The organism is Komagataeibacter oboediens, from assembly GCF_003207815.1.
GTDB lineage: Bacteria > Pseudomonadota > Alphaproteobacteria > Acetobacterales > Acetobacteraceae > Komagataeibacter > Komagataeibacter oboediens.
The window spans coordinates 1-49,385 of the sequence record NZ_NKTX01000020.1 but is presented as its reverse complement, the minus strand read 5'-3'; the positions used below and the strand labels follow the sequence as shown (position 1 = coordinate 49,385).

At 61.2% G+C, this 49,385-nt stretch carries 57 protein-coding genes, 1 tRNA gene and 1 riboswitch; of the genes, 28 read left to right on the top strand and 30 right to left on the bottom strand.

The genetic code is table 11. The annotated features are described in order from the left end of the window. Together tnpC and CFR80_RS09940 are read left to right on the top strand one after the other, a co-directional pair. A partial coding sequence (gene tnpC / locus CFR80_RS09945) for an IS66 family transposase (protein ID WP_110507294.1) occupies positions 1 to 664 on the top strand: 664 nt, incomplete at its 5' end. Positions 665 to 919: 255 nt separating this feature from the next. After that, positions 920 to 1,417, top strand: a complete 498-nt coding sequence (locus CFR80_RS09940; protein WP_232275794.1) for a hypothetical protein — start codon at positions 920 to 922, stop codon at positions 1,415 to 1,417. 123 nt (positions 1,418 to 1,540) lie between these two features. On the opposite strand, the gene CFR80_RS09935 is transcribed toward CFR80_RS09940, so the two are convergent. Both CFR80_RS09935 and CFR80_RS09930 read right to left on the bottom strand, forming a co-directional pair. Then, positions 1,541 to 2,059 (bottom strand): nucleoside deaminase, encoded by a 519-nt coding sequence (locus CFR80_RS09935; RefSeq protein WP_010515284.1) that lies wholly within the window; start codon positions 2,057 to 2,059, stop codon positions 1,541 to 1,543. Positions 2,060 to 2,155: 96 nt separating this feature from the next. Then, on the bottom strand, positions 2,156 to 2,416 hold the full coding sequence (locus CFR80_RS09930) for a hypothetical protein (RefSeq protein WP_010515283.1): 261 nt from the start codon (positions 2,414 to 2,416) through the stop codon (positions 2,156 to 2,158). 116 nt (positions 2,417 to 2,532) lie between these two features. On the opposite strand from CFR80_RS09930, the gene CFR80_RS09925 reads away from it, so the two are divergent. Continuing rightward, positions 2,533 to 2,850, top strand: a complete 318-nt coding sequence (locus tag CFR80_RS09925; protein WP_010515282.1) for a helix-turn-helix domain-containing protein — start codon at positions 2,533 to 2,535, stop codon at positions 2,848 to 2,850. 82 nt (positions 2,851 to 2,932) lie between these two features. Further along, entirely contained in the window at positions 2,933 to 3,244 is a 312-nt protein-coding gene (locus CFR80_RS09920) for a hypothetical protein (RefSeq protein ID WP_010515281.1), read from the top strand. 12 nt (positions 3,245 to 3,256) lie between these two features. Here the strand turns inward: CFR80_RS09920 and CFR80_RS09915 are convergent, their stop codons facing one another. The 3 genes from CFR80_RS09915 to CFR80_RS09905 form a co-directional block, all read right to left on the bottom strand. Then, positions 3,257 to 3,979 carry a M15 family metallopeptidase gene (locus CFR80_RS09915; RefSeq protein ID WP_010515280.1) on the bottom strand — a complete coding sequence of 241 codons (723 nt, stop codon included), beginning with the start codon at positions 3,977 to 3,979 and terminating at the stop codon, positions 3,257 to 3,259. A gap of 43 nt (positions 3,980 to 4,022) precedes the next feature. Next, the gene (locus CFR80_RS09910) at positions 4,023 to 4,253 is read right to left on the bottom strand and encodes a DUF2171 domain-containing protein (protein ID WP_010508653.1); all 231 of its coding nucleotides are present in this window, start codon (positions 4,251 to 4,253) and stop codon (positions 4,023 to 4,025) included. A gap of 199 nt (positions 4,254 to 4,452) precedes the next feature. Beyond that, a complete protein-coding gene (locus CFR80_RS09905) occupies positions 4,453 to 4,917 on the bottom strand; it encodes a hypothetical protein (protein ID WP_232275791.1) in 465 nt (154 codons plus the stop codon). 212 nt (positions 4,918 to 5,129) lie between these two features. Here CFR80_RS09905 and CFR80_RS09900 point away from each other — a divergent pair, with 212 nt between their 5' ends. Beyond that, on the top strand, positions 5,130 to 7,670 hold the full coding sequence (locus CFR80_RS09900) for an excinuclease ABC subunit UvrA (RefSeq protein ID WP_010515278.1): 2,541 nt from the start codon (positions 5,130 to 5,132) through the stop codon (positions 7,668 to 7,670). 99 nt (positions 7,671 to 7,769) lie between these two features. Here CFR80_RS09900 and CFR80_RS09895 read toward each other — a convergent pair whose 3' ends face one another. Beyond that, positions 7,770 to 9,170 carry a GntP family permease gene (locus tag CFR80_RS09895; RefSeq protein ID WP_010515277.1) on the bottom strand — a complete coding sequence of 467 codons (1,401 nt, stop codon included), beginning with the start codon at positions 9,168 to 9,170 and terminating at the stop codon, positions 7,770 to 7,772. Between the two features lie 271 nt (positions 9,171 to 9,441). Between CFR80_RS09895 and CFR80_RS09890 the strand changes: the two genes are divergently transcribed. Next, a complete protein-coding gene (locus CFR80_RS09890) occupies positions 9,442 to 9,621 on the top strand; it encodes a hypothetical protein (RefSeq protein WP_010515276.1) in 180 nt (59 codons plus the stop codon). Between the two features lie 228 nt (positions 9,622 to 9,849). Here the strand turns inward: CFR80_RS09890 and CFR80_RS09885 are convergent, their stop codons facing one another. After that, the gene (locus CFR80_RS09885; RefSeq protein WP_146221629.1) at positions 9,850 to 10,113 is read right to left on the bottom strand and encodes a hypothetical protein; all 264 of its coding nucleotides are present in this window, start codon (positions 10,111 to 10,113) and stop codon (positions 9,850 to 9,852) included. A gap of 113 nt (positions 10,114 to 10,226) precedes the next feature. Between CFR80_RS09885 and rfbB the strand changes: the two genes are divergently transcribed. Next, on the top strand, positions 10,227 to 11,291 hold the full coding sequence (gene rfbB / locus CFR80_RS09880) for a dTDP-glucose 4,6-dehydratase (protein ID WP_042658920.1): 1,065 nt from the start codon (positions 10,227 to 10,229) through the stop codon (positions 11,289 to 11,291). Between the two features lie 29 nt (positions 11,292 to 11,320). After that, complete coding sequence (gene rfbA, locus CFR80_RS09875; protein ID WP_010515273.1) at positions 11,321 to 12,202, top strand: glucose-1-phosphate thymidylyltransferase RfbA; 882 nt, start codon at positions 11,321 to 11,323, stop codon at positions 12,200 to 12,202. Between the two features lie 185 nt (positions 12,203 to 12,387). On the opposite strand, the gene CFR80_RS09870 is transcribed toward rfbA, so the two are convergent. After that, complete coding sequence (locus tag CFR80_RS09870; protein WP_029329593.1) at positions 12,388 to 12,927, bottom strand: hypothetical protein; 540 nt, start codon at positions 12,925 to 12,927, stop codon at positions 12,388 to 12,390. A 350-nt stretch (positions 12,928 to 13,277) separates the two neighbouring features. Between CFR80_RS09870 and CFR80_RS09865 the strand changes: the two genes are divergently transcribed. Next, positions 13,278 to 14,129 carry a glycosyltransferase family 25 protein gene (locus CFR80_RS09865; protein WP_010515271.1) on the top strand — a complete coding sequence of 284 codons (852 nt, stop codon included), beginning with the start codon at positions 13,278 to 13,280 and terminating at the stop codon, positions 14,127 to 14,129. A gap of 94 nt (positions 14,130 to 14,223) precedes the next feature. Here CFR80_RS09865 and CFR80_RS09860 read toward each other — a convergent pair whose 3' ends face one another. Then, positions 14,224 to 14,835, bottom strand: a complete 612-nt coding sequence (locus CFR80_RS09860) for a hypothetical protein (protein ID WP_232275789.1) — start codon at positions 14,833 to 14,835, stop codon at positions 14,224 to 14,226. Positions 14,836 to 15,203: 368 nt separating this feature from the next. On the opposite strand from CFR80_RS09860, the gene CFR80_RS09855 reads away from it, so the two are divergent. After that, entirely contained in the window at positions 15,204 to 16,127 is a 924-nt protein-coding gene (locus CFR80_RS09855; protein ID WP_010515269.1) for a hypothetical protein, read from the top strand. Between the two features lie 153 nt (positions 16,128 to 16,280). On the opposite strand, the gene CFR80_RS09850 is transcribed toward CFR80_RS09855, so the two are convergent. Both CFR80_RS09850 and CFR80_RS09845 read right to left on the bottom strand, forming a co-directional pair. Then, positions 16,281 to 16,661 (bottom strand): hypothetical protein, encoded by a 381-nt coding sequence (locus tag CFR80_RS09850; protein WP_010515268.1) that lies wholly within the window; start codon positions 16,659 to 16,661, stop codon positions 16,281 to 16,283. A 92-nt stretch (positions 16,662 to 16,753) separates the two neighbouring features. Further along, positions 16,754 to 17,227 (bottom strand): surface-adhesin E family protein, encoded by a 474-nt coding sequence (locus tag CFR80_RS09845; protein ID WP_232275787.1) that lies wholly within the window; start codon positions 17,225 to 17,227, stop codon positions 16,754 to 16,756. A gap of 144 nt (positions 17,228 to 17,371) precedes the next feature. On the opposite strand from CFR80_RS09845, the gene CFR80_RS09840 reads away from it, so the two are divergent. Continuing rightward, entirely contained in the window at positions 17,372 to 18,571 is a 1,200-nt protein-coding gene (locus CFR80_RS09840) for an aldose epimerase family protein (RefSeq protein ID WP_010515266.1), read from the top strand. Between the two features lie 83 nt (positions 18,572 to 18,654). Then, a complete protein-coding gene (locus tag CFR80_RS19295; RefSeq protein ID WP_010515265.1) occupies positions 18,655 to 18,828 on the top strand; it encodes a hypothetical protein in 174 nt (57 codons plus the stop codon). Positions 18,829 to 18,855: 27 nt separating this feature from the next. Here the strand turns inward: CFR80_RS19295 and CFR80_RS09835 are convergent, their stop codons facing one another. Further along, complete coding sequence (locus tag CFR80_RS09835) at positions 18,856 to 19,011, bottom strand: hypothetical protein (protein ID WP_232275784.1); 156 nt, start codon at positions 19,009 to 19,011, stop codon at positions 18,856 to 18,858. A 419-nt stretch (positions 19,012 to 19,430) separates the two neighbouring features. Beyond that, the gene (locus CFR80_RS19290) at positions 19,431 to 19,607 is read right to left on the bottom strand and encodes a hypothetical protein (protein ID WP_010515262.1); all 177 of its coding nucleotides are present in this window, start codon (positions 19,605 to 19,607) and stop codon (positions 19,431 to 19,433) included. 210 nt (positions 19,608 to 19,817) lie between these two features. On the opposite strand from CFR80_RS19290, the gene CFR80_RS19285 reads away from it, so the two are divergent. The 3 genes from CFR80_RS19285 to CFR80_RS09825 all read left to right on the top strand — a co-directional run bounded on the left by CFR80_RS19285 (position 19,818) and on the right by CFR80_RS09825 (position 20,868). Further along, complete coding sequence (locus CFR80_RS19285) at positions 19,818 to 19,979, top strand: hypothetical protein (protein WP_167335751.1); 162 nt, start codon at positions 19,818 to 19,820, stop codon at positions 19,977 to 19,979. Between the two features lie 163 nt (positions 19,980 to 20,142). Beyond that, positions 20,143 to 20,319, top strand: coding sequence for a hypothetical protein (locus tag CFR80_RS19280; RefSeq protein WP_010515260.1), 177 nt, complete (start codon positions 20,143 to 20,145; stop codon positions 20,317 to 20,319). 162 nt (positions 20,320 to 20,481) lie between these two features. Further along, the gene (locus CFR80_RS09825) at positions 20,482 to 20,868 is read left to right on the top strand and encodes a hypothetical protein (RefSeq protein ID WP_010515259.1); all 387 of its coding nucleotides are present in this window, start codon (positions 20,482 to 20,484) and stop codon (positions 20,866 to 20,868) included. 36 nt (positions 20,869 to 20,904) lie between these two features. Here CFR80_RS09825 and CFR80_RS09820 read toward each other — a convergent pair whose 3' ends face one another. The 3 genes from CFR80_RS09820 to CFR80_RS09810 form a co-directional block, all read right to left on the bottom strand. Continuing rightward, the gene (locus CFR80_RS09820) at positions 20,905 to 21,237 is read right to left on the bottom strand and encodes a DMT family transporter (protein ID WP_010515258.1); all 333 of its coding nucleotides are present in this window, start codon (positions 21,235 to 21,237) and stop codon (positions 20,905 to 20,907) included. A gap of 3 nt (positions 21,238 to 21,240) precedes the next feature. Then, positions 21,241 to 21,447: a hypothetical protein gene (locus CFR80_RS09815; RefSeq protein WP_232275782.1), complete on the bottom strand. Its 207-nt coding sequence runs from the start codon at positions 21,445 to 21,447 to the stop codon at positions 21,241 to 21,243. A 320-nt stretch (positions 21,448 to 21,767) separates the two neighbouring features. After that, positions 21,768 to 22,844 carry a restriction endonuclease gene (locus CFR80_RS09810; protein ID WP_110507293.1) on the bottom strand — a complete coding sequence of 359 codons (1,077 nt, stop codon included), beginning with the start codon at positions 22,842 to 22,844 and terminating at the stop codon, positions 21,768 to 21,770. A gap of 129 nt (positions 22,845 to 22,973) precedes the next feature. Here CFR80_RS09810 and CFR80_RS09805 point away from each other — a divergent pair, with 129 nt between their 5' ends. Both CFR80_RS09805 and CFR80_RS09800 read left to right on the top strand, forming a co-directional pair. Then, positions 22,974 to 23,573, top strand: a complete 600-nt coding sequence (locus tag CFR80_RS09805) for a GDSL-type esterase/lipase family protein (protein ID WP_029329591.1) — start codon at positions 22,974 to 22,976, stop codon at positions 23,571 to 23,573. Between the two features lie 101 nt (positions 23,574 to 23,674). Next, positions 23,675 to 24,070, top strand: a complete 396-nt coding sequence (locus CFR80_RS09800; protein ID WP_010515254.1) for a hypothetical protein — start codon at positions 23,675 to 23,677, stop codon at positions 24,068 to 24,070. A 123-nt stretch (positions 24,071 to 24,193) separates the two neighbouring features. On the opposite strand, the gene CFR80_RS09795 is transcribed toward CFR80_RS09800, so the two are convergent. Further along, on the bottom strand, positions 24,194 to 25,843 hold the full coding sequence (locus tag CFR80_RS09795) for a phosphoethanolamine transferase (protein WP_110507292.1): 1,650 nt from the start codon (positions 25,841 to 25,843) through the stop codon (positions 24,194 to 24,196). A gap of 230 nt (positions 25,844 to 26,073) precedes the next feature. On the opposite strand from CFR80_RS09795, the gene CFR80_RS09790 reads away from it, so the two are divergent. Further along, entirely contained in the window at positions 26,074 to 27,294 is a 1,221-nt protein-coding gene (locus CFR80_RS09790; RefSeq protein WP_010515252.1) for an NADP-dependent isocitrate dehydrogenase, read from the top strand. 140 nt (positions 27,295 to 27,434) lie between these two features. Here the strand turns inward: CFR80_RS09790 and CFR80_RS09785 are convergent, their stop codons facing one another. Next, complete coding sequence (locus CFR80_RS09785) at positions 27,435 to 28,703, bottom strand: dicarboxylate/amino acid:cation symporter (protein ID WP_181418192.1); 1,269 nt, start codon at positions 28,701 to 28,703, stop codon at positions 27,435 to 27,437. Positions 28,704 to 28,971: 268 nt separating this feature from the next. On the opposite strand from CFR80_RS09785, the gene CFR80_RS09780 reads away from it, so the two are divergent. Further along, positions 28,972 to 29,559: a TIGR00645 family protein gene (locus tag CFR80_RS09780; protein WP_029329588.1), complete on the top strand. Its 588-nt coding sequence runs from the start codon at positions 28,972 to 28,974 to the stop codon at positions 29,557 to 29,559. Between the two features lie 287 nt (positions 29,560 to 29,846). Further along, on the top strand, positions 29,847 to 30,347 hold the full coding sequence (locus CFR80_RS09775) for an RrF2 family transcriptional regulator (RefSeq protein ID WP_048855872.1): 501 nt from the start codon (positions 29,847 to 29,849) through the stop codon (positions 30,345 to 30,347). 33 nt (positions 30,348 to 30,380) lie between these two features. On the opposite strand, the gene CFR80_RS09770 is transcribed toward CFR80_RS09775, so the two are convergent. Continuing rightward, positions 30,381 to 30,971 carry a DedA family protein gene (locus tag CFR80_RS09770; RefSeq protein WP_232275796.1) on the bottom strand — a complete coding sequence of 197 codons (591 nt, stop codon included), beginning with the start codon at positions 30,969 to 30,971 and terminating at the stop codon, positions 30,381 to 30,383. A gap of 339 nt (positions 30,972 to 31,310) precedes the next feature. Here CFR80_RS09770 and CFR80_RS09760 point away from each other — a divergent pair, with 339 nt between their 5' ends. Together CFR80_RS09760 and CFR80_RS09755 are read left to right on the top strand one after the other, a co-directional pair. After that, positions 31,311 to 32,240, top strand: coding sequence for an IS1595 family transposase (locus CFR80_RS09760; RefSeq protein WP_042658919.1), 930 nt, complete (start codon positions 31,311 to 31,313; stop codon positions 32,238 to 32,240). Next, positions 32,233 to 33,249, top strand: a complete 1,017-nt coding sequence (locus tag CFR80_RS09755) for a P63C domain-containing protein (protein ID WP_010515245.1) — start codon at positions 32,233 to 32,235, stop codon at positions 33,247 to 33,249. The genes CFR80_RS09760 and CFR80_RS09755 overlap by 8 nt, the downstream gene beginning before the upstream one ends. A 326-nt stretch (positions 33,250 to 33,575) precedes the next feature. Here CFR80_RS09755 and bluB read toward each other — a convergent pair whose 3' ends face one another. From bluB to rlmB, 11 genes are all read right to left on the bottom strand, one after another. After that, positions 33,576 to 34,217, bottom strand: coding sequence for a 5,6-dimethylbenzimidazole synthase (gene bluB / locus CFR80_RS09750; RefSeq protein WP_010515244.1), 642 nt, complete (start codon positions 34,215 to 34,217; stop codon positions 33,576 to 33,578). 14 nt (positions 34,218 to 34,231) lie between these two features. Next, positions 34,232 to 34,846, bottom strand: a complete 615-nt coding sequence (locus CFR80_RS09745) for a hypothetical protein (protein ID WP_010515243.1) — start codon at positions 34,844 to 34,846, stop codon at positions 34,232 to 34,234. 151 nt (positions 34,847 to 34,997) lie between these two features. Next, positions 34,998 to 35,225, bottom strand: a complete 228-nt coding sequence (locus CFR80_RS09740) for a hypothetical protein (protein ID WP_010515241.1) — start codon at positions 35,223 to 35,225, stop codon at positions 34,998 to 35,000. Positions 35,226 to 35,411: 186 nt separating this feature from the next. Further along, on the bottom strand, positions 35,412 to 36,281 hold the full coding sequence (locus tag CFR80_RS09735; protein WP_010515240.1) for an aldose 1-epimerase family protein: 870 nt from the start codon (positions 36,279 to 36,281) through the stop codon (positions 35,412 to 35,414). A gap of 61 nt (positions 36,282 to 36,342) precedes the next feature. Further along, the gene (locus tag CFR80_RS09730) at positions 36,343 to 36,846 is read right to left on the bottom strand and encodes a hypothetical protein (protein WP_232275780.1); all 504 of its coding nucleotides are present in this window, start codon (positions 36,844 to 36,846) and stop codon (positions 36,343 to 36,345) included. 144 nt (positions 36,847 to 36,990) lie between these two features. Next, on the bottom strand, positions 36,991 to 37,428 hold the full coding sequence (locus CFR80_RS09725; RefSeq protein WP_010515238.1) for a CHRD domain-containing protein: 438 nt from the start codon (positions 37,426 to 37,428) through the stop codon (positions 36,991 to 36,993). A 177-nt stretch (positions 37,429 to 37,605) separates the two neighbouring features. Continuing rightward, positions 37,606 to 37,728: a hypothetical protein gene (locus CFR80_RS19810; protein WP_010515237.1), complete on the bottom strand. Its 123-nt coding sequence runs from the start codon at positions 37,726 to 37,728 to the stop codon at positions 37,606 to 37,608. Between the two features lie 41 nt (positions 37,729 to 37,769). Next, positions 37,770 to 38,774 (bottom strand): SDR family oxidoreductase, encoded by a 1,005-nt coding sequence (locus tag CFR80_RS09720; protein WP_010515236.1) that lies wholly within the window; start codon positions 38,772 to 38,774, stop codon positions 37,770 to 37,772. A gap of 109 nt (positions 38,775 to 38,883) precedes the next feature. After that, positions 38,884 to 39,234 (bottom strand): RidA family protein, encoded by a 351-nt coding sequence (locus CFR80_RS09715; RefSeq protein ID WP_010515235.1) that lies wholly within the window; start codon positions 39,232 to 39,234, stop codon positions 38,884 to 38,886. Beyond that, complete coding sequence (locus CFR80_RS09710; protein ID WP_258367761.1) at positions 39,231 to 41,462, bottom strand: FUSC family protein; 2,232 nt, start codon at positions 41,460 to 41,462, stop codon at positions 39,231 to 39,233. Before CFR80_RS09710 ends, CFR80_RS09715 begins: the two co-directional genes overlap by 4 nt. A 202-nt stretch (positions 41,463 to 41,664) precedes the next feature. Beyond that, on the bottom strand, positions 41,665 to 42,492 hold the full coding sequence (rlmB, locus tag CFR80_RS09705; RefSeq protein ID WP_010515233.1) for a 23S rRNA (guanosine(2251)-2'-O)-methyltransferase RlmB: 828 nt from the start codon (positions 42,490 to 42,492) through the stop codon (positions 41,665 to 41,667). 116 nt (positions 42,493 to 42,608) lie between these two features. On the opposite strand from rlmB, the gene CFR80_RS09700 reads away from it, so the two are divergent. The 6 genes from CFR80_RS09700 to CFR80_RS09675 form a co-directional block, all read left to right on the top strand. Beyond that, positions 42,609 to 42,694, top strand: a tRNA-Tyr gene (locus CFR80_RS09700). A 418-nt stretch (positions 42,695 to 43,112) separates the two neighbouring features. Next, entirely contained in the window at positions 43,113 to 43,562 is a 450-nt protein-coding gene (locus CFR80_RS09695; protein WP_110507289.1) for a cupin domain-containing protein, read from the top strand. 191 nt (positions 43,563 to 43,753) lie between these two features. After that, positions 43,754 to 46,285 carry an EAL domain-containing protein gene (locus tag CFR80_RS09690; protein WP_181418190.1) on the top strand — a complete coding sequence of 844 codons (2,532 nt, stop codon included), beginning with the start codon at positions 43,754 to 43,756 and terminating at the stop codon, positions 46,283 to 46,285. 147 nt (positions 46,286 to 46,432) lie between these two features. Then, on the top strand, positions 46,433 to 47,284 hold the full coding sequence (locus CFR80_RS09685; protein WP_042658922.1) for a 23S rRNA (adenine(2030)-N(6))-methyltransferase RlmJ: 852 nt from the start codon (positions 46,433 to 46,435) through the stop codon (positions 47,282 to 47,284). Between the two features lie 82 nt (positions 47,285 to 47,366). Next, positions 47,367 to 48,311, top strand: a complete 945-nt coding sequence (locus CFR80_RS09680; RefSeq protein ID WP_029329583.1) for a ribokinase — start codon at positions 47,367 to 47,369, stop codon at positions 48,309 to 48,311. A gap of 29 nt (positions 48,312 to 48,340) precedes the next feature. Beyond that, positions 48,341 to 48,566, top strand: a riboswitch (cobalamin riboswitch). 185 nt (positions 48,567 to 48,751) lie between these two features. Next, positions 48,752 to 49,385: carbohydrate porin (locus CFR80_RS09675; protein WP_181418191.1), on the top strand; the 634-nt coding region annotated here is incomplete at its 3' end.

Here is a 49,385-nt window from a genome sequence, read left to right as displayed (position 1 = left end):
CTGGACCGGCATTTTGCAGTCAGACGCCTATGCGGGTTATAACACTCTGGCGAAACCGGGACGCCAACCCGCGCCGGTTGTCTCCGCCGGATGCTGGGCGCATGGACGCAGGGGACTGTTCAAAATCGCCGAGAGGGACAAGGCGCCCCTCGCCATAGAGGCAGTAGGCAGGATCGACGCCATATTCCAAGCCGAGCGCACCATCAACGGTACGCCCCCAGAACATCGGCTGGCAGTCCGTCAAACAGACATAGCCCCTCTGGTCGACGATCTGTTCGACTGGATGCGGGAGTGTTGCCGGCGCATGTCGACCAAAAATCCCGTTGCCCACGCCATGAACTATTTTCTACGGCGTGCCGATACATTCACACGATTCCTCACAGATGGCCGTATCTGTCTGACGAACAATGCAGCAGAACGCGCCCTACGCGGCATCGCCCTGGGCAGGAAAGCCTGGTTGTTCGCCGGGTCCGATCGTGGCGGAGAGCGCGCCGCCGCCATGTATTCCCTGATCGTCACCGCGCGCCTGAACGATGTTGATCCCCAGGCATGGCTCGCCGATGTCCTGGCACGGATCAATGACATTCCCAATCCACGCCTCCATGAACTCCTGCCCTGGCACTGGAAAGCCCACCAGCAGGTCCACAATACCATCGCCGCCTGAATACGCCCGCGTCTCTCGCCGGATGATTACGGGCAAGCTTTATCCGTGTCATATCGCGTGCACTCCCATTCACCGCCATGTCAGCTATTATTCTCATGGCAGATAGGACTTATTCGCATAACTTTCAAGATACGCACGGTGGCCTAAAAGGTTATTTTTATTTAATCCATGTCATGACATGAAATACAGGACCGTCCGTACCGGCCCCATCCGTGACAAGGATGGCCCGAACCAGTTCCTGTCATGGGGGATATCTTGCGTTATCTGTTCCTGTTTCTTGCCCTTATGTCCGGATATTGCGGCACCGCTGCCGCCCAGACATCTCCGTCACAGGTGATCAGTACATTATTTGCCGACAAGCTGACCATGATGGACCTTGGCCTGATCCGGGCCGAGCGCGCCATGCAGCATGAAATCGACAGCCTGCCCGACAGCTATGACAGCGACATGATGCCGGTGGCCGATTTCGACCCCCGGCGCAACAGCATACTGGTCGGCATATGGTATCAGGACCACGACAGCTTCACGCGTGGGCAATGTGACAAGCTATTGGAAACGATCAAGAAATCTTTCGGTACCCAGCCCACGACCATCGTCGCTTCATGGTTCCGCCATCACGGCTATACCTCACTGAAGGATGCAGGGCAGTTCTATACCGGGCTGCGCAATATCATATGGCTGGTGGTAACCGATGGCGAGCGGGCCTGTTCCTATTCCATGGCCAACGGACAGACCACGACCAATGGGTTCTGACGGCATGGACCTGAAAATCATAAGCAGTTTCTGGTGAAGCTTTTTCAGAAAGCTTCGGAAAAATGCCGCCTATTTCCCAAATAAGCGACACACCAAAATTTCCATTTCCCCATCAATGGATGATCAGACAGCCGACGTGTTCTTTTCCCGCCAGAAGGTACGCTGCAATTCAGCAGCTTCATCTTCCAGCAGGGGACCGATGACGGCCACCGGTCGCTGGCCCGCCGCGAACACCATGCGACAGGGCAGGTCCAGCGTCGGGTTTTCGGGATGGTTGCCCGTTATCTCCTTCAGGCTGGCCTCGCTCTGTCCATAGACCACGCGGCCGATCCCGCTCCAGTACACCGCACCCGCACACATCGCACAGGGTTCGGCGGAAGTGTACATGGTGCATGACGCCAGCATGTCCGGCGCATAGGTTTTCGATGCCCGTGTGGCAAGCAGGCGTTCGGCATGGGCAGTCATGTCGCCACCTTCCGCCGTGTAACCATTCCCCTGTTCCATCACCACGTTGCCCTGGGCATCCACCAGCACGCAGCCGAAAGGATGGTCGCCGCCCTGACGCGCGCGCTCCGCCACGGCAAAGGACTGCCGCAGGAAATGTTCATGATCCAGATCGGGCAGGCAGGTCGGTTCGGTCATTCCATATCCATGCAAAAAGGGTTTTCCCCTTGCTTCTGCCGGTTCCCGATTTCATTTTCAAATGGAAATATTCAGGCCCCGCCCCACTGAATGGGATCAGTCCCCACCCGTGAGCTGTGGGTGTTCGATCTCCATGCGGACCGTTTCCATTTCGTCATCCAGATAGCCAAGGATATCCGCCCCGTCATATGCGCCATCAAAGCAATCGGCCGCCAGTTCCGTCCGGATCGTCTCCAGACGGTCAAGGCGATGCCGGAGCTGCGTGACATAGGACGCGACCCATGCGGGTTCTTCCGGTTCGAATCGGGCGTCGATGTCAGTCTGGGTACAGCCTGCGGGCAAATGGGGATCGTGCATGATGTGTCCTTGTATGTGTATGAAAAAAATACACAAACATCTGGCAGGCATGATTATATTTTTTCTATCCTCACTATTTTCTTGCTGCATGTGTATTTTTTTAACACAAGTGTCGTATGGAATATGCACACAAACACGCGCAGAGCGTACAGACATCCCCCACACCCTGTCGCCCACGACTGGACTGGGCGGCCATTGCCCCGGCCATTGCGCAGTTACGCAGGCAGGGCTGCTCTAATCGTGAAACCGCGCGCAGGCTGGGCCTGAACATCAAGACACTGGAGGCCCACCTGCGCCGCCACCGCATCCGCAATGCCCTGCCCATGGACCGGCCGGACCAGGTACGCCGCACCTGCCTGAACTGCGATACCGCCTTTGTCGCGGATGGCCGTTTCCTGCGCCTGTGCCCGGACTGCCGGGCCATGTTCAGCTAAGCGGCTCACATTTATGTGCAACCGGAACCCGGGTAGCGTTTTCATAGTTGAGGATTCATCATACCACGGCAGGAACCCGCACATGGATACGCATACGTCTTCGTCCACGACACCATCGGGCACAACCCCCGCATTGACCCGTATCCAGTTCCGCCTGTCCCTGCATCATGACCATCCCACACTCCCGTCCCGCCGCCGTGTGCGTTCACTGACCGCGCTTGGTCTGGCACTGGTGCTGGCGGGCACGGGGCTGAGCGCGTGCAAGCGCCACCACGAAACCACGGGCGAGAAAATAGATCATTTCGGTGACAAGATGCAGGATACCTTTGACCCGCCAAAGGGACCGGCGGAAAAGGCCGGACGTTCGATCGACCGCACCATCCATAACGACTGATGCCGGATCCGGTCAGCGTATGGGGGTGTTCCCGACCGTATCAAAAGGCAGGTCCATGACCGGATAATCCTGCCAGTCAACATAATCGAAATGCCACCATTCCTCGGCCAGCGGCAGGAAGCCGCTTGCCGCCATGATACGGGCCAGCAGGTCACGCCGGGCACGCGTCCCGGCATCACCGCCCGCATAGGTGACATGGGCACGCGGCGTCATTTCATCAAATCCCGACGGCATGGACACGACCTGGCGCGTGGCCAGATCCCAAAGGGTCAGGTCCACGGCGCATCCACGGTTGTGGCGTGAACCGACAGCTGGATCACCAACGAATTCATACAGGGCTTCCGGCACCGCCTGCCGGAACAGGTAACTGACATGCCAGGGGCGATAGGCGTCATAAACCAGCAGTCCATAACCATGTCGTGCCGCAAGCCCGCGCGCATGGGACAGGGCAAGGGCCGCCGGACGCTGCAGGAAGGCGCGCGCAGCGGGGTAGATGGGAAACCCCAGAAAATTCCGCGCCGTGGCGTACCGGATATCCAGCGCGATGGCCGGATCAACCTGCGTGATGTCAACCAGATCGGACACCCTGCGTGATGGCGCGAAGACCGGCATGCGCACGGCCCGCGCCTGGGCCAGCAGTACCTCAGGCGCATGCTGCAGTGGCACGCGAAACGTATCCCCATCCGGCCGCGCATCTGCAACCGGGACAGCCTGCCGTTGCGTTTCATGCGGCATGCGCGGCACTTCCCATCACATCAGGCAGTCAGCGTACCATCATTCAGGCGGGTGGAGTATAGGACTGTACATCTTCCAGCGTATGGCTGAGCAGGATCTTGCCGCCATCGGTAGACTGCACCCATGATACGGGAATGGTGAAGGTACTTTCCGCCGGACCATCAACCGTGATCTGGATGGTAGCATTGGTGTTGACGGCTGTCAGCGTGCCCATACGGCCCGAACCTGTCGCGAACACATCCTGGCCCAGCATGGACTGCGTTACATCTGTCATGAATTTCCCTTCCCTGCGCGGCATGAAACACCGCGCTACCCTGTCGGCCTGAACCCCGCCATCATTACAGGATCATCCAGTCACGGGGCCGCCCTGACACCACTGGCCGGCAGACAGGCTGCGATTGATGTCGCCACAGACGTGGCGTCCGGATGCATGCCCCGCATAACACACGCCGGGGACACAAGTTGCCCTGCCCTCAGTTCACGCCAAACTGCTTGCGCTGGGACATAACCCTGTTCAGACGTTCGTTATAGCTATGGTAGGTGCCACGGGGCACGCAACCCATTTCCTCCAGGTCCTCAAGCTTGATGCTGTCATTCAGCCATGAATTGACTTCATTGAACTCGACTTTCTGCGGCACTTCGCGGCCGCTGAAGATCACCGGGTCATCCTGTCCCTGCACATAGCCGAACTTCATGAACACCCCGCCGGCGGGCGGATTGTGCGGGGCCATTTCGCCGCACACCACCGATGTCGCATCCATGGGGTGCACCGCAACGTTGCGGAATGTCACCCCGTGCGGATCAGGCAGCGTGGCCGCGACGTGACGCTCGGCCTCGGCAATGACGGGCGCCGTCTCCCCATGGCGGGCGGCACCCGCCGCGTGGGCCGCCCCGGAAAACAGGCATATCGATGCGCCCAGTATGATGAACCTTTTCATGCTTCCGCCTGCCCTGATCGTTCGTTCTGTATCAATCTTCCTGATGCGCTGCCCTGTCCCATCGGTCAAGCGGGTGGCCCACGACCTTTCCATATATAATTATTAAACGTGCGATAACAGAATAAACCGGGCCAGACAAAATCTCACTCCCGCGTTATAACGGGGGCACAGACGCACCGCCGTAACCGGCACATTGCATGAAGGCTTCGTCCATGTCGCAGCGCCCCCCTTCCGATCCCGCCCCCGATTCATCCGACCGGGCGGATTTCGTACATGTGCGCGGCGCGCGCGAACACAACCTGAAAGACGTGAACGTGGACATGCCGCGTGACCGGCTGGTGGTGTTCACCGGGGTTTCAGGATCGGGGAAATCATCCCTCGCCTTCGGGACGCTGTATGCTGAAGCGCAACGACGGTACCTGGAATCCGTATCGCCCTACGCACGGCGGCTGTTCCGGCAGATGCCGGTGCCCGACGTGACCGCAATCGAAGGGCTGCCCCCCGCCATCGCCCTGCAGCAGCAGCGCGGCACAGGCACCGGGCGGTCTTCGGTCGGCAGCATCACTACGCTGTCGAACCTGCTGCGCATGCTGTATTCCCGCGCGGGGCATTATCCCGCCGGGATGAAACGGCTGGAAGCTGAATCCTTTTCCGTCAACACCCCCATGGGGGCATGCCCGCAATGCCATGGGCAGGGGCGGATCATGGACACCACCACAGCCCTTCTGGTTCCTGATGACAGCCTGTCCATCCGCCAGCGCGCCGTGGCTGCCTGGCCCACCGCATGGCAGGGACAGAACCTGCGTGACATCCTGATCACCAAGGGTGTGGACGTAGACTGCCCATGGCGCGACCTGCCGCAGAAAACGCGCGACTGGATCCTTTATACCGAGGAAACGCCAACCTATCCCGTCTATCCCGGGTTGGACCACGCTGCCGTGCAGCGCGCGATACGTGACCATGTGCCGCCGTCTTATAATGGCACGTTCACCGGCGCGCGGCGGTACGTGCTGCATACCTTCGCCACGTCACAGAGTGCCAACATGCGCAGGCGGGCCGAACGTTTCCTGACCGCCACCCCATGCCCAACCTGCCATGGACAGCGCCTCAACCCCGATGCCCTGCGCGTGACGCTGGCCGGTCTGAACATTGCGCAGATGACGCAGCAGACCCTGTCCACCATCGCGCACACGCTTGCCCCGCTGGCTGACGGCACGCAGGTGCTGGCGGAAACACCGCAGGCGGGTGATGCCACCGCCATTGCCGCCCGCCGCATGGCCGCCGACCTGATCGGCCGCATCGGCGTGCTGGAACATCTGGGACTGGGATACCTGCAGGCCGACCGGTCCGTCACCACCCTCTCACCGGGGGAATACCAGCGGCTGCGGCTGGGAACACAGATCCGTTCCAACCTGTTTGGCGTGGTGTATGTGCTGGACGAACCCTCCAGCGGGCTGCACCCGGCGGATGCCCATAACCTGCTGGATGCGCTGGAGGGGTTGAAGGCAGCCGGAAATTCGCTGTTCATCGTGGAACACAACCTCTACCTGATCCGCCGCGCGGACTGGATTGTCGATGTCGGTCCCGATGCGGGCACGCGCGGGGGAAAGGTGCTGTACAGCGGGCCGCCCGACGGCCTGCGCAACGTGAAGCTGTCACGCACCGCGCCCTACCTGTTCGCCAGTGATGCGCCGATTGCGGGCACGCCACGCACGCCGAAGGGGTGGCTGAAACTGGACGGGATCACGTGGAACAACCTCCGTGACCTGAGCGTCGAAATCCCGCTGGGCACGTTCGTGACCGTGACCGGCCTGTCCGGGTCGGGCAAATCCAGTCTGGTCAGTCAGGCGCTGCCCGCCATCATCGCCCGCGCGCTGGGGCAGAAACTGGTGCAGGACACCGACGGCGAGGACATCGGGGACATGCCCATCGGCACACCGCAGGGACATGTTGCCGCAGGCGTCGGCCAGATCAAACGGCTGGTCATGATCGACCAGAAGCCGATCGGCCGCACCCCGCGTTCCAACCTTGCGACCTATACCGGCCTGTTCGACACCATCCGGCAGATGTATGCCGCAACCGACCTTGCGAAATCACGCGGTTACGATGCAGGCCGCTTTTCCTTCAACCTGCCGAAGGGCCGCTGTCCCACCTGCGAGGGCGCGGGTTCGGTCATGGTGGAACTTCTGTTCCTGCCCAGTGTCTATTCCCCTTGCCCCACCTGCCACGGCACGCGTTACCAGCCGGATGTGCTGGAAGTCACGATACGCGGGAAATCCATTGCTGACGTTCTGAACATGACGGTGGATGACGCGGCCACGTTCTTTGCCGATACGCCATCACTGGCCAACGCACTGGGTACGCTGCAGCAGGGCGGTCTTGGCTACCTGCGACTGGGACAGCCCGCAACCGAGCTGTCGGGGGGCGAGGCGCAGCGCATCAAGCTTGCGACCGAACTGCAGAAGCAACGCCGGGGCCATACGCTGTATATCCTTGATGAACCGACAACCGGCCTGCATCCGGCGGATGTGGACCGGCTGCAGACCCATCTGCAATCGCTGGTCGATGGCGGCCATACTGTGGTGGTGGCCGAACATGACATGCGGGTGGCAGCGCGCGGGGACTGGATCATCGACATGGGACCGGGCGCGGGGGATGCCGGCGGCCGGATTGTCGCCGCAGGCACGCCGCATGATGTCGCCCGCGCGCCAGACAGCCGCACCGCGCCGTTCCTGCTGCCGCTGACGGGCTGAAAACCACCAGAAGTTTTGTGTGAAGCTTTTTTCAAAAAGCTGCGAAGAACGCCGCCTTTTAAAAAAGGCGGCACCCAAAATTTTTATTACCTATGCCGATCAGGCAGGCAGCACCGCCCACATCGTTGCGACACCAGCGAAGACCAGCAGGGCGGCGACCAGCGTCATGATGCTCCAGCTCTGCAGGCCTTCGCGCACGCTGACGCCGCACATACGGGTCACGATCCAGAACCCCGCGTCATTGACATGCGACAGCGCCATGCCGCCCGCCCCCATGGCCAGCGCCACAAGGGCCAGATGCGTCTGGTCCAGGTGCAGCCGCCCGATCATGGGGCCAAGAATGCCCGCCGTGGTCATCAGCGCCACGGTGGTCGGCCCCTGCGCCACACGCAGGATCATGGTCAGGACAAAGGCCAGCACCAGCAGCGGCAGCCCGCTGGCCGCCAGCAGCCCGCCCAGCGCATCACCCACACCGCTGCCCACCAGCACCTGTGCGAAAGCGCCGCCCGCGCCGGTAATCAGGATGATGATGGCCGTCCCCGGCAGGGCTGCGGCCACCACGTCGGACACCGTAGCCAGCGCCAGCCCCCGCCGCAGCCCCAGCAGCCACGCGCACAGCATGACATCCAGCCCAAGGGCAACAAAGGGAATCCCCGCAAAGACCAGTACCGAACGCAGGCGGCCCGGCTGCATGAGTTCCCCCGCCAGCGTACCCGCCACCATCAGCACCACCGGCACGGCAATGACCGTAATGACTTCCCCCATGCCGACCGGCCGGTGCTGGCCTGCCTGCAGGAACAGGCGTGCGGGTCCATCCGCCGCGTCATGGTTCCGTACCGCATCACGCGCCTCATCCACCACGGCGCGGATGTCGGGTGAGCAGCCAAAGGGCTGTGCCATGATCGGGCGCGTCAGCACATAGGTCAGCACGGTGACCACCGCCGCCAGCGGCAGGCCAAGCAGCAGCATGTGCCCCGCCCCCACATCCAGCGCCGCCGCAACCGCAACCGCGCCCGGATGGGGGGGCAGCAGCGCATGCACCGTCAGCATGGTCACCGCCATGGGAATGCCGAACACCGCAGGCGGCCGCCCCGTCTGCCGCGCCATGCCATAGACCAGCGGCATGAGCATGATGACGCCCACTTCAAAAAAGACCGGAATACCCACACCGAAGGCGGAAATGACCAGCGCCAGTGGCACATGCGCAGCTCCTACGCGGCGCACCAGTCCACGCGCCACCACGGCGGCCCCGCCCGAAAGGTCGATCATCCGCCCGATCATCGCCCCAAGCGCCACGATAATGGCAATATGCCCCATGGTGCGGCCCATGCTGCCCTGGACCGCGTCGGCCAGCTTTGCCACCGGCATGCCGGTCAGCAGCGCCACCCCCACCGCCACAACCAGCAGGGCAACGAAAGGATGCAGCCGCATCCGCAAAATCAGCAGAAGCAGAACGGCAATGGAACCGATGCCGGTCAGAATCAGCGCGAACGGAGTCATGCAGGGAATCCCGTCGTAAGGACGGCCAGTTTCGCATGGCCAAACGGATCTTATCGGGCATCCCGACACGGCCCGCAACGCCGCTACGCATGAAAAGCATATCCCGTGGAAAAAACGGCGGCCAACTGGCCTTTTTTACGTGATGACCGTGCCCTCTCCGGATGGGATGAATTTTCCTGCTTGACAGGGTTCGATCCTGTCTGCATTACGCGCCACCGGTCACGAACCGCAGTCGCTTTTTTGGGGCCTCAGCACCCCGGGACGTCACGCCATGACAACCATGATCAATACGCCAATGCCCTCCGCACGCAGCGTCCAGACACGCCGTGCCGTGGACCATGCGAAAAGCATTATGCGCGAGATGTGGATCGTGCCCATGGTCGTCATGGGCAGTGTCCTGTGCGGCGGGATATTTACCCTGCTGTCGCACCTGCTTGGGCACGCCGGATAAGGAATAATATCCCCGGCCGCAGGACCACGCGTTGCGGACAGGCGGTCATGGCAGAAAGCCGGCACAGCGTCCTGCGCCTCATGCCGTATTGGTTGCGCTACCCGGTGAACATGGGCGTTACGTGATATGTAGTCCCATCACCATCTGCACATCCCCCGCACGGGCCTGCTGACCTGCACCTGACATCATCCATGTTTCCCGTCCCGGCACGGACGGCCCTGCCAGACCTTACGGGCGGCTGTCGCCTGCACGCCGGGCCATCATGCCGTTTTGATGCACCAGCCCTGACAGGTCGGCCATATGCCCCGCCCTGCCTGAACGGGCCGGGACAGTCTGCTCCTCAATCCACATAAGCCTATCGCCCGCGTCTGGACGCCGCCACTTCGGGGCCGTGACCACCACGTGCGTCCCCATGCGCACGCCCGTCACATCGCGCTGTCGTCCCTTCGTCCCACAGATCGATGCTCCCCATAGGGAATGGTTAACCATCATCGTCGATACTGCGTCGCGTAACCGGATGGCCCGCGCCACCGGCTGACGGGTCTTTATGGGCACACTCTGGCCGCAACGGTCAGGTCAATACCGAATTTGAATCGAACATCTATATGAATACATTAAAAATATTATTGACCGGAGGCTGCGGTTTTATCGGTTCAGCCGTGGTGCGGCATCTGATCCACAGGACAGCGCACAGTGTCATCAATGTCGACTGCATGACCTATGCCGCATCACCCGAAACGGTGGCACAGGTTGCGTCCAGCAACCGTTACCACCACGTTCGCACCAGCATTCTTGACGCTGCGGCCATGAAGCGCCTGTTTGATACCCACCAGCCTGATGCCGTCATGCACCTTGCGGCGGAAAGCCATGTGGACCGCTCCATCGACGGGCCGGGCGTGTTCATGCAGACCAATGTAATGGGCACCTATACATTGCTGGACGCAGCGCATGCGTACTGGCAGGGGCTGGATACCGCCCGCCGGAAGGCATTTCGTTTCCATCATATCTCGACCGATGAGGTTTTCGGGCATCTGGATGCGGGTGATCCACCCTTTACCGAAACCACATCCTATGATCCACGCAGCCCCTATTCCGCGTCCAAGGCGGCGTCCGACCATATCGTGCGGGCATGGCACCATACCTATGGCCTGCCCACTTTTGTCACCAATACGACGAATAACTACGGGATCTGGCATTTCCCCGAAAAGCTGATCCCGCTTGTTACCATCAATGCCATCGAAGGAAAGGACCTGCCGGTTTACGGCCGGGGCGAAAACATCCGCGACTGGCTGCTTGTCGAAGACCATGCCGAAGCCCTTGTCCGGGCCATCGAACACGGGAAACCGGGGGAAACCTACGCCATTGGCGCACGCCAGCCCCGCACGAACCTGCAGGTCGTCAGGACCATCTGTAACGTGCTGGACGAACTGGTGCCGGACCCCGATGGCCCGCGTGACCGTCTGATCCGCTTTGTCGCCGACCGTCCGGGCCATGATTTCCGTTATGAAATTGATCCCACCCACGCCGAACACGCGCTGGGGTGGACCGCACGGCATGATTTCGAAACCGGCATCCGCCACACGGTCCAGTGGTATCTGGACAACCGTGCGTGGTGGGAAAACATCCGTGCGCAGCACTACACAGGCCACAGACTGGGAACCCGGGCATGACAGCCATATCCGCCACACACACCCGGCCGATGAAGGGAATCCTGCTGGCCGGTGGTTCCGGGACACGCCTGCACCCGATGACGATTGCCACATCCAAGCAGTTGCTGCCCGTCTATGACAAACCGATGATCTATTATCCCCTGACCACCCTGATGCTGGCAGGGATTCGGGATATCCTGATCATCGCCACCCCGCAGGACATGCCGCAGTTCCAGCGACTGCTGCGCGATGGATCGCAGTTCGGGGTCCGTTTTACCTACCGTGTCCAGCCCGCGCCCGATGGGCTGGCGCAGGCATTCATCATCGGGGAAGACTGGATTGATGGCGCGCCGTGTGCACTGGCGCTGGGTGACAACCTGATTTTTGCCGATCATCTGAGCAGTCTGCTGCAGGCAGCGGCGCAACGGGCGCAGCAGGCGAACGGGGCGACCGTTTTCGCCTATCAGGTGCGTGATCCTGAACGCTATGGCGTCGTCTCGTTCGACAGAAACGCTCGCGCGCTGAATATTGTCGAGAAACCTGAAAAGCCCGATTCCAATTGGGCTGTGACCGGACTGTATTTTTACGATCACCGCGTGACGGAATTCGCACGCCGGGTCCGGCCCAGCGCGCGCGGTGAACTGGAAATCACGGACCTCAACAGGATTTATCTGGAAGAAGGCACGCTGGATGTTGACCAGTTGGGACGCGGCTGCGCCTGGCTGGATGCCGGCATGCCCGACAGCCTGATGCAGGCTGGCAATTTCGTGCAGACCATCCAGTCCCGTCAGGGCATGCTGGTCGGGTCGCCTACCGAAGTCGCGTTCCGTATGGGGTTTATCGATCGCGATGCCCTGCTGGCGCAGGCAAAACGGATGGCCAAGACGGAACTGGGCTACATGCTGCGTCTGGTCGACCAACCGCAGGCGTGAAGGGATAAAAAAGATCGGCTAACCAGAAACGCCGCCTTTTTGAAAAAAGGCGACACCAAGGGACTCCTGTTTTTATCCATGGTCTTTTTCAGGCAACCTGCAGGCGTTCATGACAGTTGAGCGGCTGGGCCACCCCATCTGGCCATGGAGAAACGGTATCCCCATGCCAGCTTGCAATCTGCCCGTTAGCGGGACGCGGAGCGTTCATTACCCACATGGCGATGATCCGCCTTATGTGGCGCCGGTTCCGCCAGCCAGTGAATCCGGGCATTGCGCAGTTCAAAATTACGCTGCCCCTGCACTCCCATATCCCCGAACGGGTCGTACACCACGCCACTGACCTCGGCCTGGCACTGTTCATGCTTGCCCGTGTCACCGCAGATCTGCTGGGCCTTGCGAAAGGAGGATTCCTCCATTGTCGGGCCATCAAGCGGCACCGCACCGTTCCAGTCCACCTGTCCCGGCAGATCAGCAATACGGAAGGCCGCGCAATCCGCCCCGCCTGAATTGGCCGAGGTAATGTAACACCCCTCAATCCGCACCGGCTTGCCAACATACTGCGCCGCCTGCGTCTGGAACGCCGCCACATCCAGCGTCGCGACCGGGGCGGGGGCAGCATCATGGCGTGCCTTTGTCTCCCGCGCCATGGCGGGTGCCAAGACTGTTCCCGCCGCGATGATGGCCAGCCCGCCAGCCAGCGCGCCAAGATGAAAACGTCCCCTCACGTCCTGTCTTCCTTTTCTGCAGGTCAGCCAGCGCTGACAATCCGGAAAGGAAGAATGTTTGCCATACACACGCCCGTTGTCACCACAGCCCAGCGTGCGGGCTGCCATGCATGCGCAACCGGGGACTGTCCCGCCGGCCGCAACCCAGGTCATATCCGGGCACATGCAGCACGCCATATGCCCTGCCATCTGCAGGAAAACAGGTCACGGCAGGGGAAGATGCGGCAATGGAACCCACGAATATATCTCTATCCTTCAGGGGGCAGCATCGCTAGTGTGCCGCGATCCGTTCCTGTCAAGTGGTTATGTCAAGATATTACTGATATAGAATCAATGATCTGAAAATAAAAATGCATCCACGACCACATGATCAGGAATATAGATTTCCCCATATCCTCATTATCAGCCTGCCACATGCCATACAGCGCCGGGAATTATTAACCCGACAACTGGCAGGTTTCGGTCTTGATTTTGAATTTATGAATGCGGTTGACGCCACCAGCCTGACCGAACGTGATTACGGGATATACAATCGGTGCAGGCGGCGGATTTTCATGGGCAAGGACCTGTATCCCGGCGAGATCGCCTGCCTGCTGTCACACAAGAAAGCCCTGCAGCAGATCGCGGCGAAAGACAGGCCATGGATCGTTCTGGAGGACGATGTCCTGCTCTCCCCCGACTGGCCGTATGTGGTGCGTGCCCTGATGCAGCGACGGGATGAATGGGAGTTCGTGCGTTTTTTCGGCGACGCCAAGCACGCCACCCGCCTGCAGCGCAAACTTGTGCCCCTGGGCCGGAACTACTGGCTGACGCGTATTTCCACCACGCCCGGCGGGGCACATGCCTATCTGGTCAGCCCGTCCGGCGCACGCAAGATCCTGCGCTGCCTGCATTACACCGCCACCCCGATCGACACATTAATGGGACAGCCGTGGAAAACCGGACTTGGCGCACTGAGCGTCTGGCCTGGACTGGCGCGGGAAAACGGGGAATTCCCGTCCTATATCGGCAATGCCCGCTTTGTCAGCGCACCCACCACCACCGGTCTGGAACGCGCATTGTATTTTGCCGCCAATCCGGGCCTGCGGCTGGTGCAAAACATCCTCAAGCGCGGGTTCTATTACGGCCACGCGCTACCTGACCGCTGGCACCGCTGCACCCGCCAGCAGGCCGGTGTGGCGCCCCATCCTGCAGAGCACTGAGCCTGCCTGTGGAACATCCCGCAGATTATAAAGGCGTTTCTGGTAAGGCCTTTTTCGACAGAGACGGCACCCGGATACTTCTGTTCCCATTTACCTAGAAAGGCGATGCCTTCTGTCCCGCGCCCTGACCCAGATCGGCAAAATGCTGGGTTTCGGTGCAGCCCCGGAAACGGTCCAGCACGGGAATGCTGCCCGCCAGATTGACGCTCAGCGTCGTTCGGTCGCCAAATTTCACCAATGCCACATGCGACTTCGCCATGGCATCCAGCAGGTGGGTAAGGTCATCGGCATGGATATCAGCCGCAAGGGTCGTGGCGTCATTGGCCTGCATGTGGAACACGCGGGTGTAAGTCCCTACCGTAACCGTCATGTCGCCTTTTTCACCACTGGCCAGCGTCCAGTGATCATCGGCACTGCGCACCTGTAGCGATTCGGCATCGGCGCGGAACATCAGGATCTCACTTTCCGATCCGGCAATGCACAGGTCAGTATGCGCGCCCGCATCGGGTGTGTGGTGGATGGCAACCCATCCACCCGCGCGTTCATCCACCAGCATCTGCGACGGGCTGGGGCTGCTGTTCTCGTCTTCCGGCTGCATGGCCACGGGCACGGCACGGGGCCGGTCATCATAGGACTGCGCCAGCGCGATCCCCGGCAGGGAGATCAATGCCATACAGCCCAGAAGAAAAATCTGTTTCCTGCTCACTTTGCGACAATCCCATTGCAACAAAGACCGACGAATCGGGATGATGGATCATTCCAGCATCACCTTAACGTGACGCTGACATATATTGTCATAATTCAGGACATGGAAGGACAATCCCCGCATGTCTGTTCCCACGATCTGGAAACGGGGCCACCATCTCACGGGATCGTGGCCAATCTGCGACAAAGCATGTCCAGCCCTTCAACGTGGTGCGTGCCATGTCGGTGGCAAAAATAATAGTAAAGAAGAATTTCATTTTCCCGCCGCCACAGGGGCGACCTGTGCACATGGCATTGGCCTGCCGGTATCACACCGTTATCATGGGGCCACTAACGGGATTTCATGGATACTGGAAGGAAAGGGCCGGGATGCGCCTGCTACCTGCTGCCATCCTGGCAATCGGGACACTCTGCGCCACATCACACGCGCACGCCGCCGACCCGGACTGGATATTCGCCAATAGCGGACCAGCCGGCCAACCCATGGTCATGTCCCATCAGGGTACGCTGGATATCATGTTCTACCGTGCAACCAGCGGTACCGTGGGCATTGCCATCCACCAGCGCCACGGTCGTTACCGCAACCCCAAGGGGGTGGAAACGGCCATGGTCATGATCGGCAAGTTCACCATTGCGCTGCAGATCTTCAGCACCAACCAGAAATGGGACACCGCTGGCGGCGACCTGAACCCGGATACCGTGCCGGATCTGGTCAATGCGCTGAAGGCCGCGGCTACGGGCGCGCTGATCCCCTTCGAACATGAACCGGTACCGTTTTCGGTCAAGGGAGCGCTGGTAGCACTTGATGACCTGGCCCGGTATGCAACCCAGCACGGCGAAAGCCTGCCACCACCGCTGCAACCCGCCCCTGCGCCCCATGCGACGACCCCGGTGGTGGATATAGAAAAGCTGGCCCACCACCCCTACGACACCCAGCACGGGCGCAGGTTGACGCTGCCGCAATATGACATCGCGGCCAACTGCGACCGCGCCCATATCGAAATGCAGGATACGGATGGCGAATGCGTGTCCGCCGAACAGAAAAGCCAGGCAGCCCTGACAGCGCACTGGACCGGGTATGACAGTGACCTGCGCGCCGCCTGCCTGTCACTGGTCAGTGATCCGGGGCGGCTGGAAAAATATCAGGCACTGCTGATGTGCCTGTCGCGCTATCAGGATGACCGGCGGCAGTGGCAGCTTGTCTCCGGCTCCAGCGGCAGCGACGACATCATGCCTGCCAAGAACCCGGCACAGCAGGGTGGGGCACCAGCCGCCACCGCCGGTTCCCCCTGAGAAGTCGTTTAAAATCCGCGTATCGATAACAAAAAATAAAAGGTTTCGGGTGTCGCCTTTTTCCAGAAAGGCGACGTCTCCAGAAGCTTTCCGAAAAAAGCTTCACCAAAAACTTCCTTATGTTTACAGGGTGCTTTCCAGACAGCTTCCGGGTCAGTCAGCGGTCTGGCTGCGGCGCGTCAGCGCGAATATGAAAAAGATCACGCCGCTGAGCAGCAGCCCGAACAGGATGACCAGCGGCTGGATGTACAGCACCACCAGCACAAGGAACAGCACCAGCAGGGCGCTGTATTTCAGCTTGCGGTCCTCGCTGGAGAACAGGTCGATCAGCCCCTGTGAAATCTGGTGCAGGGCCGATGCGCCATCCGTCCCTTCGACCGGGGCGACCGTCAGCCCCCGCTGCGCCAGATGCTGCAGGAAAACGCGCGCCTGCTCCTGTGGCGGGATGGAGGCCGTATCAGAGGCCGTAGTGGTGGGCAGCGATGCCGCCACGGCATCGATTACATGACTATCCACAGAAGCCTTATCGTTCATTTTTAGCAGTTCCCCGAGCCATTCAGCGCATGATGCGCCGACCCATCCACGCTGTTATCCACATCACTTCCCGGGTTATCCCCAAACGGGGATTATTGCCCCCCGGCATGATTATGCCCCACATGGGCGCATGCGATGCGCCTGCCATCACGCAGGGAGGGATCGACCGTCATTTCCCCCCGTGGCACCGGGCCGTCCGCTATCCGGTGGCCCGTGCCCATATGGCCCGACCATGTGGCATAGGACAGCGTGCGGTATGTATCCGCGGCACAGTTGTACATGACGGAAAACCTGACCGAGGCAAACGGCAGCCCGTGACGGATCATGTCCTCGTCAAAATCCTGGATGAACGTGGCGGATGAATGCGTGCCATGCACCTGAACCGATGCAAGGTCGATATATTCATTCACCTTGTTCTGGTACGGCGGCAGCTTCTGCAGGTCCGTCTCGCCATGCGGGGCCGGGGATGCGGGCAGGTCCTGTACCTGTTCCGCCCATGCGCCGTCTACCGTTCCACCGCAGGCAATGCCCGCAGCCATCAGCGCCACCACAACCCTGTATCGCATTTTCTCCCTTTCATGCGCACGAACCGCACGCGTACACACCAGAACCGGTTTCATTGCCCTGTTTTGCAGGATCGTGCCAATGGCGGCAAGATAAACAGCAGATAACAGGATTTCCGACCAGCCGGATCATGACAGGAATGCTCCATGCACGCTTCTTTTTCGCGCTCGGAATACCGTTTTTCCCTTGCGGGGCTGCTGCTGGCGGCAGCAATGACGACAGCGGCGCACGCTGATACCGCCCCGCCCGTAACGCTGGACCGCGCCCCATTTGGCACCATGGCGGATGGCCAGGTGGTCGAACGCTTTACCATGGCCAACCGGCACGGCATGCGCGTGCAGGTCATGACCTATGGTGCGACCATAACCGCCATCGATGCACCGGACGCACGCGGCCATGTGGCGGATGTCGTGCTGGGGTTCCCGACGCTGGTGGGATATACCCGTGACAGCGCCCATGGCGGCCTGTTTTTCGGGGCGACTGTGGGGCGCGTGGCCAACCGCATCGCCAATGGCACCTTCGTGCTGGATGGACAGACCTACCACATCCCCCGGACCGAGGGGACCAACGCCCTGCATGGCGGTCGCAGGGGGTTCGACAAACATGTATGGACAGTGGAAAACGCGGGCACCACCGCTAATGGCGCCAGCGTGACCCTGAAGCTGGTCAGCCCGAACGGAGACGAAGGATTTCCCGGCACGCTGACCACCCATGTCACCTTCAGCCTGAACGACAGCAATGAACTGTCGCTGCACTACGTCGCGACAACGGACCGGCCCACCGTGGTCAACCTGACCAACCACAGCTATTTCAACCTGAATGGCGAGGGCAGTGGTTCCATTGAAAACGAGATGCTGCAGGTCAATGCCGACAGCTTCACCCCGATCGACGCAAAATCGGTGCCGCTGGGCACGGTCGCGCCGGTCGCGGGCACGGCGCTTGATTTCCGGACACCCCACCGCATTGGCGAGCGCCTGCGCAATACGGACCCGCAAATGATGTATCCGCACGGTTATGACCAGAACTGGATCGTCAACAGCCAGCTTTCACCCACCCCGGTGCCAGCCGCCCACCTGTGGGATCCGGCCTCGGGGCGGGTGCTGGACGTGCTGACCACGCAGCCGGGGTTGCAGGTCTATACATCCAATTCACTTGACGGGCGTTATGCCGGCCCCTCGGGGCACACCTATCGCCAGACGGATGCCGTGGCGCTGGAAACCCAGCATTACCCCGACAGCCCGAACCACCCGGCTTTCCCCGGTATCGAACTGAAACCGGGACAGACATACAACGAAACCACCCTTTATCGTCTGGGCGTGCAACCCGTGCCGCCCCACCATCCTTGATGGCCGTAGGGAAACACCGTTGATTCCGGGGGGAATATCCTTACATACCTCACCATAGCGTGATTGAAGGACGTAAGACCCAGATGAAAAAAATTGCCGTTCTGCTACTGCTGGCGGGACTGACAGCATGCCAGTCCGGCCATCCCCCCACCGACCCGAGCGAAAGCGGCGGCGTAGGCGGCATGACCGGATCGCCAGGACAGGATGCGCCCAGTGACGGTCCCGGCGGCTCTGGCGGGCCGGGCATGGGTAACTGAAGGTGGAGAAAAGCGGGCGCGTCGCGGTCAGTCGCGTCCGCCACATATGTTGATCACCCCAAGACCAAGCAGGCCAAGGCCCGCCAGTCCTTCGGCCACCATCCATGAGACCGGGCCAATCCCGTCAGCGGTCATACCGCGCACCAGCACCCCCACGCTGCCAATCATCAGGAGCAGGGACATGATGGTGGCCCATTTTATAATCTTGCCGCGGTTCATAAATCTCTTCGCTGTCTGTCGATCGGGTTACCGGCAGGCCCGGCCCCGTTCCTTCTAACACCCGGAAGGGACAGGCGTCCAAACACGGCATGCGCAGCCGCAATGCATGTATCGCACATCAGGGATATTTCATGCGGATGTGAATCCCGCCAGTGCATCTTCCATGCCTGTATGACGTTACGGAATTCACGAACCATCCGGGCCGGTGCCCTGCCACAGGGCCGGTCCCGAGACAGGCAAGGAGCATGGTCATGCAGGCACCCCGCGCGCCCTCCATCCCTTCACGCGACTGGTCCGTGCGGATGCGGCACCTTGTCCAGACCTGCAGGGCCTATCCTTACGCGTTCCTGCGCCTGTGGGATGGGGATTGATCCCCGTCCCGTTCATTCATGCCGCAGGTCGGATGCGGAAAACCATTCGTCATTTCCCGTGCTGTCGCTGCGCACGCGAATCTGTCCGTTTTCGATAATCTCGACAATCGTGCCCTTCATGCCGCGCAGTTCCGGTCTGACGGCCGCATCATCCTTGACCACCACAATATCACCCGCCTTGAAATCCACGTCCGGTTCTCCCCTGCCAGCTGTTCCGGTGGCCCTGCCCGGTGCCCATGGGCCACCGTGCTCCACGATCCGCCAATCATGCCAATGATGGCCGACATCGCAAGCCGCTGTCCGGCCATGTCATACCACATCCGCATAAAGGACAGGTTGCAGCGGGAAAATATGTTCCGACATGAAGGAACAATCCATTACGAAACACAGGAATTCTTTATGTCAGCAGGACACCACCTTCCCTCCGCCACGGATCTGCAGCGTGAACTTGAACAGGTGCGCCGGGATTACGCCATTGCGCTGAAGGACCGGCCCGAACACGCCCGCGCGCTTGAAGAACGCGCCAGGAAGCTGGAAGCCGAACTCGCCCGCCAGAAATAGGCAAGGCGGACCCACGCCCCCGTATGGGCCTGTCCCATGTCAAGAGAGCGACATGACAGGCTGCCATGCGGCGACGGCCATGGATCACGACGCTGTTCGACCCCATGTGATTGGGAACGGACACGCCGTGTGTCCCCTACAGAACAAGAATTAGGATGCTATCATGAGCAAAGTGGCAACCAGTGGTCCCGACGCACAGGGCAAGTACAGCCTCGAAGTAAACATCGGTGGCCTGACCGGCACGCTGAGCGGCTTCAGTTCCGCCATGGAAGCCGAGGATTATGCCGTTTCCCTGCTGCGCCGCGTCAAGGAACTGGCCAAGGCCGACGGCCTGAAATAATTCCTGAAACCCGCCGGTAACGGGTGGCGTGCAGCATTACGCCCCCCGGCCGGCGTGGCGACGGCCATCAATGGTCGTCTTTGTGCCTTTTTTCTTTATACAGTGGGAAACCTGACTGGATCAGGACGTGAAGCTGTATATGGAAAAAGGACGCTCTTTCCCATGAAACGACTGACCCGGTCATTGACGGTACTGGCATTGGCCAGCCCGCTTGTCGCCTGTGTCGACGGTCCCGGCTATTATGGCGGCTATGGTGGGTACGGCTACGGTCCCTCCGGCGGCTATTACAGCGGATATGGCGACTATTACGGCGGTGCGCCCATCTATATGGGACGCGACGGCGGATGGGGCGGCGGCCACGGTGGTGGCCGCGGCGGACCCGGTGGCGGTTTCCGTGGCGGCAGGCCGGGCGGTGGTGGACCCGGTGGGGGCTTCCATGGTGGCGGACCGGGTGGCGGTGGCCCCGGTGGGGGCGGACGCGGTCCCGGCGGTAGTGGTGGTCATGGCGGTGGCGGCCACGGGGGCGGCGGTCCCGGCGGCCGACGGTAATGAAACGGGCTGGTTCCCTTGTGGGACCGGCCTTTTTTATCCATGTCGGCCCGCGCCGGACAGCAGGTTCATGACCAGCACGCCGCATATGATAAGCGTCATGCCGGCAATGGCCGCCAGATCCAGCTTCTGTCCCAGCACCACGCGGCAGACCAGCGCAATCAGCACCGTGCCAATGCCGGACCAGATGGCATACGCCATGCCGGTTGGGATAGTGCGCAACGCCAGCGACAGCGAATAGAACGCCACGGCGTACCCCGCCACCGTGACGCAGGACGGCACCAGACGTGTAAAGCCGTTGGACAATGTCAGGCAGAACGTAGCGGTGACTTCCGCCACGATCGCAACCAGCAGATAGATGTACGCCATGCCCTACGGGCGGCGTCCGTGGCCCGGCCCGCATGGCGGCAGGCCCCTCAGACGGGGGCGCGGTGCACGGGGGGGAAGCGGCGTCTCGTCACGAATCGCCACGGCGTCATGCCCACGGGCACGCAGGGCATCCGCAAACCGCTGGACATGGGTCCATTGCGCGCCCGCATACAGTTCACGCCCGTCCAGCATTACACGATGTCGTCTCAAACTTTTCCCTCATCCTGTCATATCTGACCGTAGAGATGGGGATGGCGGCCATAAAGCGCAACGGCACACGGAATTTGTTTCAACTTTGCAGGAAACCTTCGCTTTCGTGAAACGATTCATGTATAGGAAAGATAGGAGGTATGATACATGAGCAACTCTGCACGCATGATCGCCCATCTGCTGATCACGGTCCGGTTGAGTACGCGCAATCGTCCTTCCGCACCTGTTCCCGCAGCATCACGCGATTGACCATGTCGCGCCGGGGACACCCGGCGCGCATCCATCAGACACATTCTGTCATGTTATGACATGATGAAGACTCATGCCTTTTTTCGTGCCCGCGCCAGTTGGGCGGCAAAGGCAGGCAGTTCATCATGATGCAGCAGGGCCACGTGGTTCGACTGTGCCAGCTGCCGGGCGGATGTCGTGTAATCCGAGTTGGACACCACGGCCGCCACGTCCGCCTGATAATGCAGCCGGGCTGCCGAAATCTGCTGCACCGCCTCATTCCCCACCGCATTACGATACAGCTTGCACTGCACGACCAGACGCGTCCTGCCGCGCGTGGCAATGACATCCGCGCCCTGGTCCCCGCCGGGCGGCGTCGCATGCGCGTCCCAGCCACAGGCCCGCAGGCGTTCGGCGCAATAACGTTCATATGCAATGGGGTCCATGTCCGGCGCGTAACCGCTGCCGGCCTGCACGGCCTCCCCACGCGACAGTTTCTGGCTGGCCACATGTTCGATCCGGGCCTGCACGCGGTCCGCAATGACCGGCCATGCCCATTGCAGGCGGCGTGCCCGTAACGTGGGTTGCACGACCGTTTTGATGAATTCCGCCTGTTCGCGCCGCCATCGGGTCGTACGTTCCACGCCATAGCTGTTGACCTGCACCAGTTGCCTGCGCCGGATGCGCAGGGCATCGGCATGCCGGTTCACCAGCCCCCTGCATACGCGCCATGCCCGGTGCCGACGGAAAAACCGCCAGCCATACCGCAGCAGCGGCCATGCCAGCACCGCCCCCACCCCCGCAAGGACAAGGCGCAACAGGCCAGGTGGCAGCACCACCGCCATACCCGATGCAGGGCGCACGGCAGCAGCAGGGAAATAAAGCGGCACATCCCCTTTGCGGACAGGCAGGTGGCGCAGCAGCACCGCATCGCCATGATGGCCCAGCATTTGCCAGCTTCCTGTCCCGTCCACACGCCTGCAATGCAGTTGGGCCAGCACGCGCTCATGCGCGGCAGTGACAGCCAGCCCGTCCACCCGTTCCAACGTCGCCGCCTGCATACAGCCCACGGTTGCGGCGGGCACGCCATAACCTGACTGCCCCGCCATGGCGGGCGGCGGGGCCAGCAGCAGCCCGCATCCCAGCCATGGCACGATCCCTGCCCGCATTCCTGTGTTCCCACCCCATGTTCGCAGCGTGTTCACAAACCCTAAAGCATGAGAACAAAATAAGAAAGTGCAGAAGCACCAATCCGTTCCGCCATGGTTTTCCCTCGCCAACGCGCCTATCATGGGGGAATGCGAATCTGTTTTATCGGCGATAGCTACGTAACGGGAACGGGCGATGAAACCTGTCAGGGATGGGTAGGACGCCTCTGCGCCATGGAACGGCAGGCAGGATACGACGTCACGCCCTATAATCTGGGCGTGCGGGGACAGACCAGCCGTGACATTGCCGTACGATGGCATGCCGAAACCCTGCCCCGCCTTGCGGGACGCCATGATGGCGGCGTCGTGCTGTCCTTTGGCGTCAATGACTGCACCGCCACGGCGCATGGCCTGCCACGCGTGCCGCACGATGAAAGCATCGCGACAGCGCAGCAAATCCTGCAACAGGCCCGGCAGACATGGCCGGTTCTGGTTATCGGCCCCACCCCGGTCGGCCGCGCCAGCCCCGATGACCGCACGCGGGCCCTGTCACATGCCATGGCCGGATTATGCGCGCAGCTGGACGTTCCCTTCCTGTCGGTCTGGAACCCGCTGCTGGCGCATCCGTCATGGTGTGCCGAAATCGCCCATGGCGATGGCGCCCACCCCGCAGGCGGCGGTTATGCTGCACTGGCCAGGATCATCCATGGCTGGCCTGCATGGCGAAAGTGGATGGGACCGCTACCCTAAACCCGCACGCCGGTTTATCCGTTTTCCCTGGCATGGCACGACGGCAGGGTCACATTCGCCACATGCCCGCCATATCCTGTTTTGAACAAAGGCATACAGACATGAAAAAGCTCATTACCTGTGCCCTGCTGGGCGTATTGGCAGCAAGCGGCATTTCCACGGCGCGGGCCGAAGTGCCGGAAGGGGAACTGAACTCGCTTTACATCCGGCCCGAAGTGAAGCTGCCCGCCCCGGCGCTGGCATTCCCCAATTATCCGATCGTCGATGACTGCACGACGGAATTTGGCGATGAAGTCACCAATGCCTGCGTTACACAGGAAAAGGAACGCGCGCTGGTCCTGCAGCCCGCGTGGGATGAATATCAGGACAGCGACAAGATCGCCTGCCAGGAGGACGTGACGCATATCCGCCATATCCAGCTGTACAAAAACCTTGCCTACTGTATGGACAAGCGTCGTTATGACGCATGGCTGAAGAAGCACCCCAACGGGCAATAAGGGCTTTTCCAGCCCGGAATGCTTACCAAAAAGGAATGACAGTTTTCGGGTGCCGCCTTTTTTCCGAAAAGGCGGCGTTCCCCTGAAACATTCTGAAAACAGCGCCACCCGGAACGCCTGTCTTCAGTCCCGTGCGATATGGCACCTGCCATCATCATGGCTGTGGTCATAATCGACGTTCTGGTTGGTGCCGCTGTCCCCGTGCACGATGCGCGGCACACGGGCGGGATGGGCTGACAGCACCGACAGACCCGCATCCGCCGCACCGTAATATAGCCCCGCCGCGTCCAGTACGCTTGGCGGCAGGGCCGCAAGCGTCAGCGGGACATGCACGTTATCCCGCGCGGCCTGTGCCGCCTGCGGATGGGCCGCCTGCCATGCGGCGGATGTCCATAGATAGAACGGTATTTCATACGCGGCGCGCACATCCCCATGTGCGGGAATCCCGCCCGTGCATTCCGTAACCCGCACCCCATGATCGGATACATAAAACAGGGCGGATTCCCCCCCATGGGCTTCCAACGCAGCGCGCACATGGGCCAGCATGTGGTCGGTATAGGCAATGCTGTTGTCATAGGACGTGCCAAGACTGGCAAAACCGCGGGGATACCGATCGGCCGCGTTTTCATGGCTGCCAAACAGGTGCAGCACGATAAAGACGGGTCCGTGCGCATCCGCAATGGCATGATCCACGACCGGCAGCATGCGTTCATCCAGCACCGGACTGCTCATGATCCCGTCATGCACGGTGGTGTAAGCGATATGATGGGCCTGTTCCGAATAGGCACCAATCACGCTGTCATATGGGCCAAGGCGGGGATGGTTGCTGATCCACCAGGTATCAAATCCCGCCGCATTGAACACCGACACCAGATCATGCCCTGGCGCCGCACCGGGTCGCAGCCGGTCATATCCCGACAGGATGACCGGCACCGCGCCAACCGTGTAATCAAAGGGGGTCACCATGTCATCAAAGCGCACAAGCCCCGGCACCTGTTCCATTTCCGGCGTGGTGGACGGGCCGTAGCCATAGATATGGTGATGGTCGCGCCGCGCGCTTTCCCCGATCACCAGCACGACCACCTGTGGCGTAGCGGGCGGCGGGGGATCGAAATGGATCGGTTCATGGCTGATCCGTCGCGCCATATCGGTCACGCGCCGGGTTTCACGCCGGGCGGCGACGTAGCCGGTCACCATGCTCCACGGCCATGCCCGGTCAAAACGGGAATGGATGGGCACCAGCGGATTTTCGGTCCCGCCCCGCGTGGCGGGCAGGTGCCACCATAACTGCACGGTGGGAACAATGATCCAACCCAACAACAGTACCACGCAGGCCAAGCGCGTACGGACCCGCCAGTTCACCACCGCGCCACGTGGCCGCGACAGGTAAACTCCGGTCAGCCCCACCCACAACAGCGCCCATGCCACCAGATAGGGCAGGACAGGCCATACGTACCCCACCATAACGGGAAACGAGCAGTAAAACAGGATCAGCCACAGCGGATAGCCGGGCGGCGCGCCACCTATGCCGATGTAATACAGCGCGGCAGGCATCAGCACGACCACAGGCAGCAGCAGCCCCAGCAGTACCCGCCTGCTGTTGACCAGCAGCGCGATCACCGCCCACAGCACCACCGACCGTACCACCCCCTGCAACGCCGTACAGGCGGGCAGCAGCGCAAGGGCGGCCATAAGGCAAAACATTACATCGGGCCAGATACGCCGGCAGCGCGCGCGCCAGCAGGCCGTATCCGGGGGAGGACGGGCGATCATGACCGTTTCATGTCACACGCCCCCGCGCGCGGGTAGCCCCATCATGCGCCCATGCGGCAGGGAGATGGCACGTTTGTGAATGAACCCGCATGCGGCAATGCTTTTTATCCCCTGTCGGCACGCCTAATAATGCGACCGCCGGGAGGCCCGCTGCGCGAACGGGCGCCAGAAAAAACCATAGAAAAAACAGTCATTACAAAAACTGAATCATAAAGGCAGACAAACGTACCATGGCAAAAATAAAGGTCAAAAATCCCGTTGTCGAAATGGACGGCGACGAGATGACCCGCATTATCTGGCATTTCATCCGCGAACGGCTGATCCTGCCGTACCTGGATATCGACCTGAAATATTACGACCTTGGCATCCGCCACCGTGACGAGACCGATGACCGCGTAACGGTGGAAGCCGCCGAGGCCGTGCGCCGGTACGGTGTGGGCGTGAAATGCGCCACCATCACCCCTGATGAGGCACGGGTAGAGGAATTTGGCCTGAAGAAGATGTGGCGTTCGCCCAACGGCACCATCCGCAACATCCTTGACGGCACGATCTTCCGCGAACCGATCATCTGCTCCAACGTGCCGCGCCTTGTCCCGCACTGGACACAGCCCATCGTGATCGGCCGCCATGCCTATGGCGACATCTACCGTGCCGCCGAAACCCGTATTCCCGGCCCCGGCAAGGTCACCCTGCGCTACACCCCCGCCGATGGCGGCCCCGAGCAGGTGCTTGACGTACATGACTTCAAGGGCCCCGGCGTGGCGCTGGGCATGCACAACACCCGGGCCTCGATCGAAGGTTTCGCGCGCGCATCGCTGGCCTACGGGCGTGACCGGAAGCTGCCGGTCTACCTGTCCACCAAGAACACCATTCTCAAGGCCTATGACGGCATGTTCAAGGACGTGTTCCAGGAGGTGTACGAACGGGAATTCCGGGCCGAGTTCGAAAAGCTGGGCCTGACCTACGAACATCGCCTGATCGATGACATGGTGGCCTGCGCACTGAAGTGGAAAGGCGGGTATGTCTGGGCGTGCAAGAACTACGACGGCGACGTGGAAAGCGACATCGTGGCGCAGGGCTTCGGCAGCCTCGGCCTCATGACCTCGGTCCTGCTCAACCCCACGGGCGACGTGGTGGAAGCCGAAGCCGCCCATGGCACCGTGACCCGCCACTTCCGCGAACACCAGAAGGGGCGGCCCACCAGCACCAACCCCATCGCGTCGATCTTTGCATGGACGCGGGGCCTGGCCTATCGTGGCAAGTTCGATGACACGCCCGACGTGACCCACTTTGCCCGGACGCTGGAACGCGTGTGCGTTGAAACCGTCGAAGGCGGCCAGATGACCAAGGACCTCGCCCTGCTGGTGGGCAAGGACACAAAATGGCTTGATACCCAGCCCTTCCTTGACGTGCTGGATGAAAAGCTGGGCGCAGCACTGGCCAGGGCGTAAAAACACGGACGGGACGGCTGAAAGACCGTCCCGTTCCACATTCTGAAAACCAGAGAAGTTTTTGGTGAAGCTTTTTGAAAAAAAGCTTCAGGAAACGCCGCCTTTTCGAAAAAAGGCGGCACCCATAAAGTTTTACCTGTTCATTCCCCTTCCGCCAGCGGGCGGGATTCCAGTGCCCCTTCCCACCGTGCGGCGACAGCGGCGGCATAACCATTGCCCAACACGTTGGTTGCCGTACGCGCCATGTCGAGGAAGTGGTCGATCCCCAGGATCAGCGCCAGCCCCGCTTCGGGCAGGCCGAACTGCGGCATGACTGCCGCCAGCGTGACCAGGGCTGCACGGGGCACGCCGGCAATGCCCTTGCTGCTCAGCATCATCACCAGAACCATGGCGATCTGCTGGCCCATTGGCATATGGATGCCATAGGCCTGCGCGATGAACAGCGCACCGAAGGACTGGAACAGCACCGACCCGTCAAGGTTGAAGCTGTAGCCCAGCGGCAGCACGAACCCGCTGATACGGTCGGGCACGCCAAACTGCTCCAGCCGTTCCACAAGCAGCGGATAGACCGATTCACTGCTGGCCGTGGCGAAGCCCAGCAGGATGGGCTGCACCAGCAGCCGCGCAAGGGCGAATACGCGCCGTCCCAGCACGCAGAAGGTCATGGACGTCAGCAGGACCCACAGCACACCCAGCGTGCCATAGAATTTGCACAGGAACAGACCGAACGTGCCCAGTATCCCTGCCCCGCTATGGGCCACGCTGCCCATGACGGACCCGAATACCGCAACAGGGGCGGCGTACATGACCATGTCGGTCATGCGCAGCATGATACGCGCCAGTTCCCCCGTCCAGGGCAGAATCATGCGCTGCGCCCCTTTCCCCGCCGCCGGAAGAGCCAGGCCGAACAGGATGGAAAACACCACGATCTGCAGGATGTCGTTGCGGCCCATGGCGTCAAAAATACTGGTGGGCACTACATGCAGCACGAATTCGACCGGGTCGAAATGCCCATGCGCAAGCCCCAGATCCCCGACCGACAGCGGGGTGGTGAACCCGGACCCCGGCTGCAGCAGGTTGGCCGCAACCAGCCCCGTCACCAGCGACAGGAAGGACGCCACGATAAACCACAGCAGGATGCGCCCCCCGATGCGCAGGACCTGCGCCCCATCACCCAGGCTACCGATGCCTGACACCAGCGTTGCAAAGACAAGCGGGGCAATGATCATGCGCACAAGCCGCAGGAACAGGCCCGTAAGCAGGCTGGCAAACCGGGCGGCGGGTTCGCTGGCCGCAGGTCCCACCGCATGCAGGACCAGCCCCGCCACAACACCCAGCGCCAGCGCCACGACAATGGCGCGCGTCCGGTGGTTCGCATTACTTTTGCTGGGATGGGCCAATATCAGCATCCTGTAGCTGTGGAAGACACGCGGGAAGTAGCGCGGCGTCCCCCGGTCATGCAAGACGGCCACGCATCACGTCCAAGGCGGCCGCCATGTGTCGCCTGCGCATTTCACCTGACCGTGCCGTCACACTGTGCAATCCCGCCCCGGGGAACGGGACGGGCAGACACATAATCGTTATCATTACGGAATGGGAAAGAAAAAAATCCGATAAAAAAATGAGCGCTGCAATATAGACCTACCCATTCGGGTAGGATGAGATTATATAAGCCGCATGCACGATCACACGCCGCAGGCGTCGTCTCCTGTCCCGGCTGAGGGGACACCATGGCTGGAAAGCGGTCTGGAGCGGCTGTTTTTCCGGGCGAGGTGGTTGTGCGCGCCATTATATCTCGGGCTGACGGCCGGGTTGCTGGTGATACTGGTCAAGTTCTTCCAGACCGTGTGGACGCTGGTCAGGCATAGCTACACGCTGGAATTCGATGATGTGTTTGTCGGCATCCTCGACATGATCGACCTGGTGCTGCTGGCGAACCTGCTGCTGATCGTCATGTTCGCGGGGTATGAAAACTTCGTCTCCAAACTTGATGTGCGCAATCACCGGGATTTTCCCGACTGGATCGGCCATGTCACGTTCGGGGACATCAAGATCAAGCTTATGGCCTCGATCGTGGCCATGTCCGCGATCCATGTCCTGGCGGATTTCATCCGGGTGAACGAGATTTCCAGCCGGACACTGGCATGGAGCGTGGGCATCCACCTGGCGTTTGTCGTGTCAGGCCTGATGCTGGCCATGATGGACCGGATGATGGAGCCACCCGCCGCGTCGTCTGGCGCAATGACAGAATCGGGCACCCACTAACGGGACTGCCCACAGCCGTTGAGACGGCACGGACATGGCGCCTGGGGGCGCAGCAGGCACAACCGGCGCCTGAGCGGACCCGCACCCGGCACTTTGGGGCGAGAGCAAGGCGCTTGCGCCCGATTACAATCACATTTGCGTGATATTATAGGACTGTTTACGTCGCCTTTATTTGCCTTCTGCTAACGCAAAACAAGGGCTGGAGCGTATTTCAATAGATAAACTGCATGTTAAATGCAAATTATAGGGGCCTGTTTCTGCTGATTGCCCCCATGTTAGATAGCCTCATGCGCCTGACCCTGCACACTGATTACGCCCTACGCACGTTGCTATACATGGGAATCCATGCGGACAGACGTGTCTCCATTCATGAAATCGCAAGCGCGTACGACATTTCCGAAAATCACCTGGTCAAAGTCATTCACCGGCTGTCGCGCCTCGGGCTGATTGACGCGCGGCGTGGTCGGGGTGGTGGGCTGCTGCTGGCCCATGCGCCCGGGGACATACGGATCGGTGATGTCGTACGTCAGACCGAGGATGACATGCGCCTTGTCAATTGCGAACCAACCGATGCCGAAAACAACAGCTGCTGCATCCTGTCGGACATGTGCCGCCTGCGCGGGGTACTGTCCACGGCGCTGGGTGCGTTTATGAATGTGCTGGACGCAACGACGCTGGCGGACCTGCTGCCGCCAGAAGAACATGCCATGCTGCGCGAACGCCTGCCCGGTCCCCGGATGCCACTGCCGACGCCAGTCAAGACCACCACCCGCCCCACATTGCAATAAACCCTGTCTGTACCCTGTTGCGCACCCAGGGGATCAGGACGGGGTTTCTACCCCCTGTGCCGCGGCATCCGCACGGGCTTCACGCAGGGCCTGCTGGGTCAGGCGTTCTTCATTGCGGCGCAGGAAAACGGCACTGAGCACCAGCCCGACCGCCACCGCCAGCCCCATCGCGATACTGGCGGGACCGGAAACCTGGGTTACCTTGCGTCCCAAGTAATACGCACCCGTGGCATAGCCACCCGCCCAGCACAGACCGCCCAACGCATTGAACAGCATGAAGCGGGGCCATGGCATATGGTTGGCACCGGCCAGCAGGGCCACGAATACGCGCAGAAGAGCGATGAACCGCCCGAAAAACACGATACCACTGCCATGATGGCGGAACAGGAAACGCCCCAGCAGCAGCCTGTCGGGCGTCAGCTTGATGCGTGATCCGTATTTCTGCAACAGCGGCAGGCCGACTTTCCGCCCGATCAGGTAGCCGATATTATCTCCGATAACCGCCCCCGTCACCGCGGCAAGCGCCACCCACTGGATATCCAGCTTGTGGGTGGCGGCACAGTAGATGGATGCTGAAATAATCAGTGTTTCAGCCGGAAGCGGCAGCCCCATGCTTTCCAGCATCACAATAAAGGTAATCACCCCATATCCGTAATGCTGGAACAGATATTCAAAATGATGCAGCAGCGTTCAGTCCTCCATCGCCGGGTAACGGGCATGAATCCTGCATCCCGCACACCGGCGCCGACAGAACCAGACCGCCGGGCACGGAACGCCAGCATGCGGGCAAAAGCGCATCACCTGAATCTGACTGGCCCGAAACCCGGCAGGCACAATGGGTGAAACAGAGCAGTAGCAAAACCGGCTTTAGCGAATATCTGCCACCCATTTTTTTTGGGGCCTATATACTTAACTAGCCAGATTTCCGTTGACTGTCCAGAATTCATTGGCTAGATAGGTTATATGAGCAACAAGCCAGAAACTGTTAGTCTCTACCAGTTCTTCCAGCGGTTTCCTAATGAGGAAGCGGCTCGTAAGTATTTTGAGAACAACCGCTGGGCTGGCGAAATCTCTTGCCCACATTGTGGAGGCCTGTCCGTTGCAGAGGTCAAGAACCATAAGCCAATGCCATACCGTTGTCGGGACTGCCGTCATCACTTCAGCGTCCGCACAGGCACCGTTCTAGCTGAGTCGCGCCTACCGTTGTACAAATGGCTTATGGCAATATACATGATGACCACCGCACGAAAGGGAATCCCGTCCACCCAGATGGCGCGTGAACTCGGAATCACCCAGAAATCGGCTTGGTTTCTCGCGCAGCGCATCCGTGAAACTTGGTTGTCCGGTCAAAATGGCGGGATAGGAGATCATGTCCAAGTCGATGAAACATATGTCGGTGGCCGCGAGAAGAACAAGCACGCTGATAAGAAGCTTCGTGCTGGTCGCGGTTCAGTGGGAAAGACGGCAGTTGCTGGTATCCGCTCGAAGACTGGCAAAGTTCATGCCGTAGTGGTCGCGGATACCAAGGCCCGTACACTCGGCGCTTTCGTGCAAGCGCATGCCAATCCCGGCGCTACGGTAATCACCGACACGCACGGCGGATATGTTGGTCTTGAAGCTGCCGGTTTCACGCACATTCGCATCAATCACTCGGTTGGCGAGTATGTGCGCGATATGGCTCATACCAACGGTATCGAAAGCTTCTGGTCAATGCTTAAGCGAGGCTATGTCGGCATCTATCACTACATGAGCGCGAAGCACCTGCACCGTTACGTTAATGAGTTCTCTTTCCGTCACAATACTGCGCAAGCTGGAACAATGGGTTTTATCGACCAGACCATCGGACGAATGATCGGTAAGCGCCTCACCTATAAGGACCTGATCCATGTCTGAAGACAAGAAGATCATTGAGCCGATCGATGCGGATTTCGATGAAGTCGCGAAAGCAATAACTCCTAAAATCGCCCATAAGCCGGAAGTTAAAATCCTCCCTGACGACCAACGCAACGACATGCGGAACAACGAGGCGACACATAGGGGTATACTGCGGATCGGCGCAGTAGAGATACCATGTGCGGTTTTGAAGGATGGCAGGCGCGTTCTTTCCGAGAACGGTATTGCTAATGTTTTGGGCGGTCGCAGCGGATCGGCGAAACGCCTCAAGACCGAGGCAGCAAGCGAAGGGGCCCATTTGCCAGTATTTTTGGCCTCTAGAAGCCTTTTTCCTTACATTTCCAAAGAGTTGGTGGATGGGCCCCTTAAGCCTATCAGTTACATATCTGGCGACAGCGAAGTCATCGGCTATGCGGCAGAGGCATTGCCGGAAATTTGCAATATTTGGCTTCAGGCTAGGCAGGACAGGAAGCTGAATCCTCAGCAATCTGACAGGGCCCAAGCCGCCGAGATCGTCATGCGGGGGCTTGCCGAACTCGGGATTATCGGACTTGTCGATGAGGCAACCGGTTATCAGGCGACTCGCGATCATGATGCGCTGCAAGCGATCTTGGACAAGTATCTTCAGAAGGAATTTGCCGCTTGGGCAAAACGTTTCCCAGACGCCTTTTATCGCGAGATTTTCCGACTTCGTGGATGGAGTTGGAGTGCCATGTCTGTCGCGCGCCCCGGCGTTGTCGGCACCTACACCAATGATATTGTTTATGAACGCTTAGCGCCGGGAATTCTTGATGAACTCCGCAGCCGCAATCCAAGGCAGGATGAAGGAGGAAGAGCACGAAAGCATCACCAGTATCTTACTGAGGATATTGGGCACCCGGCGCTGGCACAGCATCTGCATGCCGTCATTGGACTTATGAGAGCATCTGCAACATGGGGACAGTTCAAGACGATGCTGGATCGTGCTTTCCCGAAGAATAGGTACGCAAATCGAATTACTTTTGGATGAAAATCTCTAGGACAGGGGCCCAAGGCTGACATTTCGTTGGCTAGATAGGTATATAGGTCCCTTTTTTTTCCTATCCCGTCATGTCCCCGGATCGGCCCCCTGCATTCGTCTGTCCGGCACCGCAATCCCGCGTCATGACCGACACCCGTACACGGCGGCACCGCATGACAATACACAGTGTTACAGGGACCCTCCAAAAATAAGTCACTGATAAAAATAAAAGTTTTTGGATGCCCCTTTTCTCAAAAAGGCGACGTTTCCTGAAGCTTTCTGAGAACAGCTTCACAAAAAACTTTTATTACTTTCATCACAATGCATATGCCGTCCTAGCGCTGGATCCATTCCCGCCGTTCGGGCGCGCGACGTTCCCAGCCGCGACGTTCCAGTTCCGGCGTGCTGGCAGGCTGGGCCGGGTATCCCACGCACAGATAGGCCACCAGTTCCAGCGCGGGATCCACGTCCAGCACGGTCTTGATCCGTTCGGGATCGATAATGGAAACCCACCCCACCCCGACACCCACCGCCGTGGCCGCCAGCCAGAACGTATGAATGGCCATGACAGTGGACCACGTGGTGGTCTGTGGCATCGTCCCACGTCCCAGACCACGCCCCTGCGTGGGGTCGGGATGGGACAGGACCGCCAGATGATGCGGCGCGTCATCCAGCCCCGCCAGCTTCAGCCGGGCATAATTCAGGGCATCCGCCCCCATATGGTCAGCCAGCGCACGGGCATTGCAGCTGGCAAAGTCCTCCCGCACCGCCGCCCGACGCCCCGGGTCGTCCACGCGCACGAAACGCCATGGTTCGCTCAGCCCTACCGATGGGGCAAGGCACGCGGTACGCAGCAGATCGTCCAGAACGGGTTCAGGCACCGGATCACGGTTGAAATGGCGCACGTCACGCCGCCAGCGGAACAGGTCTTGCAACTGCTCCCGAAAGGCATGGGAGAATTCGGGCATGGACATCATGCCCCTTCTTTCGTTCATTGCAGGCGGTCTGTCACGTCCTGGATACCGTCGGGATCTGCGGGCGTGGGTTGCGCGGGCGCACCCTCTTCCGACGTCAGGGGAGCGGCATAGGCCGGATCTTCCTCGAATTTCGAGGCGACTTCCCGGATTTCATCAAAACTGGCCTTGTACCAGTCCACCTGCGTATGGGTATGGCTGTTCACGACAAAGCTTAGGAAAGCGGGGGAGGAATTCTCCACCTCGCCATACAGTGCTTCGTCCTCGCCCCCTTTCGTATGAAATACGAAGTGACAGTTCACCGCGTCCGTATACCGCAGGAAGGTGTGGTAGATGATGGTCGGCACGATTTCATGCATGGCCTGACCAATATAGTAGGCCGGGCGCCTGCTGATAACGGCGGGTGTGACGTTATCAAGTATGCCTTCATTTTCCAGCGCGCTGGCGCTGTCGGCAAAACGGGACTGGTCGACCGTAACCGTTACCCCGCACCGGCGCACATGATAGGCGCTGGTGATCGTAATCCCGAATTTCTCGTAATCAGGCAACTTGTTGAACGCGGTCGTGGCTGCATGGGCTGTTCCCATCTGCGCCAGCGCTGCAATCACCAGCCATGCCGCGCGTCGTGGCATCTGTCTACCCATATCCTTCCGCTCTCCCGGCTGCCTGTCAGATGTATTTTACGCCCCCCTTATGTCGCGTCCAATGAATATGGCGGCACACCGGAATGCGCCGCCATACATCATGATACAGGATCAGCCCGCCCGCGGCTGACTGGTCTGTTCAGGACCGGTCCCAGCCCCGCAGCGCCAGCAGGGAGGGCGATCCCTCCATCCCCGCATGGCAGCCTGACGGCACGGCGATACTGGGCAGCGTCGCCAGCAGCATCATCCCCTGTTTGCGGTAGGCCGCGCCAACCCAGCCCACAACGCGCTGGCGCAGTGTGCGGATCGGGAGGGGATTGGAAGAAGGGGAAAATCCCACGGCGGGGACAGGAGAAAAACTACGCATCAAGGCGTTTCCCGTGAGCCTAGCGGGCGAGACTGCCGCATGCTGCTCCTGCGCGCACGCTACGACGCAACCGGGGGGTTGGAAATACGATATTTTCGCAGATTTCCGGGGCGATCCATGCTTTTTTCGCAAAGCTTATTCCGGCAGGTGTTGCATGGAAAAGACACCTGCCGGAAGGGACATGGATCAGATGCAGCCCACTTGCCAGGAAGCGCGCCATTCCTGCCCCGGCTGCAGGTGAAATACACCCGGACGCGTGGAAAAATCGCCCTTGAATCCAACCGGACTGGCCATGCCATGCCACGGTTCAATACACAGGAAATCACCACCGGGCTTCATCCAGATTCCCAGTTGCGGGAAACCTTCCCATGTCAGGCGCAGACCCGGGCCGTCCGGAATGCGATAGGTCAGCCCCGTGCTGGCCGGCTGGTCCAGAATCAGCGCATCCGCCGCAAACAGGGATTCATCCAGATGCAGTACGCGCCCGCGCACCGGTGTGGGGAAGGAATCGGGCAGCAGCAGCCCGCCCTTCAGGCGGCGCACGTCTTCGGGTTCGGGCTGGTCGAATTCAATGATATGCCGGTCCTTGGGCACATCAGGCGACAGCGGCCAGGCAAAGGCGGGATGCGCGCCCAGTGAGGCGGGCAGGACACGCGTCGCATCGGGATTGGTCACGCAGTAGCCAACCCGCAGCCTGCCCTGTTCAATGCGGTAGTCAATGACAAGGCTGAAAGCGAAAGGATAGATCCTGCGCGTCGCCTCCGTATCGGACAGTTCAAGGCGGCAGCCGGTCTCATCACGTTCCAGCCAGCGGAATGTGCAGTCACGGGCAAAGCCGTGCTGGGTCATGCGGTAGGCCTGCCCGTCAACCCATGCCGCGTCATCCACCAGACGCCCCACGATGGGAAAAAGCACCGGGGACTGGCGCCGCCACGGCTCCCCCCCGGCCCATAACAGGTCGCGGCCGTTCGCGCGCAGGGCGCACAGTTCCGCGCCATGGGCACGCACGCTGGCCGCAAGTCGGCCATCACCAAATGTATGGGTATCTTCTGTCATGCTGGTGGCTCCATCCGTTCAGGTAATGGAGCCTACCATGCACGATCAGGGGGCAGGCTGCCTATTCATGGGAAGCAGGGGTGGCACTCGCGGTTGCAAGGCCGGCCTTTTCTTCCGGGGTCAGGCTTATGGTCAGGCGTTCGACCGAAAATGCAAGCCGTGCGCCCGTGCTGCGCGACGAGAACTTGATATGGATGCCGTTGTTATTTTCCATAACGGCGCCCCCTTTGCCCGCGCCGACCGTCGCCTCGCCCTGAACGGACCAGTATGTCCCCTCGATATCCGCGACGCGGTACAGGTTATAGACGGTGCCAGTGGCACGGGTTCTGGAAAAGCCGATGGCCGCCCCCGAACCACCGCGGATGCGGAAGGGGTAGTCATGTCCCTCGAACGTCAGGACACCTTTCCCCCACGACATCCCCGCCCCCAGATCGGCCGCCGACAGGGTAAAGGCGATCGTTGCCGTATTCTGCCCCAGTGCATCCGCCGCATGGGCGCAGGTGACAGGGGCGATACCGGACAGGGACACAGCCGCCGCGACAGCGGCCAGAGATACTAGGCGCAAAAGCGGACTCCATGACTTCTGGCGGGCACAGTCACCCCGCGTCCTTACATGACCGACATGATTTCCATGTCATCCACTGCACTGTGCAGCACAAATAGCAGCCATGCAAACTATATCATGGACACGATCCCAATGACTTGCCGTTTATTTCGTTTCGCCGGGACGGACCGGCGCAAGCTGGGCGCGGGCCTCGCCATTGGGCTGGGCGGCGGTGTGCAGGTTGACATAGACCTGACCGTTCTGAAGGGCCTCCGCCTGTTCGGATGACAGCAGGACGGACCCGTGCTGGCCGGATTTGTAGGGGCCGGGAATGGGTACCAGCACGCCCGCTTCCTCCCCTGCTGGCGCGGGGCCGTGGAAATGGGCGGCCACCACCGGCCCGCTCAGCCCGGTCCATGTCAGGGTATATTTCACAAGGTTCGTACGCGTGTTCAGCGTGGCCTGAACGGTGCCATCGGGCTGGCTGGTCGTGCCATGTTCAGGGGTGAAGTGACCATCCAGCCGCACGGTGGCCGCAAGGGCGGGCGAGGCTACCACGATACTGGCGGCGACAAGGGCGGTCAGGGCGGGAAAACGGATCATGGCAACCTCCACCACAGGTCGGGCCTGCGGGAAATGTGTCAGTGTTGAAGTCATGTACAACGTCGGAAATACACGATCGGGTGCATGATCCATAACGGTACGCAACACGAATCATGACCGGTCCATGTTCCATAATGGCCAGCCGCACGCTCCGGTCAGGCGACGGGAGGACAGTGGTCACCAGGGATGGGAATCGGATATGAAACGCCCGGCATCCGTAATCATGCCAAAGGCATAATAACACGCCGCGACCCCCAGCAGCATCAGCAGGCAGGACATGACAATACGCATCCATGCCATGTGCCATTGCCACAGCCGCACCGCAAGGACATTGCGCGATCCTAGCCCACGCCCGTTCCACCGGCCGCACCATAGACCTGCCCGGTAATGTAACTGGCCTCCGACGACGCCAGCAGGACATAGACGGGTGCCAGTTCCGCAGGCTGCCCCGCGCGGCCCATCGGGGTCTCGCCACCAAAATTGTGGATGTTTTCCTCCGTCTGGCCACCACTGACCTGCAGCGCGGTCCAGAACGGGCCGGGGGCGACGGCATTGACGCGGATGCCACGGTGGACCATCTGCTTGGCCAGTGACTTGACGAAGGCGACGATCGCCCCCTTGGTCGCGGAATAATCCAGCAGGATTTCGGACGGGCTGAACGCGTTGACCGACGCCGTGGCGATGATCGCGCCCCCGCGTGGCATGAGCGGGATGGCCGCTTTGCTCAGATAAAACAGCGCGTAGATATTGGTGCGGAAGGTTTCATCGAACTGTTCGTCGCTGATATCGAGGATACTGTCCTGGTGGCGCTGGCGACCGGCATTGCTGACCAGGATATCCAGTCCGCCCAGTTCCTGATGCGCGCGTTGCACCACGCTGTCGCAGTATTTGCGGTCCCGCAGGTCACCGGGCAGGGCCACGGCCTTGCGTCCGGCTTCGCGGATCAGGGCAATGACTTCACGCGCGTCCGGTTCTTCCTGTGGCAGGTAGGCAATCGCCACATCCGCCCCTTCACGCGCATAGGCGATGGCGGCAGCCCGGCCAATGCCCGAATCTCCACCCGTAATCAGCGCCTTGCGCCCCGCCAGTCTGCCAGACCCGCGATAGCTGGTTTCCCCATGGTCGGGCCGGGGCGTCATCCTGCCCGCAAGGCCGGGCCATGGCTGGGACTGCTGGGGAAATGGCGGCCGGGGATAGGCGTTTTCCGGGTCCACCAACGCAGGCGTGGGGGCTGCCATTTCCGCGGCATGGGACCGGCCAGCGGCGGCTGCGGTAACAAGACCGGCTGCCGCAACGCCTGTCAGAATCTGGCGGCGGGATGATGAATGGCTGGTGTCATCTGGCATGGCGGGGTGCTCCGTGTCATGGGCGGCTCCATGGGACCGCATTCACGAATCTGAACAGCCCGCCCACCTCACGGTTGCATGGAAACCGGCCTTCGGGGCCGCCTGTCGATCAGGGCAGGGCTGCAATTCCGGTGATTTCGACCTTCCAGCGCGGATCGGCCAGACGGGCTTCAACCGTGGCGCGGGCGGGTTTGGCGGCCGGGTCCAGCCAGGCGTCCCACGCACGGTTCATCGCGGCCATGTCGTTCATGTCGCTCAGGAAAATCTGCACCGACAGCAGGCGTGCGCTGCTGGTTCCCGCTTCCGCCAGCAGGGCGTCGATCTGGCGCAGGATATCCGCCGTCTGGCCTTCGGCATCAAGGTCCGGGTCATCGGCTACCTGTCCGGCCAGATAGACCGTATTTCCATGCACGACGGCACCGGTCAGCCGGTCTTCAGGTTGCAGGCGTGTGATGGTCATGGTTGGTTCCTTGGGGTTGCGGCAGGGATACCCGGCCTGATGGATCGAGAATCGGGCGGGACATGGAAACGGTGGGTAATATCAAAAAACCGGGCATGCGCCACAAGCTCGCGCACCAGTATTTCCAGATAGGCGACACTCCACCCCAGATCGAGGCGCCGCGACAGGTTCCCCTCCCCCGCCACCCGTGCCCGCACGCAGGCCAGCGCGTCTGCCGCCCTGTGGGCCAGGGCGGCTGGCGGCTGGCCCCGCCATGCGGCGAACCCCGCAACCGTCCGTTCCACGGCCTGCCGCGCATCAGGCGGCAGGCTGCCACGGTCCAGCATGCGCCGCAGCCGGATCAGGTTCAGCCCAACGGTCATGGCCGCCAGCACCCCATCCAGATAGGCATTGGTCTGGGCATCGGACATGGTGGTGGAATGCCGGACCAGACGCGCGAACCGGGCGGTCAGCGTGTTCACCCATACCCCGGTATCAGGAATGGTGGCGGCGCGCGCGATACGCCGCAGGTCGCCCACCATCTGGCGGCGCATGCGCCAGCGTTCCGCATCCTGATCAAATGGCAGCACCAGCCGGAACACCAGCACGCTGCACCATATCCCCAGCACGACCGCGCTGTTGGTATTAAAAAAGGTCAGTTCATCCAGCCGCGACTGGTTGCCGGGATAGACCATGAACGGCAGGAAATTGTTATAAGGCGCAGCCGTCCCCACCGTGCGGGCGTCACGCAGCGCAAGGCCGCCCACCATCATGGGCACGAACAGCGATGCGACCAGCGTTTCCCACACCGCCTGCCGCGGCAGCACGACAAAGGTCAGGAATGCCGCCACCACCACCGCCCAGACTGCCCCGCGCAGGAAGCCAAGGCTGTCCTGCACCGGGTTTTCATTGGCGGCAAACCGGCTGCATGTCACCACGACGAACATGGCGAAGGTCGCCCCATCGGGCCAGCCCGTCACCTCCCACACCAGCCCACCCATAAGGACGGCGCCTGCGGAGCGGACGCCATTATGCCAGGCATCTGTCCGGTCCCGCCATGGCGGGGTGGAAAAATGGAAATGGTCATGCGCCGGGGCCACCTGTGTCGCGGCCAGATGGGCCAGCGCCGCATCCAGCCGGACCAGCAGCACGCCAAGTGAGGCATTGAGAATATACCCGTCCAGATGAGTCTGGGACCCAGCGGCATCCATGGGCACCGGCCCGCTGACGGCAATAATGTCATTGACCAGTTGCTGCCGGCATTCCGCGCCCAGCATGCGGATGCGCGCGCGCAGGCCGGGCACGGCGGCAACGGGGTCGGGACCGTCCATCTGTGCCTGCATGTCGGCAAACAGCGCCTTTGCCATGGCCAGTGAATTGGTAAAGGCCGGGGGCACGGCGCCTGCCTCGCGTATGCGCGCGGCCAGCCCCAACCCGCGCGACATCACCACCGCCACCGCCGCCAGGGCTGCGCGCGCATGGTCACCGGCATGGGTGCGGTGCTGCATTTCCACTTCACTGAACTCGATCTGGTCCGAAATGGAAAACACGGACCCCAGCAGCGTGCGCGACCGCAGGAACCCCGCGTCACGGCCCGCCATCATGCCCGTCAGGGCCTGCGCCGCCTGCCCCACGGTTGCCGCGACCCGGCGCGTGATCTCCGTATGCGCGACATCGGTTAGGTTGGGCGCGAAAACCGACGCCAGCCCGCTTTCGCACAGAATACCCAGAAAGATGTAGGTGGAGCGGGACATGGCGATGGCAAATACATCGCGCGGATCATCAGCTGCGTTCAGGGCAATCAGGCCGCTGGTAAACGCCATGAGCACCAGCGCATAGGAATGGAAATTGCGCAGGAAGGTCGCAAGCCCGCAGCATATTCCCACCCAGACCGCCAGCACCGGAAAAAACAGCCATGATGACTGGGGCATGGCCGCAATCAGGGTCACGCCCGCCACCGCGCCGCAGACCGTGCCCAGCAGTCGCCACCGCGCCTTGGACATGCTCTGCCCGCGCGAATTCTGGGCCACGATCCATGTGGTCATGGCCGCCCATTGCGGATCGTCCATTTCCATCCACAGGGCAATGACAAGCGCCAGAAGGGCTGCGATGGTGGTGCGGAGCGCAAACCCGAAATCCGACGCCCGCGGGGCATACAGCCACCGGAAACGGCGCAGCCAGCCGCCCATGACGCTAACCACGCAGGCAGCGGGCCGTCGGACTGTCGCCACGCGGGCGATCTGTATCACGCGGTCGTGTCATTTGCCCCGAATGACAAGAATAACGGGATAAATCTACATGTTATAACATAAATAGTTTTTCATGATCCGTCCGGCTGGTAGAACGCGTTAGAAATCATTCGAAAAGCCTTGGCAAATACCGCCCTTTTGGAATAAAGACGGCACCCAGAAACCTTTACCTATTGATTAACAGGCTGTTTTCAAACAGCCCTCAGCGATGGCGGTACATTTCGTATAATGCCACGGCCGCCGCGTTGGACACGTTCAGGCTTTCCATATCGCTGCTCATGGCAAGGCCCGCGATCTCGTCACAATGCTCACGCGTCAGGCGGCGCAGGCCCGCCCCTTCCGCGCCCAGCACCAGGGCCACGCGACGCTGGCTGAAGGACGCGCCATCCAGTATGCCGCCGCCTGCATCCAGCCCCACCACCCACAGGCCACGGGTCTTGAGCGCATCCAGCACGCGCGACAGGTTGACCACACGGATCAGTGGCACGATTTCCAGCGCACCGGATGCCGCACGCGCCAGGGTTCCCGTCTCATCCGGGGCATTGCGATCCTGCATCACGACCGCCACCGCGCCGAATGCCGCAGCCGAGCGCAGGATGGCCCCCACATTGCGCGGGTCCGTTACCTGATCGAGCACCAGAACCGGCCCCGGACGTTCCAGCACGGTATCCAGATCGGGCGGGGTCAGCACATCCGCCAGCAGCGCCATGCCCTGATGCACCGCATCGGGCCCACACAGCATATCAAGCCGTGCGCGTTCGGTGCGCACCGCCTGAATGGGGAACCCGCCTTCCAGTCGGGCGGCAAGGGTATCCTGCGCTTCGGCCGTGACCAGAAGCTGCCGCAGCTTGCGGGCCGGGTTTTCCAGCGCGGCCTGCACCGCGTGCAGCCCGTACAGCCAGCATGTGCCACGCGGGGCCGAGGCAGCACCACGCCCCCCCCGACCGCCCCGGTCGGATGCGGGACGGGTGGACGGGGCCGAATGGGGGGCGGCTGACGCGCCGCGACGACGGGGAGTGCGCATGTTCATGTCCGTTCTTTAAGCCCAACCGTGTCCTGCGTCATTCCCCCAAACCGGAAATGAGCGAAGTTTTTCATGCGGCCTATTGACACCCCCCGTCATTCCCCGTAATTACCCGCCAACCCGGAGGGATGCCCGAGTGGCTAAAGGGGGCGGACTGTAAATCCGCTGGTGTACGCCTACGTTGGTTCGAATCCAACTCCCTCCACCAACTACCTTTCCCAAATAATCACATGCTGTGTCAAAACGCTGGTTTTCCGGCGTTTTTTGTGTTTTTCCTGTCCCTATTGTTCCCTGTTTGTGTCAGGCAGCACCAGCAAATAGCGGGTATGAAATCCGTAGGGAGCGGGTAAGGGGAGAATCCGCATGTTAGCCGGGACAAAAATCCTGGGGGCCCACATCTCCAAAGCAACGATGGCTGAGACTGCGGGCCATTCGTGTCTGTCATGTCATCCGCATGGCTGGTCCGGTGCAGGCAGGGCGGCACGGTCCGTTACTTTATAAAAACGAATTCCCTTTCCGTCTCAAGATCATGTGAGGGCAGTCCCCCATGGTCCCCGGCATGGAACCGCATCGGTCCATCAGGCGCTATGGCCTGTAATAACGATGACCGACCGGAAAGAGAGAAGATGCACAGATCTGTCCCCGCCCTGGCTGCCTGCCTTGCATTTGGTTCCATCCCTGCCTCCTCCGTCCATGCGCAGGTGGTCGCATCCGGGCACCGTGACATTCTGCTGCAGGCCACCCATTCATGGAATGGCATGGCATATGAAAAATACCCCACCACCCAGCCGGAACTGATGATGATCCGGCTGACCATTCCCGCCCACACCGCCCTGCCATGGCATACCCACCCCGTGCCCAATGCCGGTTATGTGCTGCAGGGACAACTGACGATCCACGACCGGGACAGCGGCAAGACGGAAACCTTTCATCAGGGCGACGCGTTCGCTGAATCCGTCAATGACATCCATCGTGGGGAAAGCGGCGATACACAGACCGTCGTACTGCTGACCTATGCCCTGACACCGGGCACACAGCCCTCCATTCCCGCCAAGGGCGAAAAACCGGAATACTGAGACCAGGCAGAACAGACCTGACAGTCGAAACGTCGCATTTCCATGTCATGACACCCGGACAGGCCACAAAGCTGCCGCAATATAATTAATGATAAACTAACAGATTCGTCCTGACAGGCGGTACCGTACATGCCCTGACAACTATGTTCCGTCGGGCGACGACTACCCTTTATATTGTGAAAGACGCCATCATGCCGGACATCACACAGATTTCCTCTCCCCTTCTGGAGAAACTGCCCATGGCCGTGATGATGGCGGATGTATCGGGTCGGGTCGTGTACGGTAACCCGCGCGCCTGCGACCTGACCGGCTACACCCCCACGGATCTGGCTGAAACGCGGCTTGGCCGGCTTTTCCCCGACCAGACCGTCGATGTCACGACCCCGCTGGACCCGTCCCCATCGCAGGACAGGACCACGGCAGATGACGGCACCACCACCCTGCGCCGCAGGGATGGGCTGGGCGTGCCCGTACGCCTGTACCGTGACAGCATAAGCTGGGACGGCGCCCTGTATGAACTGGTTGCGTTGCTTGACCTGACGGAAGAGGAACAGGCGCGCGAGAATGCTGAAATCAGCGCCCTGATCGTGCAGGCAACGGACCGGGGCATTCTGGTGCTGGACCCGCAATACCGCATTACGCACGCCAACCGCGCCATAACCGACCTTATGGGGATGGAGCCCGCGGCCCTGCACGATGCGCCCTTTGGCACCCTGCTTTCGGGGGGCGACAGCGATATCACGACCCTGCGGCAGTTCCGCCAGCATCTGGCGCGGCGCACGGGCTTTGAACTGGATATCCATACCCGCGGGCAGCAGGGGCGGGACCTGTGGCTGCGTTGCGCGGTCACACCGCATTATGGGGATGACGGTCGGCTTGCGGACATTATCGTCATCCTGCACGACATTACCCATGACCGGCAGTTACGCGAACTGCAGCGCGACGTGGTGGAGGCGCTGACCGATCAGCTGTCCCTGCGCGAACTGCTGGATTTCATGTGCCGCCGCATCGAACTGATCGCCCCTGACTGCATGGCGGTCGTCATGCTGGGCACGGGCGGCGTGCTGCGCACCGGCGGACATGGCGGCCTGCCCATGCCGGTCCTGCAGGCGTTCGACGGGCTGGAAGCCAGTACGGCGGGCGGGGCCTGTGGCACCGCAATCGCCACGGCGCAGGAAGTGGTGGTGCCCGATTTCACGACGGAAACCCGCTGGCCCGCCCTGCGCACCGTGGCGGCCCGGCACGGGATTGCCGCGGAATGGGCGGTTCCCGTCATCCTGCGCAATGGGGACGTGGCAGGCAGTTTTTCCCTGTATTTCCGCGCACCCGGTCAGCCGGGGGCATGGCACCGGCGCATTGTCGGCGCCTGCGTGCATCTGGCCATGCTGGCCATTGAACAGCAGCGCAGCCGGGATTCAATCATCCGCCTGTCCTATACCGACCGGCTGACCTGCCTGCCCAACCGCATGTGGCTCAACCGCCGCCTGCAGGAACTGGCTGCCCGCCCACCGGCAGCGCCGCTCAGCATCATGGTCATCGACCTCGACCGCTTCCGCAAGATCGTGCAGGCGCTGGGACAGGGACGTGCCGACCAGCTTCTGCTGGAACTGGCCACCCGCCTGCGCAACGCAATGGTGGGGCGCGACGTGCTGGTGCGCACGGAAGGCGACGAATTCGTAGTATTGACGGAAGAAAATGCACCCGATGTCACCCTTCTGGCAGAACGGATCATCCATAACCTTGAGGACCCGTTCACCGTTGATGGCATTCCCGTCAGCATTTCCGGCAGCATCGGCATAAGCACCTTCAGCGGCGAGGGGCAGGATGCGGAGGAATGCCTGCGTCAGGCCTATACCGCGCTGGCGCAGGCCAAGAAGGCGGGGCGGTGCTGCTACCGCTTCTTCCACCCATCCATGAACCGGCAGGCGGATGACCATGTCATCCTGGCCTCCGCACTGCGTGAAGCCATTGCTGACAGCCGCCTGACGCTGGTGTACCAGCCACAGGTCAACCTGCGCACGGGCGAACTGCATGGCGTGGAAGCCCTGTCACGCTGGGATGACCCGGTACTGGGCATGGTGTCACCGGGACGGTTCATTCCCGTGGCGGAGGAAACGGGGCAGATCCGTGCCCTTGGCGCGTGGTCGCTACGGGTTGCATGTGAGCAGATGGCGGAATGGATCGCACGCGACATCCCGGTGCCCACCGTATCGGTCAACATGTCCGCCATCCAGTTCCAGGATCCCGAACTGGTATCGCAACTGGCGACCATCCTGCACCAGACCGGCGTGCCGCCGGAAAGGCTGATCGTGGAACTGACCGAAACCGCCATGATCGAGAATTTCGACCAGACCGTGACCACCGCGACCGCCATCCGCAACCTTGGCATCGGGCTGTCGATGGATGATTTCGGCACCGGGTATTCCAGCCTGTCCAACCTGGCCAGCCTGCCCATAAGCGAGGTGAAGATCGACCGCAGCTTCATGAACGGCTTTGGCAGCACCGGCAACGTGCGGCAGGTGGTGACCGCCATCATCCGCATCGGGCACACGCTGGGCATGACCGTCATTGCCGAAGGCGTGGAAGACGCCGCGCAATGCGCGGGGCTGCGGGATATCGATTGCGATGTGGTGCAGGGATATTATTTCGGGCGTCCGATGACGACGGCATCCCTCGACACGTGGATCAGGGAACGCAGGTCCGAAGCCGTCCCGGTCGCCTGACACGTACCATAACCCAGGATTTTCGCCGTCCCGCCCCTGTCGTCCATACGGGACGGGGCGCATGCCGGCATGGAAAAAGCCGCCACGATCCAGTAACAGTCCTGCGGACCCCGTTCGTGGGGCATGCAATCCGTGGGGCGGCAGACCTTGAATTACAGACACAGCTATCACGCCGGCAATTTTGCCGATGTCATGAAACATGTCGTGCTGGTGGCCCTGATCGATGCGCTGCGTCGCAAGCCGTCCGCGTTTTCGGTCCTCGACACGCATGCCGGGATCGGCATGTATGACCTGTCGGGCCGCGAGGCACAGGCAACGGGAGAATGGCATGGGGGGATCGGCCGCCTGCTGGACGTCCCGCCCGACCCTGAGGCACCGGCCTGCATCGGGGAATGGCTGGATATCGTGCGCGCCACGATCGCGGCGCATGACGGGCAGACGTTCTATCCCGGCTCCCCCGCCATTGTGGCGGACATGCTGCGACCGGGCGATACACTGACCTGCTGTGAACTGCACCCCGAGGACCAGCGCAGCCTGCGCCGCCTGTTCCGCAACAATCCCGCCGTTTCCGTACATGGTCGCAACGGATACGAGGCCGTCACCGCCCTGCTGCCCCCACGGCAGGCAAAGCGGGGGCTTGTACTCATGGATCCGCCCTTTGAACGGACGGATGAGTTCCATACCCTTGCAAAAGCCATCATCACAGCACGCCAGCGATTTGGTAATGGCATCATCGCCGCGTGGTATCCCATCAAGCATCGCGCGCCCACACATGCCTTCCACAACGCGCTGAAGGATGCGGGACAGCGCAATCTGCTCGCCCTTGAACTGACCCTGCGGCCACCGCTGGACCCGACGCGGCTGAATGGTAGCGGACTGCTGATCGCCAATCCGCCGTTCCGGTTCGAGCAGACCGCGCGCGCCATCCTGACCACCCTGTGCCGCTATCTGGGTGATGGAGAAACACAGGCCGAAGTGGAATGGGTCGTGCCCGAATAAAACGGTCCCGGCCGCCTGTATACCGGTAACGGGCGATGATAGGGTGGCCTATCCGTGTTTCCCATCGTCCAAGGTTTCCTTCATGCCTGCATCGTCCCCCCATATCGCCGTCATCGGCAGCACCAATATCGATTTTGTCGCGCATGTCGAACGCTTCGCACAGCCAGGCGAAACGCTGCATGTCCATGCCTCCACCACCGGACTGGGGGGCAAGGGCGCCAACCAGGCCATCGCGGTAGCGCGGCTGGGACAGGACGTGGCGCTGGCGGGCTGGACCGGAACGGACATGCTGGCCACCATGGCGCGCACCACGCTGCAACAGGCCGGAGTGGATACGCACTGCCTTATGGAAGACCCCGCGGCCGACACCGGCCGGGCCTTCATCACCATAAACCATGCGGGGGAAAACCAGATCCTTGTGGATGGCGGGGCGAACATGGCGCATGGGGCGGAGGCCTGCCCGCTTCTGTCGCCCGTCCTGGATCATGCAACGCTGGTGATGATGCAGATGGAAATGTGTCACGCGCTGGTGCTGGCCATGGCCCGCACGGCACGGGAACGGGGCATACCCGTCATGCTGGACCCCGCCCCGGTCCCCGCGCGTGGCCTGCCCGCCGAACTGTACCCACTGGCGGACATCATCACCCCCAACGAACGCGAAACCCGCGACCTGACAGGCATCGAACCCACGGATGAGACGACCGCCCTGCAGGCGGCACAGATCCTGCATGCCCGTGGCACGCGCACGGCCATCATCAAGCTGGGGCACCGGGGTGTCGTATATTCCGCGCCCGATGCGCAGGGGTTCGTGTCCCCTTTCCGCGTCAGGGCGATTGATACGGTGGCGGCGGGGGACTGTTTCAATGCGGGACTTGCCAGTGCACTGGCCCGCGGGGCGGCCATTGGGGAAGCAGTGCGCTTCGCCGCCGCATGCGGTGCACTGGCCACGACCCGTCCGGGTGCCGCGCAGGCCGCGCCCACCATGGATGAGGTGGCGGACCTGCTGGACCGACAGCCTCCGGCCTGATCTTGCCTAATGGACTGTAAACGCTATAGTCCGGGCCATAAGTCAGCGGTCCCGTGCAAACGGGTTGGAAAGGGAATGCTGTAAACCCCGGCAGGATATCATATCCGGGGGTGGAGTCGGCAGCTGTACCCGCAACTGTAAACGGAGAGTGTTTCATCTGCTGCCGCCCTGCGGCAACCACTGGCTCCGGCCGGGAAGGGAGATGAAATGCAGCGACCCGTAAGCCAGGAGACCTGCCGCTGTCCTTTAACGATATCGTCGGGCGGGCTGACCGGAGATGGGCATGAGACATGAACACGACCAGCTAGCATTCCGTCCCCCCGTACCAGCAGTGGCCTGCTCGGCGGGTCGCCCTTTTCCGGCCCCATATGGCCGGACCCATCCTGACGGGATGTCTTTTCATGAAAGTCCTTTTTTCCGGCCCGGCACAATATGGCCGGATGCGAACCCTTTTCCTTTCATCCGGCCTTCTGTCCTGTGGCCTGATTGGCACGTTCGGTTCCTATGCCCATGCACAGGTCCAGACACAGATTGCGCAGGACCGCGTCCGCCTAGGTAATTCCACCCCGCTGATCCAGCAGATCGACCCGGCCACGGTGCGCGATTCAGAACGCGCGCAGGCCGATGCGCAGCAGACGGTAACGACAGACACAGGCACGGATAACGCGCTGGATACCAGCGGCAACCTGCTGGGCAACATGTGGGGTGCACGCCCGTGGCTGTACAAACACGGCATCAGCTTCGACATTCAGGAAGTCGATGAAGTCTGGGGCAACGGTACCGGTGGCACGCCAAGCACCAATGGCGATGGGCAGGGGTCGGGCACCGGCCCTGCCTATGACGGCGTGACCATGCCCACGCTGACCATCGATACCGAAAAACTGTTCGGGCTGAAGGGCGGCCTGTTCAATGTCAGCGCGCTACAGACGCGCGGACGTTCCATTTCGCAGGATCACCTGAACAATTTCAACCCGATCAGCGGGTTCGAGGCTGACCGCTCCACCCGCCTGTTCGAACTGTGGTACCAGCAGTCGTTCCTCAAGGGGAAACTCGACGTCAAGATCGGCCAGCAGG

Excerpts from the sequence above, each read along its gene's own strand:
- CFR80_RS09835 (WP_232275784.1), bottom strand. The coding sequence starts at position 19,011 with ATGTCCCTGCTCCTGATGATTGGCAGCGTGGGGGTGCTGGTGCGCGGT.
- rfbB (WP_042658920.1), top strand. The coding sequence starts at position 10,227 with ATGAATACATTAAAAATATTATTGACCGGAGGCTGCGGTTTTATCGGT.
- CFR80_RS09825 (WP_010515259.1), top strand. The coding sequence starts at position 20,482 with ATGAAACGACTGACCCGGTCATTGACGGTACTGGCATTGGCCAGCCCG.
- bluB (WP_010515244.1), bottom strand. The coding sequence starts at position 34,217 with ATGATGTCCATGCCCGAATTCTCCCATGCCTTTCGGGAGCAGTTGCAA.
- CFR80_RS09850 (WP_010515268.1), bottom strand. The coding sequence starts at position 16,661 with ATGAACGATAAGGCTTCTGTGGATAGTCATGTAATCGATGCCGTGGCG.
- CFR80_RS09930 (WP_010515283.1), bottom strand. The coding sequence starts at position 2,416 with ATGCACGATCCCCATTTGCCCGCAGGCTGTACCCAGACTGACATCGAC.
- CFR80_RS19810 (WP_010515237.1), bottom strand. The coding sequence starts at position 37,728 with ATGGCATGGATGCGTATTGTCATGTCCTGCCTGCTGATGCTGCTGGGG.
- CFR80_RS09770 (WP_232275796.1), bottom strand. The coding sequence starts at position 30,971 with ATGCTGGAAAGCATGGGGCTGCCGCTTCCGGCTGAAACACTGATTATT.
- CFR80_RS09925 (WP_010515282.1), top strand. The coding sequence starts at position 2,533 with ATGGAATATGCACACAAACACGCGCAGAGCGTACAGACATCCCCCACA.
- CFR80_RS09745 (WP_010515243.1), bottom strand. The coding sequence starts at position 34,846 with ATGCCACGACGCGCGGCATGGCTGGTGATTGCAGCGCTGGCGCAGATG.
- CFR80_RS09855 (WP_010515269.1), top strand. The coding sequence starts at position 15,204 with ATGCGCCTGCTACCTGCTGCCATCCTGGCAATCGGGACACTCTGCGCC.
- CFR80_RS09790 (WP_010515252.1), top strand. The coding sequence starts at position 26,074 with ATGGCAAAAATAAAGGTCAAAAATCCCGTTGTCGAAATGGACGGCGAC.
- CFR80_RS09895 (WP_010515277.1), bottom strand. The coding sequence starts at position 9,170 with ATGACTCCGTTCGCGCTGATTCTGACCGGCATCGGTTCCATTGCCGTT.
- rfbA (WP_010515273.1), top strand. The coding sequence starts at position 11,321 with ATGAAGGGAATCCTGCTGGCCGGTGGTTCCGGGACACGCCTGCACCCG.
- CFR80_RS09785 (WP_181418192.1), bottom strand. The coding sequence starts at position 28,703 with ATGCTGATATTGGCCCATCCCAGCAAAAGTAATGCGAACCACCGGACG.
- CFR80_RS09810 (WP_110507293.1), bottom strand. The coding sequence starts at position 22,844 with ATGCGGGCAGGGATCGTGCCATGGCTGGGATGCGGGCTGCTGCTGGCC.
- CFR80_RS09820 (WP_010515258.1), bottom strand. The coding sequence starts at position 21,237 with ATGGCGTACATCTATCTGCTGGTTGCGATCGTGGCGGAAGTCACCGCT.
- CFR80_RS19285 (WP_167335751.1), top strand. The coding sequence starts at position 19,818 with ATGTCAGCAGGACACCACCTTCCCTCCGCCACGGATCTGCAGCGTGAA.
- CFR80_RS09935 (WP_010515284.1), bottom strand. The coding sequence starts at position 2,059 with ATGACCGAACCGACCTGCCTGCCCGATCTGGATCATGAACATTTCCTG.
- CFR80_RS09740 (WP_010515241.1), bottom strand. The coding sequence starts at position 35,225 with ATGCGTAGTTTTTCTCCTGTCCCCGCCGTGGGATTTTCCCCTTCTTCC.
- CFR80_RS09775 (WP_048855872.1), top strand. The coding sequence starts at position 29,847 with ATGCGCCTGACCCTGCACACTGATTACGCCCTACGCACGTTGCTATAC.
- CFR80_RS09780 (WP_029329588.1), top strand. The coding sequence starts at position 28,972 with ATGCACGATCACACGCCGCAGGCGTCGTCTCCTGTCCCGGCTGAGGGG.
- CFR80_RS09805 (WP_029329591.1), top strand. The coding sequence starts at position 22,974 with ATGCGAATCTGTTTTATCGGCGATAGCTACGTAACGGGAACGGGCGAT.
- CFR80_RS09865 (WP_010515271.1), top strand. The coding sequence starts at position 13,278 with ATGCATCCACGACCACATGATCAGGAATATAGATTTCCCCATATCCTC.
- CFR80_RS09840 (WP_010515266.1), top strand. The coding sequence starts at position 17,372 with ATGCACGCTTCTTTTTCGCGCTCGGAATACCGTTTTTCCCTTGCGGGG.
- CFR80_RS09920 (WP_010515281.1), top strand. The coding sequence starts at position 2,933 with ATGGATACGCATACGTCTTCGTCCACGACACCATCGGGCACAACCCCC.
- CFR80_RS19280 (WP_010515260.1), top strand. The coding sequence starts at position 20,143 with ATGAGCAAAGTGGCAACCAGTGGTCCCGACGCACAGGGCAAGTACAGC.
- CFR80_RS09735 (WP_010515240.1), bottom strand. The coding sequence starts at position 36,281 with ATGACAGAAGATACCCATACATTTGGTGATGGCCGACTTGCGGCCAGC.
- CFR80_RS19295 (WP_010515265.1), top strand. The coding sequence starts at position 18,655 with ATGAAAAAAATTGCCGTTCTGCTACTGCTGGCGGGACTGACAGCATGC.
- CFR80_RS09755 (WP_010515245.1), top strand. The coding sequence starts at position 32,233 with ATGTCTGAAGACAAGAAGATCATTGAGCCGATCGATGCGGATTTCGAT.
- CFR80_RS09680 (WP_029329583.1), top strand. The coding sequence starts at position 47,367 with ATGCCTGCATCGTCCCCCCATATCGCCGTCATCGGCAGCACCAATATC.
- CFR80_RS09915 (WP_010515280.1), bottom strand. The coding sequence starts at position 3,979 with ATGCCGCATGAAACGCAACGGCAGGCTGTCCCGGTTGCAGATGCGCGG.
- CFR80_RS09720 (WP_010515236.1), bottom strand. The coding sequence starts at position 38,774 with ATGCCAGATGACACCAGCCATTCATCATCCCGCCGCCAGATTCTGACA.
- CFR80_RS09690 (WP_181418190.1), top strand. The coding sequence starts at position 43,754 with ATGCCGGACATCACACAGATTTCCTCTCCCCTTCTGGAGAAACTGCCC.
- CFR80_RS09695 (WP_110507289.1), top strand. The coding sequence starts at position 43,113 with ATGCACAGATCTGTCCCCGCCCTGGCTGCCTGCCTTGCATTTGGTTCC.
- CFR80_RS09760 (WP_042658919.1), top strand. The coding sequence starts at position 31,311 with ATGAGCAACAAGCCAGAAACTGTTAGTCTCTACCAGTTCTTCCAGCGG.
- CFR80_RS09715 (WP_010515235.1), bottom strand. The coding sequence starts at position 39,234 with ATGACCATCACACGCCTGCAACCTGAAGACCGGCTGACCGGTGCCGTC.
- CFR80_RS09885 (WP_146221629.1), bottom strand. The coding sequence starts at position 10,113 with ATGATGGTTAACCATTCCCTATGGGGAGCATCGATCTGTGGGACGAAG.
- CFR80_RS09795 (WP_110507292.1), bottom strand. The coding sequence starts at position 25,843 with ATGATCGCCCGTCCTCCCCCGGATACGGCCTGCTGGCGCGCGCGCTGC.
- CFR80_RS09900 (WP_010515278.1), top strand. The coding sequence starts at position 5,130 with ATGTCGCAGCGCCCCCCTTCCGATCCCGCCCCCGATTCATCCGACCGG.
- CFR80_RS09890 (WP_010515276.1), top strand. The coding sequence starts at position 9,442 with ATGACAACCATGATCAATACGCCAATGCCCTCCGCACGCAGCGTCCAG.
- CFR80_RS09800 (WP_010515254.1), top strand. The coding sequence starts at position 23,675 with ATGAAAAAGCTCATTACCTGTGCCCTGCTGGGCGTATTGGCAGCAAGC.
- CFR80_RS09910 (WP_010508653.1), bottom strand. The coding sequence starts at position 4,253 with ATGACAGATGTAACGCAGTCCATGCTGGGCCAGGATGTGTTCGCGACA.
- CFR80_RS09905 (WP_232275791.1), bottom strand. The coding sequence starts at position 4,917 with ATGAAAAGGTTCATCATACTGGGCGCATCGATATGCCTGTTTTCCGGG.
- CFR80_RS09725 (WP_010515238.1), bottom strand. The coding sequence starts at position 37,428 with ATGATCCGTTTTCCCGCCCTGACCGCCCTTGTCGCCGCCAGTATCGTG.
- rlmB (WP_010515233.1), bottom strand. The coding sequence starts at position 42,492 with ATGAACATGCGCACTCCCCGTCGTCGCGGCGCGTCAGCCGCCCCCCAT.
- CFR80_RS09845 (WP_232275787.1), bottom strand. The coding sequence starts at position 17,227 with ATGCGATACAGGGTTGTGGTGGCGCTGATGGCTGCGGGCATTGCCTGC.